General features: G+C 46.3%; 47 protein-coding genes and 1 pseudogene. 13 read left to right on the top strand and 35 right to left on the bottom strand.

All coding sequences use genetic code 11. The features are described 5' to 3' along the window. The coding region (locus ACEYCN_RS06870; protein ID WP_373713549.1) for an IS3 family transposase at positions 1-836 on the top strand (836 nt) is incomplete at its 5' end. A 56-nt stretch (positions 837-892) separates the two neighbouring features. On the opposite strand, the gene ACEYCN_RS06865 is transcribed toward ACEYCN_RS06870, so the two are convergent. Together ACEYCN_RS06865 and ACEYCN_RS06860 are read right to left on the bottom strand one after the other, a co-directional pair. Next, positions 893-1,846, bottom strand: a complete 954-nt coding sequence (locus ACEYCN_RS06865; protein ID WP_373713548.1) for a glutathione S-transferase family protein — start codon at positions 1,844-1,846, stop codon at positions 893-895. Between the two features lie 79 nt (positions 1,847-1,925). After that, positions 1,926-2,420 (bottom strand): DUF536 domain-containing protein, encoded by a 495-nt coding sequence (locus ACEYCN_RS06860; protein WP_373713547.1) that lies wholly within the window; start codon positions 2,418-2,420, stop codon positions 1,926-1,928. A 94-nt stretch (positions 2,421-2,514) separates the two neighbouring features. On the opposite strand from ACEYCN_RS06860, the gene ACEYCN_RS06855 reads away from it, so the two are divergent. Next, entirely contained in the window at positions 2,515-3,687 is a 1,173-nt protein-coding gene (locus tag ACEYCN_RS06855; protein WP_373713546.1) for an NAD(P)/FAD-dependent oxidoreductase, read from the top strand. Between the two features lie 10 nt (positions 3,688-3,697). Then, on the top strand, positions 3,698-4,393 hold the full coding sequence (locus ACEYCN_RS06850) for a GNAT family N-acetyltransferase (RefSeq protein WP_373713545.1): 696 nt from the start codon (positions 3,698-3,700) through the stop codon (positions 4,391-4,393). Between the two features lie 284 nt (positions 4,394-4,677). Here ACEYCN_RS06850 and ACEYCN_RS06845 read toward each other — a convergent pair whose 3' ends face one another. The 16 genes from ACEYCN_RS06845 to tsaB form a co-directional block, all read right to left on the bottom strand. After that, positions 4,678-5,094: a DUF1307 domain-containing protein gene (locus ACEYCN_RS06845; RefSeq protein ID WP_373713544.1), complete on the bottom strand. Its 417-nt coding sequence runs from the start codon at positions 5,092-5,094 to the stop codon at positions 4,678-4,680. A 71-nt stretch (positions 5,095-5,165) separates the two neighbouring features. Then, positions 5,166-6,779, bottom strand: a complete 1,614-nt coding sequence (locus ACEYCN_RS06840) for a hypothetical protein (protein WP_373713543.1) — start codon at positions 6,777-6,779, stop codon at positions 5,166-5,168. A 1-nt stretch (position 6,780) separates the two neighbouring features. Then, entirely contained in the window at positions 6,781-7,488 is a 708-nt protein-coding gene (locus tag ACEYCN_RS06835; RefSeq protein WP_373713542.1) for an ATP-binding cassette domain-containing protein, read from the bottom strand. 154 nt (positions 7,489-7,642) lie between these two features. Then, positions 7,643-9,301 carry an ATP-binding protein gene (locus ACEYCN_RS06830; RefSeq protein WP_373713541.1) on the bottom strand — a complete coding sequence of 553 codons (1,659 nt, stop codon included), beginning with the start codon at positions 9,299-9,301 and terminating at the stop codon, positions 7,643-7,645. Beyond that, positions 9,294-9,971: a winged helix-turn-helix domain-containing protein gene (locus tag ACEYCN_RS06825; protein ID WP_373713540.1), complete on the bottom strand. Its 678-nt coding sequence runs from the start codon at positions 9,969-9,971 to the stop codon at positions 9,294-9,296. The genes ACEYCN_RS06830 and ACEYCN_RS06825 overlap by 8 nt, the downstream gene beginning before the upstream one ends. Beyond that, positions 9,968-10,639, bottom strand: coding sequence for a phosphate signaling complex protein PhoU (phoU, locus tag ACEYCN_RS06820; RefSeq protein WP_373713539.1), 672 nt, complete (start codon positions 10,637-10,639; stop codon positions 9,968-9,970). Before phoU ends, ACEYCN_RS06825 begins: the two co-directional genes overlap by 4 nt. Beyond that, positions 10,636-11,385 (bottom strand): phosphate ABC transporter ATP-binding protein PstB, encoded by a 750-nt coding sequence (gene pstB, locus ACEYCN_RS06815; protein WP_373713550.1) that lies wholly within the window; start codon positions 11,383-11,385, stop codon positions 10,636-10,638. The genes phoU and pstB overlap by 4 nt, the downstream gene beginning before the upstream one ends. Beyond that, entirely contained in the window at positions 11,378-12,256 is an 879-nt protein-coding gene (gene pstA, locus ACEYCN_RS06810) for a phosphate ABC transporter permease PstA (RefSeq protein WP_373713538.1), read from the bottom strand. The genes pstB and pstA overlap by 8 nt, the downstream gene beginning before the upstream one ends. Positions 12,257-12,258: 2 nt before the next feature. After that, positions 12,259-13,104 carry a phosphate ABC transporter permease subunit PstC gene (gene pstC, locus ACEYCN_RS06805; RefSeq protein ID WP_373713537.1) on the bottom strand — a complete coding sequence of 282 codons (846 nt, stop codon included), beginning with the start codon at positions 13,102-13,104 and terminating at the stop codon, positions 12,259-12,261. 10 nt (positions 13,105-13,114) lie between these two features. After that, a complete protein-coding gene (locus ACEYCN_RS06800) occupies positions 13,115-13,996 on the bottom strand; it encodes a substrate-binding domain-containing protein (RefSeq protein ID WP_373713536.1) in 882 nt (293 codons plus the stop codon). 288 nt (positions 13,997-14,284) lie between these two features. After that, the gene (locus tag ACEYCN_RS06795; RefSeq protein WP_373713535.1) at positions 14,285-14,608 is read right to left on the bottom strand and encodes an AzlD domain-containing protein; all 324 of its coding nucleotides are present in this window, start codon (positions 14,606-14,608) and stop codon (positions 14,285-14,287) included. Next, complete coding sequence (locus ACEYCN_RS06790) at positions 14,601-15,296, bottom strand: AzlC family ABC transporter permease (RefSeq protein ID WP_373713534.1); 696 nt, start codon at positions 15,294-15,296, stop codon at positions 14,601-14,603. The genes ACEYCN_RS06795 and ACEYCN_RS06790 overlap by 8 nt, the downstream gene beginning before the upstream one ends. A gap of 87 nt (positions 15,297-15,383) precedes the next feature. Further along, positions 15,384-15,947: a cysteine hydrolase family protein gene (locus ACEYCN_RS06785; RefSeq protein ID WP_373713533.1), complete on the bottom strand. Its 564-nt coding sequence runs from the start codon at positions 15,945-15,947 to the stop codon at positions 15,384-15,386. 3 nt (positions 15,948-15,950) lie between these two features. Continuing rightward, entirely contained in the window at positions 15,951-16,961 is a 1,011-nt protein-coding gene (gene tsaD, locus ACEYCN_RS06780; RefSeq protein WP_373713532.1) for a tRNA (adenosine(37)-N6)-threonylcarbamoyltransferase complex transferase subunit TsaD, read from the bottom strand. A gap of 4 nt (positions 16,962-16,965) precedes the next feature. Continuing rightward, the gene (gene rimI / locus ACEYCN_RS06775) at positions 16,966-17,379 is read right to left on the bottom strand and encodes a ribosomal protein S18-alanine N-acetyltransferase (RefSeq protein ID WP_373713531.1); all 414 of its coding nucleotides are present in this window, start codon (positions 17,377-17,379) and stop codon (positions 16,966-16,968) included. 1 nt (position 17,380) lies between these two features. Next, on the bottom strand, positions 17,381-18,070 hold the full coding sequence (gene tsaB / locus ACEYCN_RS06770; protein WP_373713530.1) for a tRNA (adenosine(37)-N6)-threonylcarbamoyltransferase complex dimerization subunit type 1 TsaB: 690 nt from the start codon (positions 18,068-18,070) through the stop codon (positions 17,381-17,383). Between the two features lie 339 nt (positions 18,071-18,409). Between tsaB and ACEYCN_RS06765 the strand changes: the two genes are divergently transcribed. The 3 genes from ACEYCN_RS06765 (at position 18,410) to ACEYCN_RS06755 (ending at position 21,127) form a co-directional block, all read left to right on the top strand. Continuing rightward, the gene (locus ACEYCN_RS06765; protein ID WP_373713529.1) at positions 18,410-18,640 is read left to right on the top strand and encodes a DNA-dependent RNA polymerase subunit epsilon; all 231 of its coding nucleotides are present in this window, start codon (positions 18,410-18,412) and stop codon (positions 18,638-18,640) included. A gap of 3 nt (positions 18,641-18,643) precedes the next feature. Beyond that, positions 18,644-20,323, top strand: coding sequence for a ribonuclease J1 (gene rnjA, locus ACEYCN_RS06760; RefSeq protein WP_373713528.1), 1,680 nt, complete (start codon positions 18,644-18,646; stop codon positions 20,321-20,323). Between the two features lie 468 nt (positions 20,324-20,791). Beyond that, a complete protein-coding gene (locus ACEYCN_RS06755) occupies positions 20,792-21,127 on the top strand; it encodes a GH36 C-terminal domain-containing protein (protein ID WP_373713527.1) in 336 nt (111 codons plus the stop codon). Between the two features lie 43 nt (positions 21,128-21,170). On the opposite strand, the pseudogene ACEYCN_RS06750 reads toward ACEYCN_RS06755, so the two are convergent. The 6 genes and pseudogenes from ACEYCN_RS06750 to ACEYCN_RS06725 all read right to left on the bottom strand — a co-directional run. Then, positions 21,171-21,323, bottom strand: a pseudogene (locus tag ACEYCN_RS06750) (DUF1349 domain-containing protein); the annotation flags it as partial. Positions 21,324-21,362: 39 nt separating this feature from the next. After that, positions 21,363-23,210, bottom strand: a complete 1,848-nt coding sequence (locus ACEYCN_RS06745) for a glycerophosphodiester phosphodiesterase family protein (protein WP_373713526.1) — start codon at positions 23,208-23,210, stop codon at positions 21,363-21,365. A 117-nt stretch (positions 23,211-23,327) separates the two neighbouring features. After that, a complete protein-coding gene (locus tag ACEYCN_RS06740) occupies positions 23,328-23,933 on the bottom strand; it encodes a DUF1349 domain-containing protein (protein ID WP_373713525.1) in 606 nt (201 codons plus the stop codon). Between the two features lie 135 nt (positions 23,934-24,068). Next, positions 24,069-24,905: an alpha/beta fold hydrolase gene (locus tag ACEYCN_RS06735; RefSeq protein WP_373713524.1), complete on the bottom strand. Its 837-nt coding sequence runs from the start codon at positions 24,903-24,905 to the stop codon at positions 24,069-24,071. Between the two features lie 8 nt (positions 24,906-24,913). Further along, a complete protein-coding gene (locus ACEYCN_RS06730; protein WP_373713523.1) occupies positions 24,914-25,918 on the bottom strand; it encodes an NADP-dependent oxidoreductase in 1,005 nt (334 codons plus the stop codon). 74 nt (positions 25,919-25,992) lie between these two features. Next, entirely contained in the window at positions 25,993-26,424 is a 432-nt protein-coding gene (locus ACEYCN_RS06725) for an Rrf2 family transcriptional regulator (RefSeq protein WP_373713522.1), read from the bottom strand. Positions 26,425-26,789: 365 nt separating this feature from the next. Between ACEYCN_RS06725 and ACEYCN_RS06720 the strand changes: the two genes are divergently transcribed. Continuing rightward, a complete protein-coding gene (locus ACEYCN_RS06720; protein WP_373713521.1) occupies positions 26,790-27,164 on the top strand; it encodes a hypothetical protein in 375 nt (124 codons plus the stop codon). 131 nt (positions 27,165-27,295) lie between these two features. Then, positions 27,296-27,475, top strand: a complete 180-nt coding sequence (locus tag ACEYCN_RS06715; protein WP_373713520.1) for a hypothetical protein — start codon at positions 27,296-27,298, stop codon at positions 27,473-27,475. A gap of 210 nt (positions 27,476-27,685) precedes the next feature. Here ACEYCN_RS06715 and ACEYCN_RS06710 read toward each other — a convergent pair whose 3' ends face one another. Beyond that, positions 27,686-27,931, bottom strand: a complete 246-nt coding sequence (locus ACEYCN_RS06710; RefSeq protein WP_373713519.1) for a hypothetical protein — start codon at positions 27,929-27,931, stop codon at positions 27,686-27,688. 57 nt (positions 27,932-27,988) lie between these two features. Further along, entirely contained in the window at positions 27,989-30,448 is a 2,460-nt protein-coding gene (locus ACEYCN_RS06705; RefSeq protein WP_373713518.1) for a YhgE/Pip family protein, read from the bottom strand. A gap of 125 nt (positions 30,449-30,573) precedes the next feature. Between ACEYCN_RS06705 and ACEYCN_RS06700 the strand changes: the two genes are divergently transcribed. The 4 genes from ACEYCN_RS06700 (at position 30,574) to ACEYCN_RS06685 (ending at position 33,731) form a co-directional block, all read left to right on the top strand. Beyond that, positions 30,574-31,107 carry a TetR/AcrR family transcriptional regulator gene (locus ACEYCN_RS06700; protein WP_373713517.1) on the top strand — a complete coding sequence of 178 codons (534 nt, stop codon included), beginning with the start codon at positions 30,574-30,576 and terminating at the stop codon, positions 31,105-31,107. Between the two features lie 84 nt (positions 31,108-31,191). Then, positions 31,192-32,175 carry an ATP-binding cassette domain-containing protein gene (locus ACEYCN_RS06695; protein WP_373713516.1) on the top strand — a complete coding sequence of 328 codons (984 nt, stop codon included), beginning with the start codon at positions 31,192-31,194 and terminating at the stop codon, positions 32,173-32,175. After that, a complete protein-coding gene (locus ACEYCN_RS06690) occupies positions 32,168-32,947 on the top strand; it encodes an ABC transporter permease (protein WP_373713515.1) in 780 nt (259 codons plus the stop codon). The genes ACEYCN_RS06695 and ACEYCN_RS06690 overlap by 8 nt, the downstream gene beginning before the upstream one ends. A gap of 1 nt (position 32,948) precedes the next feature. Beyond that, the gene (locus ACEYCN_RS06685) at positions 32,949-33,731 is read left to right on the top strand and encodes an ABC transporter permease (protein WP_373713514.1); all 783 of its coding nucleotides are present in this window, start codon (positions 32,949-32,951) and stop codon (positions 33,729-33,731) included. A gap of 187 nt (positions 33,732-33,918) precedes the next feature. On the opposite strand, the gene ACEYCN_RS06680 is transcribed toward ACEYCN_RS06685, so the two are convergent. The 7 genes from ACEYCN_RS06680 to gap form a co-directional block, all read right to left on the bottom strand. Beyond that, positions 33,919-34,317 (bottom strand): GNAT family N-acetyltransferase, encoded by a 399-nt coding sequence (locus ACEYCN_RS06680; RefSeq protein ID WP_373713513.1) that lies wholly within the window; start codon positions 34,315-34,317, stop codon positions 33,919-33,921. 269 nt (positions 34,318-34,586) lie between these two features. Then, entirely contained in the window at positions 34,587-35,933 is a 1,347-nt protein-coding gene (glnA, locus tag ACEYCN_RS06675; RefSeq protein WP_373713512.1) for a type I glutamate--ammonia ligase, read from the bottom strand. 33 nt (positions 35,934-35,966) lie between these two features. Continuing rightward, positions 35,967-36,329 carry a MerR family transcriptional regulator gene (locus tag ACEYCN_RS06670; RefSeq protein ID WP_373713511.1) on the bottom strand — a complete coding sequence of 121 codons (363 nt, stop codon included), beginning with the start codon at positions 36,327-36,329 and terminating at the stop codon, positions 35,967-35,969. Positions 36,330-36,415: 86 nt separating this feature from the next. Then, on the bottom strand, positions 36,416-36,931 hold the full coding sequence (locus ACEYCN_RS06665; RefSeq protein WP_373713510.1) for an aromatic acid exporter family protein: 516 nt from the start codon (positions 36,929-36,931) through the stop codon (positions 36,416-36,418). A 459-nt stretch (positions 36,932-37,390) separates the two neighbouring features. Continuing rightward, positions 37,391-38,587: a phosphoglycerate kinase gene (gene pgk / locus ACEYCN_RS06660; RefSeq protein WP_373713509.1), complete on the bottom strand. Its 1,197-nt coding sequence runs from the start codon at positions 38,585-38,587 to the stop codon at positions 37,391-37,393. 134 nt (positions 38,588-38,721) lie between these two features. Continuing rightward, positions 38,722-39,564 (bottom strand): aldo/keto reductase, encoded by an 843-nt coding sequence (locus ACEYCN_RS06655; RefSeq protein ID WP_373713508.1) that lies wholly within the window; start codon positions 39,562-39,564, stop codon positions 38,722-38,724. Between the two features lie 57 nt (positions 39,565-39,621). Then, complete coding sequence (gene gap, locus ACEYCN_RS06650; RefSeq protein ID WP_373713507.1) at positions 39,622-40,632, bottom strand: type I glyceraldehyde-3-phosphate dehydrogenase; 1,011 nt, start codon at positions 40,630-40,632, stop codon at positions 39,622-39,624. 498 nt (positions 40,633-41,130) lie between these two features. On the opposite strand from gap, the gene ACEYCN_RS06645 reads away from it, so the two are divergent. Next, positions 41,131-42,054 carry a glycerophosphodiester phosphodiesterase family protein gene (locus ACEYCN_RS06645; protein WP_373713506.1) on the top strand — a complete coding sequence of 308 codons (924 nt, stop codon included), beginning with the start codon at positions 41,131-41,133 and terminating at the stop codon, positions 42,052-42,054. An 85-nt stretch (positions 42,055-42,139) separates the two neighbouring features. Here the strand turns inward: ACEYCN_RS06645 and ACEYCN_RS06640 are convergent, their stop codons facing one another. Both ACEYCN_RS06640 and fusA read right to left on the bottom strand, forming a co-directional pair. Further along, on the bottom strand, positions 42,140-44,134 hold the full coding sequence (locus tag ACEYCN_RS06640) for a M13 family metallopeptidase (protein WP_373713505.1): 1,995 nt from the start codon (positions 44,132-44,134) through the stop codon (positions 42,140-42,142). A 181-nt stretch (positions 44,135-44,315) separates the two neighbouring features. Then, on the bottom strand, positions 44,316-46,167 hold a 1,852-nt coding region (gene fusA, locus ACEYCN_RS06635; RefSeq protein ID WP_373713504.1), incomplete at its 5' end, for an elongation factor G.

Here is a 46,167-nt window from a genome sequence, read left to right as displayed (position 1 = left end):
TCAATGGAGGCTTCCGACTAGACCTTCTTCTTACAACAGCTCAGTTAGCTCGTGCCACCTACTATTACCAGCTCAAACAGCTGGCGAAAGAGGACAAAGACAAAGCACTAAAAGCGGATATCCAAGCTATCTTTGGGGAACACAAGGGCAATTATGGCTATCGCAGGGTTTACCTGGAGCTGCGCAACCGTGGCTATGTTATCAATCATAAAAAGGTGCAACGCCTGATGCAGGTGCTGGGCTTGTCAGCTCGCATCCGTAAGCGGAAGAAATACAAGTCTTATAAGGGTGATGTGGGCAAGAAAGCTCCTAATCTGATTAACAGGGTCTTCGAGGGGGCGAAGCCTTTTGAGAAGTGTTATACCGATGTGACCGAGTTCGCTCTGCCAGATGCCTCTGAGAAACTCTATCTATCGCCTGTTCTGGATGGCTATAACAGCGAAATTATTGATTTTACCTTATCTCGCTCTCCCAACCTCATGCAGGTCAAGTCTATGCTTGAGAAGGTCTTTCCTGAAGCAGCTTACCCAAATACCATCCTCCATAGTGACCAAGGCTGGCAGTACCAGCATGAAGCTTACCATCGTTTTCTTGATAGTAAAGGCATACGTCCGTCTATGTCTCGCAAAGGAACCAGCACGGATAATGGCATGATGGAGTCTTTCTTTGGTATCTTGAAAACAGAGATGTTTTACGGATTTGAGAAGACTTTCAAGTCACTGGAGCAACTGGAACAAGCCATCACTGATTATATTTTTTACTACAACAACAATCGCATTAAAGCCAAACTAAAAGGACTTAGTCCTGTTCAGTACAGAACTAAATCCTTTCACTAATTATTTTTTGTCTAACTTTTTGGGGTCAGTACACGCCCAGGTCATTTCCGATTTTATCAATCCCAATCCAGGGTTGGTCCCATGGGGATGACTCCTGTTGGATTGATGGTTTTGTGGCTGCCATAGTAGTGGCGCTTGATATGGTCAAAGTTGACGGTTTGGGCCATGCCAGGCAGCTGGTAAATCCGCTTGGTGTAGGCCCAGAGGTTGGGGTAGGCGGTCAGGGGCTTGAGGTTGCACTTGAAATGCCCAAAATAGACAGCGTCAAAGCGGACCAGGGTGGTAAAGAGGCGGATATCTGCCTCGGTCAAGTGATTCCCTACCAGGTAGTCCTGACCTGCAAGTCGCTCTTCCACCTGGTCCAGAGCTGCAAAGAGGGCAGTCACTTCTTCCTCATAGACCTCCTGCTTGGTGGCAAATCCTGCCTTGTAGACCCCGTTATTGATGCGGTGGTAGACAAAGTCGTTGACGGCATCAATTTCTTCCAGCCACTGGTCTGGAACATAGTTCCCAGGCTTGGCTCCAAGGTCATCAAAAGCGGTGTTGAGTATCCGAATAATCTCCGAAGACTCATTGTTGACAATGGTCTTCGTTTTTTTGTCAAATAAAACCGGAACGGTCACGCGCCCTGTATAGTCAGGTTTCACAGCCGTATAGATTTCATGGAGGTAGCGGGCCTGGAAAATCGGGTCACCAATCACCCCTTCCCCTTCCTCAAAGGTCCAGCCATGTTCCAGCATGAGGGGATGGACGACAGAGATAGAAATCATGTCCTCCAAGCCCTTGAGGGTCCGGATCATGAGGGTCCGGCTGGCCCAGGGACAGGCCAGAGAGACATAGAGATGGTAGCGATTGGCTTCTGCCTTATATCCTGCCTGTCCTGTCGGACCTGCGGAGCCGTCTGCTGTAATCCAGCTGCGAAACTGGGTCTGGGTCCGCACAAAACGGCCGCCTGTCTTCTTGGTATCATACCACTGGTCTACCCACTGGCCATCTACTAATAGTCCCATCTATTTGCTCCTTTGTTTTTTTGTATTTTATCACTAATTATTGATTTTAGCAAGAAGTTAAACTTGGGTTGCCCCAAGTCTATCTGCCAAATAATCGAGCAAAGAAGCCCTTGTTCTGAGTAGATTCTACTTCGGCCTTGGCCTGGTCCAATTCCAACTTCAAGGTTTCCTTGTCTGCCATGGCTTTCAGCGTTAGCTGCTGCTGCTGATCCAGTTGTTTGTCCTTCTCAGAAATCTGCACATCCTTGACCCGCAGCTGCTCATCCTTTTCAGCAATCTGCTTGTCCTTGGCCTTGAGCTGGTCATAGAGGCGGAGGATTTCCGCATTCTTTTCATCGACCAGGATCTCCATGAGTTCCCGCTGCTTGACTTCCTCGCTGACAGGTTCATCTTCAAAGATGGTGGTCTTGTAAATCTCCTCTAACTTGACCAAGCCAGCACGATTGACCACTGTCACACCCTTGTCATTTTTTTCGACAAATTCTTCAGGGAGCGACTTGACACGGTTGTTCATGGCCTGTCGGCTGACACCCAAAATCTCAGCAAGTTCGCTGACTGTTTTTTCAATTCCCATATTATCCTCAATCGCTTGATTTTCTTGACGTTTTCTATCATTAAAATCTTACCACAACCACCTAACCCTGTCAAATTTGTGGTAAAATGGGAGCATGACATCATATGATACCATTATTATTGGAGCGGGGCCTGCTGGCATGATGGCCGCTATTTCCTCGGCTTTTTATGGAAATAAGACCCTGCTTCTGGAAAAAAACCGCCGTTTAGGCAAAAAACTGGCTGGTACTGGGGGTGGCCGCTGCAATGTAACCAACAATGGCAGTCTGGAAGACCTGCTGGAGGGGATTCCTGGCAATGGCCGTTTCCTGTACAGCGTCTTCTCTCAGTTTGACAACCATGATATTATCCGCTTTTTTGAGGAAAATGGGGTCAAACTCAAGGTGGAAGACCATGGACGGGTCTTTCCAACTACTGACCGCTCCCAGACCATCATCAAGGCCCTGGAAATGAAAATGCTGGAGCTGGGAGTGGACATTCGTACGGATACAGAAGTTGTTTCGGTCAAGAAGGTAGAGGACCTCTTTCGGGTTCGGACGGCAGACCAGGAATTTGCCACTGGCAAACTGATTGTCACCACGGGCGGAAAGTCCTATCCTTCCACTGGCTCCACCGGCTTTGGCCATGAGATTGCCCGCCATTTCAAGATGGAAGTGACGGACTTGGAGGCGGCAGAAAGCCCGATTTTGACGGACTTCCCCCACAAGGCCCTTCAGGGAATCTCCTTAGATGAAGTGACCCTGCGCTATGGCAAGCATGTCATCACCCATGACCTGCTCTTTACCCACTTTGGTCTGTCTGGACCGGCTGCTCTGCGCTTGTCTAGCTTTGTATCAGGCGGTGAGGTGGCGGAGTTGGATTTCTTACCGCAGATGTCCCCAGAGGAGCTGGCCGCCTACTTGGCCCAGCAGCGGGAAAAATCCATCAAAAATACCCTCAAGGCTCTGGTCCCTGAGCGGGTGGCTGATTTCCTGGCCAGCGATTTTCCAGAAAAGGTCAAACACTTAAACCCCAGTCAGACTCAAGCCTTGATAGACAAGCTCAAAAAACTGCCCATCCCAATCACCGGCAAGATGTCCTTGGCAAGGTCCTTTGTGACCAAGGGTGGCGTCGACCTCAGGGAAATCAATCCCAAGACCCTGGAGAGCAAGAAGGTCCCTGGCCTACACTTTGCAGGCGAAGTTTTGGACATCAATGCCCACACAGGTGGCTTCAACATCACCTACTGCCTCTGCACAGGCTGGGTGGCAGGTATGCCCCATTACTAAAGGAGAAGCAATGCCCTACAACGAATTTGGCCAAGCCCTTGGCCAGGCCCTCCCTTCTTTCACAGCTGGGCCACTGCCAGAGATTAAAGTCCTTTCAGGCCAGAAGGTCCGCATTGAGAAACTAGCCCTGTCACACGAGGCAGACCTCTACCCCATCTACGGACCAGATGCCCCTCAACAGAACTGGACCTACATGCCCATTGAGCCCTTCCAAAACCGAGAGGATTTTCATGGATTTTTTGAAAAAATAGTCCAATCAAGCGATCCCTACTACCTGGCCATTGTGGATCAGGCCAGCAATCGGGCTGTCGGAACCTTTGCCCTCATGCGGATAGATGCGGCCAATCGGGTACTTGAAATGGGCTGGGTGGTTTATTCCAGCGATTTGCAACGCAGCCGTCAGGCGACTGAAGCCCAATATTTGGTCATGCACTATGTTTTTGAGGATTTAGGCTACCGCCGCTATGAATGGAAATGCGACCAGCTCAACCAGGCCTCCTGCCGAGCTGCCCTCCGACTGGGATTTCAATACGAGGGAACCTTCCGCCAGGCCCTGGTTTATAAGGGACGCAACCGCGACACGGCCTGGTTTTCCATGCTCGACAGCGAGTGGCCTAGCCGCAAAGATGCCCTGGAAACCTGGTTGGCAGACAGTAACTTTGATGAAGCAGGCCGGCAAAAGACCTCTCTTTCCAGGCCCGAATAAAAGGGAGTGGGACAGAACTCGACAGGTCAAAAAAAGAGTTCCCCTCACTTCCAAAATGACAGGTTCGGGCTAAAATAGTCCACTGGACTATTTTACTCCCACCCCCGCACAGCTCAAAAGGTTCAGTGAACCTTTTGAGGTTGGAAATGAAGCGAACTCTGTTCGCGTCAGTCGTAGAGGTCAGATTTGGAGTGTAAAACACGAACAAATCTGCCAATCAACCACTGCGTCAAGATGTTATCACGAGCTCTAAGTAGAGAGGATGGACTTTTTGCCCAACCTCTTTATTTCTTTTCTTCATACCCACCTTGTTTGAGGGTTTCTTCTACTTCTTTCAAACTTGTAAAATCGTCCACCCCAGGAAGAAGGTACATCTTTTTAAACTCTGACGAATTCATTTCATCAGCATCTATTGTTAAAATATAGGCAGTATCCTTATCGGTAACTTCCGTTTTCAGCTGAAATTCTAAATCGTATTCCTTGAAAAGGGCTACAATGTTATCCATCACGCGTTGAGCTTCTTTCTTACTAGTCACTCCCAGTTCCTCATAAGTTCGGATAGACTTCAAAGTAACGGTCTCAACTGTATCTCCTTTATAAGCAATGATCACTTCGTCTCTGCCATTGGTATACGTTTTTTGACTAGTCTGCGAACAAGCTATTAGAACCAAAGGCAAGATGAAGAGCAAGAGCCCAAGCAATAGTTGTTTTCCTTTTTCATGACAAGAACCTCCTTTTTTATTATACCACAAAAACCAGCCTGAGCTGGTTTTTACTGTTTTAAGACAAAGGTTTTGGGTGCTAATTTGAGGAGAACCAGGTAGCCGATGCCGACATAGAGCAGGAGCAAAGCTGAAACAATGTAGACATAGAGCCTGCTGTTAAGGTCGTCAAACTGCATGTTGAAGTAGGCAACCCAGTACAATCCTCCGCTAAGGATCTTGTAGACAGGATTGACGACTTCCATGTCCTTGGTAAAGGGTTGGAGGACATAGTAGATGAAAAGATCGTGGAAGGATAGAAGGGCTGTCAGACTGAAAAGGAGCAGGGCCAAGAGGCCAATCAAGTCCGGTGAATAGCCAAATTTCCCCCAGCCTAGCAAGAGGAAAAAGATTCCCAGGCCGAACCAAATATTGTACTTAAAGGATTGAAACCAGCGGTAATTAAAACCCATCAGGATGTTCTTCCCCTGTCGATAAAAGGGGTAATGCAGCATGGAAATATCACAGTTGACAAAGACCATCTGAGCAATGGCTCGGCCCAATGACAGAGCATACATAGCCATAAAAAGATAGGGCATGACAGCCAGTAACTCCTTGTTCCCAAGCTGAACCCCAGAATAGCCCATAGCCAGCTGACCGCCAGCCCAAACGAGCAAAATGCCTGCCATTCGCCACATAAATTTGCGGCTCAAAATACTGCCATAGCGCTGAAATAGGAGGGCGTTGATATAGGTCATACCTGACAAGTGGCTCAGGTCCCTATCATTTTTCAGGGTCAATTTTTTCTGCATGGCCAGGCCTTGCCGAGTGTACTCATTGCCCCTCGTCATGTCAAAAATTTTCTTATCCAGAGCTGCAGACTCTTCCATAAAATGGACGATTAACCCATCCATGTCCCTGGAGCGCAGCACGGCACCATAGGCTGAAAGGAGAATCAGGATTTGCAAGAAAAACAGAGCAATTAACACATGGCTAGTCAAGTGATGGTAAAAATAGACCAGGGCCAAGATGAGGCTGACAAGGGCAACAAACCAGACAAGTCTCATGGCGATCAGGAGCTTCTTTCCCATCCGAAAAGAGGCTAGCTGCAGGGCTGAACCAGCCAGGTCCCAGCTTAGGATGGCGGTCAGTCCGACTAGGAAATACCAGAAGTTTCCCGCCAAGAAACTGAAGGTGACGAGGGCAGGAATGTAAAAGAGGGTAATAAGAATGGGCTTGACCAGGGCCTGCTTTTGCAGGTAGGTCGCCCAAGATAGGCCAAAATTCTGAACAAAGTCCCGTTCCGGTTTGGCGATGACCCTTTCCATGGCCTTGCCACAGTGAAAGGTCATGCCTACGACAACAACCCAGAGGAGAAAGCCAAGCAGAAAGGCCTGGGGGTTCCAGGTCCATAAGGAACTCCTAACTTGAACCAGGTTGATACCAAGATTTCCAAGAAAAACATAGACGGCCAGCCAGAGAAACTTTCCGAATACACGCAAGGGAATCTTGGCTATGCCCAAAATCCAAAAAAGAACCTTTTTAAAGCCATAAGATTGATAAATGGTGTCAGGGATGTGCTTTCCCAAAAAGGGGATTTTTCGTAGGTAATAAAAGAAACCATTGACTGATTTGTAAAGACCATGGAGTTCTTGAAACCAGGCATAGCGGAAAATCTCCCTCATATTAGACCTCCTCTCTGTCGCTTAGGATGGCCACGATTTCCTGCTCGAAATCGGCATCATGGAGCTTTTCAGAAGGGATGGCCTGGAAGCGCTGATGGTGGAGAAGGACAATCTCGTCACAGAGATCCTGGGCCAGCTGGAGGATATGGGTGGAAAAGATGATGACGGAGTCCTTTTTGGCCTCACGTATCAGCTGCTTAAACTCCAGGGCTGCCACTGGATCAAAGGAGGTCAGGGGTTCATCCAAAAGGAGGACAGGGGGCTGGACCACCAAGGACAGGAGCATCTGGACCTTGTTTTGCATACCATGAGAAAAATCCTTGAGCAGGCGATGCTGGTCCTCTTCCTTTATGCCCACCAGAGTGAGCCAGTCCTCTGGCTTTCGAGTATCCTTAATCTGTCCCCTGTGGATATCCATGTAAAAACGGATAAATTCATAGGCCGTCATAAAGGCCGGCAGTTGCGGATAGGTCTGAGTAAAGCCAATTTCCGTATTGTCGTAGTTTCTGGCCTCATCCTCTTCTAACAGCTGAATCTGCCCCTCATCCAGTTTGAGGTTTTTAGCGATACAGTTGAAAAAAGTGGTCTTACCAGAACCATTTCGCCCCAGAAGGCCATAGATTTTCCCCTTTTTAAAAGTAAAACTTGCTTGATCAAAAATGATTTTTTGGTCAAATTTTTTAGAGATAGATGCAACCTGCAGTTTCATGAAAGTCTCCTGAATTGTTTTGTACTAAAACCATCATACAAAACATTCCCTAGAAAATCAAGGTTTTTTTGGAAAATGTTCGGATTTCAATAGGACTGCTAGCAGGAAGACTACAATACAAAAAACCAGCCTGAGCTGGTTTTTTGTGCATATCTTATTTTTCCACTGGAAAGGTGACAATCATGCGGGTACCCTGACCAATTTGGCTGTCCACTTGGATGCTGGCTCCGTGGCACTTGAGGGCATGTTTGACGATGGAGAGTCCTAGGCCGGTTCCACCCACTTTTTTGGAGCGGCTTTTGTCCACCCGGTAAAAGCGTTCAAAGATCCGTTCGCCTTCATCCTTGGGAATGCCGATTCCTGTATCCCGAACCTCGAGGATGGTGTTTTTATCCATCTGGCGGATGGTGACAAAAACATCCCCCTTTGGTTGATTGTAGGTAATGGCATTGTCACAAAGGTTGTAAATCACCGATGACAGTAGGGCTCGATTGCCTCGAATCTGAGCCTCTTCTCCCTTCAAATGCAGGGCAATCTGCTTCTGACTGGCCTTACCTGATAGACTCTCCAGGCTTTCTTGGGCCAACTGGTGGAGATCCAGATCCTCCATGGCAATTTGTGGAGACTCATCCAGCAAGGATAGGTGGATAATGTCTTCCACCAGCTGGACCATGCGCTGGGATTCGGTGTAGATTTTTTGGGCAAAGACCTGGACATCCTCTTCGGACACCAGTTGATTGCGCAGCATCTCAGAATAGCCCGAAATGATATGGAGGGGCGTCTTGAGCTCATGAGAGACATTGGCCGTAAACTCTCTGCGCATCTGCTCCGCCTGCCACTGGTCGGTCACATCAAAGAAGAGGAGGACCATACCAGTCAACTGATCTTCTGAAATAACAGGACGGGCCAGGACCTTATAGGTGGTCTGATCCACATTAAAGATGGTGTCACCTTTTCGTCCCGCTACTCCTTCCTCAATGAGCTGATGCAGCTGGAGGTTGCGGACCAACTCCAAAATCTCCTTACCGATGGAGCTTTCATCTGTCTGGAGCAGGCTTTGGGCAGCAGGATTCATGCTGATAATTTGCCCATTTTTGTCCAGCAAGATCATCCCTTCACGAATCTTGGAAATGATGGTGTCAAACTCGCCTTTACGTTGGAGCAATAATTGTTCCTGGAGGCCCAGTTCCTTTTGCTGGTGGTCAATCCGTCTCAGAAGAGGGGAAATCTCTTCATAGGCTGGATTTTCCAAGGGAGCATCCAAGTCCAACTGATTGAGGGGTTGGACTAGGCGTTTGGCCGTGTATTTGGCAGTGAGAACAGAGAGCCCTATTACCACTAAGACGATGAGGAGCAGGGTTGGCAGCAGTCCCAGCAGGAGGAGGAAAATGCTATGCTGGGTCACAGATAGCCGGACCACCGTCCCGTTGTCCAGCCGCTGCGCGATGTAGAGGGAGGTCTGGGTCAGGGTGGAAGAATAGCGACTGCTTTCTCCGTAGCCGGTTTCTATGGCATCCTTGATTTCCTGCCGGTCCCCATGGTTTTCCATAGTCTGGGCATCGTAGGCGGTATCGTAGAGGACTTGTCCTGTATTGTCCACCCAGGTGATGCGGGTGCTGGCGGTTTTCAAACCGTCAAAATAGTCCATCCCTTCTGCCGAAATCCCCTTGGCTGCAAGATCCGTCTGGGTCTGAAGCTGCTCCATCTGCACTTGGGTAAAATAGCGATAGAGGGCCCCCATAATCAGAGCCAAGCTGGCCAACAGAACTAGGAAATTGGCTAGTAGGGTCGAACGAAATATCTTTTTAATCATGCGGTTCCTCCATACGGTAGCCGACTCCTCGGATGGTCTTGATATAGTCACCACAGGCCCCTAGCTTGGTCCGCAGGGTGCCAATATGGACATCCACGGTTCTGGTTTCCCCAAAAAACTGCGTTCCCCAGACCTTGTCCAGCAATTCCTGCCGGGTAAAAACTCGGTCAGGATGGAGCATGAGCAAGGAAAGGAGATCGAACTCCTTGAGGGTCAAAAGGACCCTTTCCCCTTGATGATAAAGGGAGTAGCGTTGGGGCTCCAGGGTCAGGTCTCCAAAGGTCACCAGGTTAGGTCTGGCCTTGTCTCTGGTCCTTCGCAGGACTGCCTTGATGCGGGAAATCATCTCCATCATCCCGAAGGGCTTGACCAGATAATCATCCGCTCCCATGTCCAGGCCCTTGACCTTGTCAAACTCTGTCCCCTTGGCGGTCGCCATAATGACGGGAATCTCCATGGTGCGGCTATCTGACCGCAGGCGCGCCAAAAGATGGATGCCATCCTCTCCTGGCAACATAATATCCAGTAGAATCAAGTCGGCAGGTTTTTGACTGACAACCTCCCAAAAACTCTCTCCGTCCGCAAACCCCTGGGCCTCGTAGCCTGTTGTTCGCAGCGTATAGAGCATGAGCTCACGAATGTCATCATCATCTTCCACGCAATAAATCATGTTGTTTCTCCATCCAATTGTCCTGTGATTGAGAAAATCACCCATTTGGCAATATTCACCGTATGATCGCCGATCCGCTCCAGGTACTTAGCCACCATGAGGATGTCCAAGACATGCTCCCCATCGCTGGTGGCATCAGCTGATGCAGCGGCTTCTGAAAAATAGCGGATCAATTCTACCTTTATTGTATCAAATTGTTGGTCCACATAGTCATCTTTTGCAATCACTTTTTGGGCCAAATCCTCATCTTCATGGACAAAGGCATCGATACTGTCCGTCACCATCTGGATAACGTGGCTAGCCATATCCCGTAAAACCAGCAGTTCTTGCCCCGACTGGATATGGTTGAGGGCGATGATTTCAGCAATCTCAGCTGATTGAGCACCGATTCGCTTCATGTCGTAGACCATCTTGAGGGCCGCTGAAATCCGACGCAAATCCTTGGCAACAGGCTGCTGACGCAAGAGCAATTTCAAACACTGCTCTTCAATGTCTCGCTCCAGCTGTTCAATCTTTTGAAAGGTTTTGCTGACATTGTTGACCAGGTAGAAATCATCCTCTTCCAGCGGGACCAGAGACTTGGAAATGATGTCCTCGCAGAGGGTTCCCATGACAATCAAATTGGTATTCAAATCGTGCAGTTGGTGTTCAAATCTTGAGCGAATCATCCGAATCTCCCTGTGATGTATTTTTCGGTCCGTTCATCTTGTGGCAATGAAAAGAGCTGGCTGGTCTTGTTGTACTCCACAATTTCTCCCAGGAGGAAGAAGGCCGTCTTGTCGGAAATCCGAACAGCCTGCTGCATATTGTGGGTCACGATAACGATGGTGTATTTGGACTTGAGTTCGATAACCAATTCCTCAATTTTAGCGGTTGAAATCGGGTCCAAGGCACTGGTCGGCTCGTCCATGAGAAGGATATCTGGCTCGATGGCCAAGGCTCTGGCGATACAGAGCCGCTGCTGCTGACCACCTGACATGCCCAGGGCTGATTTGTTCAGGCGGTCCTTGACCTCATCCCAAATGGCTGCCTGCTTGAGGGAGCGCTCCACAATCTCATCCAACTGGGCCTTGTTATGAATCCCGTGGGTCCGTGGTCCAAAGGCCACATTGTCATAGATGCTCATTGGGAAGGGATTGGGTTTCTGAAAAACCATACCCACTTTCTTGCGGAGCAGGTTGATATCCATATCCCGATAAACATCCTCTTGGTCCAATTCCACCTTGCCGGTAATTTGGCAGTTTCTCACCAGGTCATTCATGCGGTTCAAACTCTTCAAAAGAGTAGACTTGCCACATCCAGAAGGGCCGATAAAGGCCGTGATTTCATTGGCCGCGATATCCAGATTGATATCTTTCAGGGCATGAAAATCACCATAATAGAGGTTTAAATCACTGATGGTTAATTTACTCATCGCTACTTTCACTTCCTAACCGTCTTGCAATCAACTCCGAAATCAGGTTGATGACGATAACTAATACTAAGAGGACCACGGCTGTCGCGTAGGTCTGATTGACATAGAGCCCTTCGCCTGAAATGGCATACATATGCACCGCCAGAGTTCTGGTCGAGCTAAAGAGATTCTTGGCCACTTCTGCCACCGTTCCGGCGGTAAAGATCAAAGCTGCTGATTCCCCCACAATCCGACCGATGGCCAAAATGACCCCCGAAAAGATACCAGGTAGGGCGCTGGGCAGAACGATCCAACCGATGGTTCTGATTTTCCCTGCCCCCAGGGCAAAGGCTCCCTCACGGTAGCCATCTGGCACAGAGAGCAGAGCTTCTTCTGTTGTCCGCATAATCAGGGGCAAAATCATGATACTCAAGGTTACTGCCCCTGATAGCAAGGACAGGCCCATACCCGCAAATTTCACAAAGAAGAGGGCGCCAAAGAGACCGTAGATGATGGAGGGAATCCCTGCCAGAGTCTCTGTCGCAATCCGAATAACCCGTACAAAGAAGTGATCCCGCCTTGCGTACTCTGTCAAGTAAATGGAGGACCCAATCCCAATCGGAACCGCCATCGCCAGAGCTAAAATAGTCATATAGATGGTGTTGATCAGGGCTGGCAAGAGGGAGACATTCTGACTGTCATAGGTCCACTCGAAAAGACTAGGACTGAGATGGGGAATCCCCTTGACCAGGATATAGCCTACGATAAAGAGAATCCCCAAAAAGGTTGCCAAGGCTGCACCGCAAACCAGCAGGTACAGAACAAAAGACAAGGGATTCTTACGCCTGGACTGCCATTCCTGCTTCCAGGTCCGTTGATTGATATTTTCCATACCTACTCCTCTTTATGCAAGAGTGAAAAGCTGCTATTGATGAGCAGGACAAAGATAAAGAGAACCACTGCTGTCCCGATCAAAGCCTCTCGATGCAGTCCACTCGAATAGCCCATTTCCATAACGATATTAGTGGTCAAGGTGCGGACACCAGATGTGAGGGAGGTCGGCAAAATAGCCTGATTCCCAGCCACCATGATAACCGCCATGGTCTCACCGATGGCCCGACCAATACCCAGAATGACCGCTGCTAAAATGCCCCGCTTGGCTGCTGGCAGGACCGCAAAAAAGATACTGCGCTCATGGGAGGCACCTAGGGCCAAACCGCCCTCATAGTAGGAACTGGGAACCGCCCGAATGGCCGCTTCCGACACACTGATAATGGTCGGCAAAATCATGAGGCCCAGCAAGACAGAGGCCGTCAAGACCCCCATCCCAAAGCCACCGATATTGTCCCGAACAAAGGGAACCAAGACCACCAGACCAAAGAAACCATAGACAACGGAAGGAATCCCGGCCATCAAGTTAATGGCCGCCTTAAGCGGGCGGTACCATTTTTCTGGGCAAAAGTGGGCCATGAAGACAGCTGTCAAAATCCCAATCGGCACCCCAGTGACCAAGGCTCCTGCCGTCACATAGAGGGAGCCAATAATCATGGGAAAGATACCAAAGAGATTATTGGCAGGCCGCCAAACTGTCCCAAAGAGAAAATTCCCCCAACCGATTTCCTGAATGGCCGGTAAACCATTCATAAAGAGGAAAATACAGATGAGTAAGACCGATTGAATAGAAATGCAGGCGGTAAGAAAGAATACCGCTTGCATCAACATTTCTTTTTTATGATTCATTCATAACCTCTTACTTGGAAAGATCATCCCAGCTTGTAATCTCACCAGTATAAATAGCTTTTACTTGCTCGCTGGTCAAACCAGTCAGCGCATTTTCCTTATTGACAATCACGCCAATACCATCCAGGGCAATCACTGTCTCTGTTACCCCTTGGGACAATTCAGCATCTTCCAGAGCACGGGAAGCCATGCCAATGTCAGCAGTTCCCTCGATGGCATTGAGGATTCCTGTTGTGGAATCACTCTGCTGGATTTCCACTTCTACATTTGCATTGACCTTGTTATAGGCTTCCTTGAGTTTTTCCATCACTGGAGTAACGGAACTAGAACCTGAGACTACAATCTTGCCCTTATCTGCCTGAGCTGTGTAGGCTGGAGCATTGTCCAATGGAATATAGCCACTATTTTCAACCACGGCCTGACCATCGCTGCTGAGGATGAAGTTGACAAAGTCTTGGGCCGCATCGCTCAAACCATCCTGAGTGACAATATTGAAAGGACGGGAAATCTTATAGCTGCCATCCTTGATGTTTTCTACTGTCGCATCCACACCGTCGATTTGCAAGATTTTATTGGTATCATCCAGAGAACCTAGCGAAGCATAACCGATGGCATTGGCATCACCACCCACTGTTGTCAGCATGACAGCCGTAGAGTTGGTGACAATGGCTGTATTAGTTGTCAAATCAACCTTTTCGCCATCCGCATTCTTTTCCTGAACCCCAAAGAGCTCGATGAAGGCACCGCGGGTTCCAGACCCTTCTTCACGGGACACCACATTGATGGTGCTGCCCTGGCTGCTACTGTCAGACGAACCTCCACAGGCTGTCAAAAAGGAAAGACTAGCAAGGCCAACCAAGGCAAACTTAGATAGGGTTGAAATTTTTTTCATGATGAACTCCTCAATTTTTGTGAATTACAGACCCCATTATAGACAGCAATTATCAAATCTATTACCATCTTTTTGTAAAGTTTTTGTAAAATGACGCAAAAAAAGAGAGCGGGACAGAAATCGGTAATTTCGAAGAAATTCGATTTCGTTGTCCCACCTCCGCACAGTTGAGTAGGGCTGTAAAAGCTGATTTATCAGCGCATTAGAGCCCACTCAACCACTGCGTTATAAGTACCTAAAACAAGTATAAAAGAGTTTGGAACTACTTTTGTCCCAAACTCTGGTTTCTTAAAATAAATAGCGCAGAAAAGCTACACAGAGAACGCCGGCCAAGACCGCCAGCATGACATTCCTGGTTTTGCCAAGAACCAAAAAGGTCGGCACCACCGCAGTTAGTTCAATCCATTGGACCTGAGGCCAGCCACCGATTTGACCCGGAAAGACACTGGACAAAATCAGGGCAAAGATAATGGTCAGAGGCAGAAAACCCAGAAACTTGACCACCTTGTCAGGCAGCTCTGCTAGACGGACCAGGCCGTAGGGTAAGACCCGCGGCACCCAGGTGACCACTGTGGACACCAAAATAGCTCCTAAAATATACTGATCAATCATCCAATACCACCCCCGTCAAACATCCTAATAGAGTCGCAACCAAGACCGCTAAAGAGGTCGAAATAAACCTAGAAAAACCGACATAGGCCAGCAAGACCACTAGCAAAATCCAGGTAATTTTCTTCAAGGCAATCTTTTGCAGCATCCCCTGCAGCTGACTGGCAAAAATGGCCACAAACATGGCAATCAGGGCAAAATCAATGCCAAAGGCATGGGGGTTTGGTATCAAGCCACCCACCAAGGCACCCGTCACTGAGGCCAAAAACCAGGTCACATAACCAGCAAAGTTATTGCCATACATCCAGACTGGCAAGATTTCCTTGTGGTGGATATGTTCCCCCAAAAGTACCCCATAGCTCTCGTCGGTCATAAAGGTCCCGATAAGGACCTGTTCGGCCAAACTGGCCCTCGAAAAGATGGTCGAGGTATGAAGGTTCATCAGAAAGTGCCTGAGATTGATCAAAAAGACCGTCAGAGCGATCGATGTCAGAGGAGCCTGGGCCAAAATCAAGGCGCAGAGGGCAAACTGGCCCGAACCTGAGTAGACCAAGAGACTCATGAGCCCTGTTTCCAACGGACTGACCCCAGACTTGGCGGCCACGATGCCAAAGGCCAGACCGATGGACAAATAACCAAAGACAGTTGGAGTCGCAGCCCGAACCCCATCCCAAAATCCTTTTTCTGTCATAAACTCCCTTTCGCAAGATTCAAAATATTCTTACATTATATCATAAAAAAGAGACTCCTGACATGTTGCCAGGAGACTTTCTTGCGCTTAAAGATTAGACGATGAGTCCATTGCACTCTTTAAGTAATCATCTGTTGACATGATTTCAGCAAATTCATCTTGAAGTGTCGCAAGGTGGATTTGGTGAAGCAGCTCAGGCTCAATGAGCTTACCAGATAAGTCTGGCAGGGCAAAGGTCGCAGTTCCGTCCGAAAGTAAAATAACCTCAAAACCCAAATTAGCGGCCATCCGAACAGTGGTGGAAACACAATGAGGCAAGGTTAGACCTGCAATAACCAGGTTAGAAATCTTTTGATTCCGTAAATAGTCCTCCAATTGCGTTCCGATAAAGGCGCTATTGACCGTCTTTTCAAAGACAGTTTCTCCCGATAAGGGTTCAAAACCCTCCATAAATTGACGGCCAGATTCCTTATAAAAGGAACCTTGCGGCAACTGTGACCGATGGCGAACATGGATCACTTCCTGTTGGGTCTGCCGAAAATGATCTAAAACAAGGATCATCTTCTCCTCCGCTTGAGGATGGTTTCGCTGCCCCCAACCTTCTTTCTGAAAGCCCTTTTGGACATCAATTAATAGTAAAGCTGTTTTCATTTCTTACTCCATCGCCTCAAAAACTAAACTTGGTTTGGCATTGAGATCTAGGCTAGCAAAGTTCCCTTTTTCATACTCGATGGCGGCAGCTAGGGCAATCATACCGGCATTGTCTCCACAGAGGCGTAAGGGTGGGATGATAACCTCTACATCCCTTATTTCCTCAGCCAACCGCTCCCGCAGGCCTTGATTGGCTGCGACCCCGCCGGCCACAACCAGGGTCTCAACAGAGTACTTTTCCAAAGCTTTCTTTGTCTTGACTAGGAGAATATCCATGACCGCCGCCTGGAAGGAGGCACAGAGGTCTTCTAGGACCAGCTCCTCCCCCTTTTGCTGGGCATTGTGGTGCAGGTTGATAAAGGCCGACTTGAGGCCCGAAAAGGAAAATTCCAGATTGTCATCCTTAATCATGGCGCGAGGGAAATCGTAGACATCCTGCCCTTGATGGGCCAGCTGATCAATCTCCCGGCCAGCAGGATAGGTCAAGCCCATGACACGACCTACCTTATCATAGGCTTCGCCAACCGCATCATCCCGCGTTTCACCGATAATTTGGTAGACCCCCGCTGCTGGTACATAGACCAATTCGGTATGGCCACCTGATACCAAGAGGGCCATGAGGGGATAGGTCAGCTCCTTGACTTCACGCGCCGCCATCAGGTGTCCTGCCATATGGTTGACAGGAATCAGAGGCAGGCCTTGGGCCCAGGCAAAGGCCTTGGCAGCAGACATGCCCACCAGAAGAGCCCCGACCAGACCTGGCCCGTAGGTCACCGCCACGGCATCCAAGTCCTGGGCCACAATCCCAGCTTCCTTGAGGGCATCCTCAATGCAGAGGGTCACCACCTCCACATGGTGGCGGCTGGCCACTTCGGGTACCACCCCGCCAAAGCGCTTGTGGCTCTCCACCTGACTGGCAATAATATTGCTGAGCAATTCCTTGTCATTCTTCAAAACAGCCACACTGGTCTCATCACAGGAGGACTCAATGGCCAATATATATCGATCTTTCATTTCTTCACACATTCTCTTTCCCCTCTCTGGCCATCAAAATGGCATCTTCGACAGGATTTTGGTAATAGTTCTTGCGCTGGCCGACTGGCTGAAAGCCGTACTTTTCATAGAGGGCCTTGGCTACCTGGTTGCTGACCCGCACCTCCAAAAAAAGCCTTTCTGGTCTGTCTGCCAAAAACCCCATGAGCCGATTGGCCAAACCCTGACCCTGATAGGCCTTTTTCACTGCCAGCTGAGTGATTTCCAACTCCCCAGCCAGGTCTTGCAGGGCTAAAAAACCAATCAAGGTCTGATCGTCATAGAGATAGAAATACTCTGTGTTGGCCTGCTTCAAATCCGCCTCAATCTGTTCCAGATTCCAGGGAGAGACCCCATAGACATCCGACAGAAGGGTCAATATTTCTTCTGCTTTCTTCATCTTATACCCGCTTAATATAATCCGCTTCTGAACCAGCCTCGTTTTGCTTGAGCCAGTTCTCCTCAGCCTCTACCCGTTTGAGATAATGGGGCACAAAGGCATGGACAGGCACCGCTGGCAAATGCTGGCCCAACTTTCCGATTTCAAAGGCAGATGGCAGACTTTCACAGATTTCCGCCTGGGGCAAGACCTCCTCAATCTGACTGCGGAAGGCAGCCACTTCCCCAACAAAGGTCACTTTCTGAGCGGAGGCCACTTTTTCTAAGACCTCTGGAAAGGCCATGTGGGCATCAGGAGCTTGTGCCTGACCCTTTTCGTAAAAGCCAGCATAGACATGGTTGCGACGGGCATCCATCAGAGGCACCACTAAGCCTGTTGCCGGACAGGCTGCTGCTAGGGCATAGAGGCTGGACACTCCCACCAGATCAATCTTGAGGGCATAGGCCAAAGTTTTGGCTGTCGCAACCGCCACCCGCAAACCTGTGTAGGAACCGGGCCCCTGGGCCACCACAATCCGCTCCAAATCAGCCGGCGTCCAGCCAACAGAGGCCACCAAAAAATCAACAGTCGGCATGAGGCTGATACTGTGGTTTTTCTTGATATTGAGCGTCAGCTCTGCCACTAGCCTGCCCTTATCCAGCAGAGCTACTGCCAGGGCCTGGCTAGAGCTGTCCATTGCTAAAATCTTCATTTGCTTTTTCCTTTGACAATACTTCTCCTTATTGTAAGCTATCTGGGCCTTTTTTTCAAATCAAGGCTTCCGATCTCTCAAGGAATATGAAAACAACTTGAAAACATTCGGATTTTACATTTCCATCAGCGTTTTCCCTTCACCAAATGAGGCTTTTATGGTATAATTATCTTAATTGCAACGTTTCATAGAAAATCGAGTGAACAGGGTGGGTCAGCAGGCAACTGTCGCCTTTCCCGTTTCACTACCATAACTCCAGAAAACTGCATAAGAAAAAACAAGTAGAAACCCTATTTGCTGTTTTTTCATAGTTAAATAGGGCCCGAAGAAAGGAAATCAATGATTTACAAAGTATTTTACCAAGAGACTAAGGACCAATCTCCACGCCGCGAGCAAACAAAATCTCTCTATTTAGAAGTGGATGCAGCCACAGAATTGGAAGGCCGTATCATTGCCCGCCAATTGGTCGAACAAAATACCAAATACAATATCGAATTTATCGAATTACTATCAGACAATCACCTCGAGTATGAGAAATCTCATGCTGACTTTACAATTACGGAGTTTTAATTCATGTCATCTATTCATCTAAAACCAAAGGAAGTTGGCGTTTTTGCCATCGGTGGTTTGGGAGAAATCGGAAAGAACACCTATGGCATCGAGTATCAGGACGAAATCATCATCGTCGATGCGGGTATCAAGTTCCCCGAAGATGACCTGCTGGGTATTGATTATGTCATTCCCGACTACTCCTACATCGTGGACAATCTCGACCGTGTCAAGGGTCTGGTCATCACTCATGGCCACGAAGACCATATCGGAGGCATTCCCTTCCTCCTCAAACAGGCCAATATTCCCATTTATGCTGGGCCCTTGGCTTTGGCCCTCATCCGCGGGAAATTAGAAGAGCACGGCCTGCTTCGGGATGCCACCCTTCACGAAATCAACCACAATACCGAATTGACCTTCAAACAGCTCAAGGTCAGCTTTTTCCGCACCACCCACTCCATCCCAGAACCTCTGGGTGTGGTGGTCCATACCCCACAAGGAAAAATCGTCTGTACCGGGGACTTCAAGTTTGACTTTACCCCAGTTGGTGAACCGGCAGACCTCCACCGCATGGCTGCCTTGGGAGAAGAAGGCGTCCTCTGCCTGCTCTCAGACTCTACCAATGCGGAGGTCCCAACTTTTACCAACTCAGAAAAAGTCGTTGGCCAATCCATTACCAAAATCATCGAAGGCATCCATGGCCGCATCATCTTTGCCTCCTTTGCCTCCAATATCTTCCGTCTCCAACAGGCTGCGGATGCTGCGGTGAAAACCGGACGCAAGATTGCTGTCTTTGGCCGCTCTATGGAAAAGGCTATCGTAAACGGTATCGAACTAGGCTATATCAAGGTTCCTAAGGATACCTTCATCGAACCAAATGCCATCAAGGAGTACCCTGCCAGTGAAATTTTGATTCTCTGTACGGGTAGCCAGGGCGAGCCCATGGCCGCCCTCTCCCGCATTGCCCACGGAACCCACCGCCAAGTCCAATTACAGCCTGGCGATACGGTTATCTTCTCCTCCAGCCCCATCCCAGGAAATACGACTGGGGTCAACAAGATTATCAATATCCTGATTGAAGCTGGTGTGGAAGTCATCCACGGCAAAATCAACAACATCCACACCTCTGGACACGGAGGCCAGCAAGAGCAAAAACTCATGCTTCGCCTCATCAAGTCAAAATACTTTATGCCTGTCCACGGTGAGTACCGCATGCAGAAAATCCATGCCGGCCTAGCTGTGGATACAGGGGTTCCAAAAGAAAATATTTTCATCATGGAGAACGGCGATGTTCTGGCTTTGACCAAGAATACCGCCCGCATTGCCGGACATTTCAACGCCCAAGACATTTATGTCGATGGCAACCGTATCGGTGAAATCGGAGCTGCCGTCCTCAAGGACCGCAGAGACCTCTCCGAAGACGGGGTTGTCCTGGCCGTAGCCACCGTTGACTTCAAGTCCCAAATGATTCTAGCAGGTCCGGACATTATGAGTCGTGGCTTCGTCTACATGCGCGAATCCGGTCAGCTCATCCGAGAAAGCCAGCAGATTCTTTTCAATGCCATCCGCATCGCCCTCAAAAACAAGGATGCCAGCATCCAAAGCGTTAACGGAGCCATTGTCAATGCCCTGCGCCCCTTCCTCTATGAAAAAACCGAACGCGAACCCATCATTATCCCGATGATCCTAACACCAGATGATTAAAAAGCTCCGGGGGAGCTTTTTAACTTGCCCTCGAAAACAAGAAAGGGCAATAGCTCTAGGGGATACAAACAGTTTGGGGAGTGAAACAGTCAGGGAAGTGACTGTTTCAGCTGGTCACCTTGAAATTGGAAAGTGACCATGTACCCGAGCCTTGAAACAAGAGAGCGAGGCAGTTTGGGAAACTGTTTGTACCCGAGCCTTGTCTTGGCAAAGGGCCACCTGCTCAAGCTTAGCATAAGGAAAATCTGGTCAAAGAATCTAAGAAAAGAAAAAGCCTCTATCCAGTTGTGTTTGACAATTTGGATGGAGGCTTTTTTAGGGACTTCAGTATCTTTTTGATTGTTTTACTCAATCAACATCAACACCAGGCCCTTTTGACTTGATTTGATACACTCCAGTGCCATCTACATCCTCTTTTAAAAGGAAAACCCTATCTCAGGGGGCTGCATCGGGATAGGGTTGTAAAAAGTGGATAATTGTATCGACTGCTACTGGTTTAGAGATCTTCTTCTTATAAAAAATGGCCGTTTCTACCGCCTGAAATCTCCCTTCACCAGCAATCAGACAGCCTGGCTGTTTGAAAGTCCAGATAAATCCCACTATCAACTATTTGCCTTTAGAAATCTCTTCAAGGTCTCTCAATTCCATGCCATTCTCAAGATTCCCTATCTTGACCCAAATGTGCATTATAAGGACCAATTCGGAAGGGTATTTTCTGGAGCGGAGTTGGTCTATTCCGGTATCCATATTCCGTTTGCAACTAGTGATTTTCAGTCTTATAGTCTGGAATTTCATAAAATATAAGAAAGTACACTAGGCATGTTTTTCCTAGTGTACTTTTTCAATTCTAATCTGGCTGCTGGCCATCGTGGACCAGCCATTTGCAGTCTGTCAAACTCATTTCCGAAAAGACGGCTTCAAAAGAAGAGTCTTCTGGTGAGCAGACATAGATGCCGAAGTGGATCTTACCGCTACCTTGGTGCAGGTGGCAGCTCCGCATCCAATATCTTCTTGCAATCCTGCAGCCAGCTTAAGAGGGCTATTCTCCCAGAACCGCATCCACAATGACTTCAAAATCGGTTCGTTCATCACGGGCCTTGATACCAGCCTTGACATCCAGAACGTAGTCGGTGATGATGCCGTCAACCTCTGAATTGACAAAGCGTTGGATGGATTCTTCTGTATTGACTGTCCAGACGATGACTTTCTTGCCCTGGGCCTTTAGGTCTGAAACTTTCTCATAGCTGGCTTCTGCCTCTTCCATAATCAGATAGTCGCCCTGGAAATCTCCTGTCTGGCCGATAGAGAAATAATAGAGGTAGCCAGACACCATCTCAGGATAGGTTTCCTCAATGTAGGTAATCAGGCTGTAATCCAAGGACAGGAGAGCCACTTCCTTTTCAACACCATAGGCCTTGACCATGGCCACCATATCATCCACCATCTGCTTGTCAGCTGTTTTTCCTTTCAGCTCCATAAAGAGGCCAATCTTGCCCTTGCTGGCTTCGATCACCTCCTCAATGGTCGGAATAGGCTGGGCTGGCCGGCTGCTGTCAAAGGCATCCGCAACCTGCAACTCCTTGATTTCAGCCAGGGTCATCTCGCTGGAACTGCGGCTATCGCCTGCAACACGTTGAAAATCACCATCGTGATTGAGGACATAGTGGCCGTCCTTGGTCCGTTGAATATCAATTTCCGACCAGGCCACACCTTCCTCGGCAGCGGCTAAAATGCCTGCGATCGTATTTTCAGCCCCCAAGTCACCTCCGCCACGGTGGGCAACCAGTTCAATCTCACTATTGGCCCGAAAAACTGTGTCAAAATCCTGAACCAGCAGATAAGACAGACCAAAATTCCCTGCTAAGATGAGCAAGAGAAGGCTGGTCACCAAGAACTTGGTGCGGAGGCGAATGCTTGGCAAACTATCTGCCCGCCACTGGCTCGCCTTGGTCGAAAGAGTGACCGTAGGAGTCCGACCTTCAGCCTCTTCATAATCATAAAAGGCATCCGTTACCCGATAAATGATCATCGGCGGGAAGAGGAAGGTCAGAAAACTAACAATTTCCAAGACTGCAAGGAGGATAAACAAGAGGTAGAGACGGCTTTGATTGGTATGCTCTGCCTGACTGACCAAAACAAAGACAAGCAGGGCTATCAAAGCAATAAAGAGGGGCACAAAGTAGAGAAGGCCATTTTTCACAAAAATCCCAATCAGGCGCTTAATCAGAGCCCGTCCCTGTTTCTTGGTCAAGGCCAAAGAGGATGTGAGCGCCTGTCTAATGCCCTGCCCTTCAACGAGGACATAGTGGAAGGTGAAGAGAAAACGGTAGCTCAGGTAGGTCAAAACCAAGAGAACTCCTGCATAGAGGGACAGGTAGAGGGGGTTGGCATAGATGACCGAGGTGATAAAGTTGGGAATCTGAAACTGCCTCATGGGACCGATGGTCACACCCAGGCCCAAGATCGGGAAAATCAGGGACACATAGACCATGAGCAAGAGGCCTGCTGGACTAAAGAGTGACTTGAGCGAGGTCAAACCCAGCCAGAGCATATGCCTTGCCGTCATCTCAATCTTGCCTTCTTTTATCAGGGCACTGGTCAAAATAAAGGTGTTAATATCCAGGCCAATCAAGACCACCATCAGGACCAAAGTCGCCAAAAGAAAGCCAAGCCCCTGAAAACTCAAGAGAAAGGATAGGTAGTCACCACTGGAAATCCCTGTCCGTCCCGACAGCCCTAAAAAGGTATCAATGGCAAGAGAATACAAGGGATAGATGACTAGGGCCAAAAGCCCCTTGCTGAGCAGTTGGTACTTGGTAAAGAGCCAGATGACCCGGCCTCGAAAGGCCCAACTGTTCTCCACCTTTTTTTCCGTTCCTGTTTTCATGTTTCCTCCGAAAAACGTTTTTTATTATTGTAGCATATGCCTTTACTGATTGACAAACTTACTTTTCAGCTCTTTTTTTCCGAAAGAAAAGACCGAACGCCTGTTCAGTCTTTGGGGCTATTTTTCATCTGGTTGCTGGCCATCATGGGCCAGCCATTTGCAATCTGTCAAGCTCATTTCCGAAAAGACGGCTTCAAAGGAAGAGTCTTCTGGCGAGCAGGCATAGATGCCGAAATGGATCTTACCGCTGCCTTCATGCAGGTGGCAGATCCGCATTTGCTCAAAATGGACACCATCCTTGGAGTTTTCGATGCAAAAATCACTGCCCCGGCGGCTCAAGCGGTAATAAATGGACTTGACGGAGGCAGGAATTTCCTGAGTGGCCCAGTCGGAGTAGCCATGATTGGTCACGACGCTGCCCAAGTGCTGAAAGTCTTCATTTTCATATTCAATCGAGCCCTTGATCCAGTTTTCCGAGTCCTGATAGACCACGACACCACACTGGTCAAAACGGGTATGACTATTGGAAAAGTCTGTCTTGACTGTAAAGGAAAAATACTCTTCCTCCGTATCCATCAAGAGCAGGGGCGCATTGTCATTGACAAAGTGGTAGTAGGTCTTCTGCCACAAGTCCGTATGGGCCTGGGTGGTGATTCTGATTTCCTGGTCTGAAATCTGGTAGTTTTTGGGTTCTCGAATCCAATAAAAATCTTTTGTGTTCATTTGATTTCCTTTTGTTTTTAAACTATTATACAGGCAAAAGAAAAAGAAGACAAGTATCTCAACCAACTCTTTCAAGAACAGGCTGGGGTGATTTTAGGAAGCTTGCAGGCCTTGTATCGTCAAAAGTAACAGGGACTATTCCTCCACAAATGCGACTAACTCTTTTGAAAATTCTTCTGCGTATTGGAAGATGGAGCCGTGACCTGCATTTTGATAAATGATAAGCTGACTGTTTTTGATTTTCTCATGCATGATATAGGAATTTTCAGTTGGAACTTGCATATCCTTGTCTCCGTTGACGATTAGCGTTGGTTGCGTGATAAAGGCCATATCGTCTTGAGGCTCTCTACCCCAGCGTTTGATAGCCTTCAGCTGGGTCAAAAATCCTGGGACATTCATGTCCTTGTCTGCATCCGCAGGCCTTCTTTGACCCATACGACCCAAAACTTTTTCAGCTTCCAGGCGCCCCACTTCATCGTGATTGTAGAAGATGTAGCGTTTGGGATCCACACGCTCGAGACCAGCCTTCAGCATGTAGCGGAAGGTTTTTCCTGTCACCTTATCGACTTCAAGACCGCCACGAGGACCAGTTCCTGCTAGAATCAAGCGGTTAACCATTTGGCTATCAAGACGAACGATTTCTTGGGCGATAAAACCACCCATAGAAAGACCGAGCAAGTTGATTTTCTCATGGCCCAAGGCCTTGATAATGGCAATAGCCTGCTCTGCCATTCCTGGAATAGTAGGAGCTACCTTGCCCTGACTGGCTCCGACGCCAGGCAGGTCTAGGACGATAATGTGCTCTTTTTCAGCCAGTAAGTCTAGCAATTTTGGATCCCAGTTGTCCAGGGTTGCGGCCAAGTGGACCAGCATGACCAGGGGCAGTTTGGACTTACCCTTGCCCAGTTCACGGTAGGCAATCTGCTGGCCCGCGACTGTTATGTATTGATTTTTGCTTGTGATATAAGACATGACTTCTCCTATTTTTCAAAACTGAGGACAGTTTTTCCGCGTGAGCGACCGTTGGCCACCTTATCCAGGGCTGCGTTGACTTCTTCAAATGGGTAAACGGTGTCGATGGACGGCTTGATTTCGAGTTGGCTGAAAATATCTGCCACTTCCTGCAGCTGCTGGCCATTGCTTTCAACAAAGATGAAATGGTAATGTACACCGTAGTTTTTTGCCATCTTGTCAAACTTGCAACCAACCTGACTGAAGAGGAATTGTTTCCATTTTGGTAGGTTCATGCGTTTGGCAAATTCACCGTTTGGCATGGCACGGAGGGAAACAAGGTGACCACCTTTTTTCATGATCGACATTTGTTTTTCGGTTTCTGCACCGCCAAGCGTGTCCAAGACATAGTCGATTTGGGAGAGGATTTGGGTGTAGTCCTCTGTCTTGTAGTCGATAAACTGGTCTGCACCCAGTGCCAAAACCCGCTCCGCATTTGCCCCATCACCGTTGGTAATAACGGTCAGGCCCTTGGCCTTGGCAATCGGAATGGCCATACCGCCGACACCGCCTGTCCCGCCTGAGATGAAAATGGTCTTGCCAGCCTCAGCACTCATGAGGTCAAGTGCCTGCATAATAGTCAGGGCCGTCAGGGGAACAGCCGCCGCCTCCACATCGGTCAGGTAGTCTGGGACTTTGGCAAGGGCAGCTGCCTCCACCGCCACATACTCGGCAAAGGCACCAATGTTGTCAAGGGGAAGACGGCCAAAGACACGATCACCGACCGCAAAGCTGGTCACGCCTGAGCCGACCTCTTCGACCAAGCCAACGACCTCATTGCCAGCCGTTTGTGGCAGTTTGTAGGGAACAATCATCTTGACATCTCCGCGAGAAATCATATTGTCCAGGGGATTGACACCTGCTGCGGTCACTTTGACCAGGACTTGGTCTGGTTTGATGTGCGGTTTGGCAATCTCAGTCAGGCTGAGGGCGATATTGTTTTTGTTATAAGATGTGTGTTGTGCTGCTTTCATGGTTTCTCCTTTTATTTAACAACTTGTATCTGATACAGGTCTAACTGTATTCTAAGAAAATCTGACTGAGTCAGTCAGATGCGGTTTTGTTTGGCTTCTGCGTAAAGGTTCTCAATCACCTTGTCCAAGCTTTGCTGGGCCAAGTCTTCTTCCAGTTGCTTTTCAACGCTGGAAAAAATCGGGCTCACAGCCCCTGCGATATGCTTGCCGACTGGGCAGGTCGGATTGGCATGCTGGTGCTGCTGAAAGAGTTGGATATGGCTGACTTCCTGAGTCGCAAAGTAGATGTCCAATAGAGAGATGTCCTTAGGTTCCTTGCTCAGCTCATAACCTGCCTTGCCCTGCTGGGACTGGATAAGGCCTGCGTTTTTCAGAAGTGCAATCACCTTTCGGATATAGCTAGCATTGGTGCCAACACTCTCCGCCAGGGCCTGCGATGTCATGACATCACTGCTCTCGCTAATCATGGTGAGAATATGCAGGGCTACTGAAAATTTGGTATCCATAGCTGCTCCTTTCTGAACTTGTATCAATTACAAGAACAAGTATAACATGAAGAAATCCACTTGGCAAGGATTTGGCTTCAACAATAATTAAGCCAGGTCATCAACTGCTCAAAAGGGAGCACACATCAGCAGTTGAGCACACAACCACCCTCTTATTTAACATCATAGAAGGCTGTTCTCCGGGTAGGTTTTCCAATTGGCTCTCTGCCACTCCTAGCTGATGGTCTGCAATGCTCAACTGAATTCCAGCTACAATAGCAATAACAAAATGTGGGAAAAATGATATAATAAAAAGGATGAGAAATTAACAAATTAGAATCTGTAACTGGAATTTTTTATATTTTGCGAAGGGAGAATATTGATTTATGTTTTCAATATTAGGTGCAGTAATATTTGGAGTTATAGCAACTATGACAGTTCTTGTTGCTTGCGGTTTGCCTTTGGGTGAATTTACAATGGGTGGACAACATAAAGTCTTACCAAAGAACCTTAGAGTTGCAGCTGTCATTTCGGTGGCTATCCAAATTTTTGCAATGATCATTATTTTACAAGCCGGAGGTTTTATTCCCTTATGGTTCTCTTTTAAGGTTACTAAATATATTTGTTTCTTCTTTGCTGCTTACCTATCTTTGAATACTATTATGAACATGATTTCAAAAAGCAGGAAAGAAAGATTTGTTATGACCCCACTTTCACTTATAGCCGGAATATGTTTTTGGATAGCGGCATTTCAGATGTAGTATGTATAATGAAGCTAGTTTACAGTGCCTTGAATTATCGGTTTATCGCACAAAAACCATTAAATAAGATTACTAAGAGGAAGCAAAAGCCAATAGCTGATCCTTCCTTATCTATATGACCGAGGCTTTTTTTGACTTTTGGCAAAAAGGCTCTCCTTGCTATTCTCAATGAAAACCAGATTTTTCATTGGCTGCAGCAATCCTGGACTGCTCATATCGACCAGTCCTCCTTGATCGAATTCCGCCACTTCCATCATATCTATCAGCAGCAATTCGCCATCGAAGTCATATTTCATCTCCTACAAGCTTAGGCCTATCAAGGATTCCAAGAAAGTCCCTATCAGATGCGGAACGTGGCTGCTAGTATTGCATGGGAACTGACAAAGGAGGTTAGGGTGTAAGTTTAACTTTCTAAACATATCAAATTGCCCTGTGTGGAGCTGATAAATGCTCTCTCCACCGGGCATTTTTGGTAAGCCGAGAGAATCTGCTCGACTGAAAGCTTCTTTCAACCCTAGCGTCTAGTCCAGCTCACGGATAGGATCGTCTAAGAAAAAAATCAATGGCTCTCGTTGCGACCACATCTTCCCCATCACCACACAAACTCCGACCGCTTCTTCGTCAATTTCTACATGCAGTTCGTTAACGAAGTAATCCTTGGGATGTTTTAACCAGTTTAAGATTTGCAAACGATGTTCATTAGCTAAGGCTTTGAAGATTTCAATAGTTTCTATGAGTTTATTATATCGTTTTTCTCGATATGTCAATCGGTTTGCTTAAAAAATAGCAAAACAGGAAACCTGCTCTGCTATTGTCCAAAGAAACTACTCTTTGGTTGGTTGATAAATGATAAGCCCAAGTCCCATAAATCCAAGTAAGAAGAGACTAAGCATCCATACTTGGTAACTGCTATTTCCAACCATAGAAATGGTTTGACGGAGTCCTGAAACGGAATAGGTCATTGGCAAATAGGGTTGAATGACTTGGAAGAAACGAGGGCTGAGTTCAATCGGATAAGTACCAGCACTTGAACCGAGTTGGAGAAGTAAGATAATTAAACTTGCAAAGGAACCGAAGCGATTGTTCCAACCGATCAAGGCTGTAACAAGGGCCATAAAGGTCCACGAAGCTAGAAAAATCAATCCTAAGGTAGCTAGAGGATAAGCTGGGTCTACTCCAATCAAGAGAAGAACACCATAAAGAATAAGGGCTGCTAGACTGGCTATCGTACCATTGAGCAACAGTTTTCCTTTAGCCCAATCCCAACGAGTTTTATAGGAACGATTATCAAGGTGTTTGACAAAAATAACGTTTGCTGATAAAGCCGCAACCATCAGCGCAACTGATACCATGTAAGGAGCCATACCCACACCGTTGGTCTTCACGCTGTCTTCATCTCTGTGCTCTAAGGCTACTGGCTGTGAAACTGCTTGAGCGTTTTTCTCATCTACAGAGACAATTGATAATTGTTGACTAGCATCACTAAGCGAATTTGTTAGGGTTTCACTGCCAGTACGAAGGCTTGAAATACCACTTGTTAATGTTTGACTTCCGTTATAAAGCTGATCTGCTCCTGAAATCAATTGCTGGCTACCTGAAGCCAGCTGTCCTGAGCCACTGACAAGTTGACTAGAGTTGGCTGCCAAGGCTGACAAACCGGCTGTTAATTGGCTTCCCCCAGATTGAATACTACTATTATTTGCAACCAACTTGGCCCCACCTGCTGCTAATTGGGTAACACCTGTTGTATAGGCGGTGACCCCTGTCATGAGTTGACTTGCTCCACTTGACAGTTGTGTTTGAAGTTGACTCACACCACTCGTCAAGGCTTGAGTCCCTGGTAGAACTTGTTGGGTCAAGGCTGTATTGACTTGACTCAAGCCAGTAGATAAATTCTCTATGGCAGTTGTTGCTCCTGGTAGAGCTTGATTGGCAGCCGCATTGATTTGCCCCACGGCTGACTGTAACTGGCCTAATTGTGCTCCAAGACCAGAAAGACTTTGTAAACTAGCCAATGCTTGACTAAGTTGTGACAATTGATCTAAAATCGCTTGGGCTGCTATTGCTGTTGTGGATGGTGAATTTTGGAGGGCACTTACTAATTCAGCTTGCTGATCCGCCGTCAAGTTTTGATAGGTAGCAGTTGCTTGCAAGGCTTCAATACTGGCTGTCTTATCTGCCTGTGCTGCCGTAAGTATCCCGTGAGCCTGAACCCCCATCTCTGTCAATAAATTCGATAAACTGCTTGTATCTACGGCAACACCTCCGAGACTTGAGACGCTATCATTTAATTGATTGATAGCTGCCTGTAATTGAGGGAGCCCGGCCAAGAGTTCCTGTATCTGACTAGACTGCTCCGCAGACAGACTAGTTGAGCTTGCAAGCTGCTCCAAACCGGCCTGTAATTGATTAGCACCTGTAACAAGCTGTTCGACTTGGCTTGCTCCTGATTGAAGTTGCCCCACCCCAGCAATGAGTTGAGAAGAATTGGCATTTAATTGCTCCGCACCTGAAGCAAGACTAGCGACTCCGTTTGTATAAGTCGTCAAGCCACTTGAAAGGGTTTGACTTCCTGATGCGGCTTGATTCACTCCGTCAGTGTAGCCAACAAGACCTGTAACCAATTGATTTGCCCCTGTAACGAGAGTTTGACCGGAAGAAGTTAAGGTAGATAGCCCGCTTGAAAGCGTCTGACTTCCTGCTTCCAATTGACTAGCTCCATCTGTCAATTGTTGGCTGCCGTCTGCCGCTTCAACCATCCCTGTCTGCAACTCTCCCATGCTATCAAAAACTGCACTCGTATAGGTTTCCGTAATCGTTTCAGATACAGATGTCTTTAGCTTTTCCATGGCTGATTCACTCATTTTGGAAGCAACAAAACTATGTCCTTTAGAGGTTTGATAAGAAATCGCTAGCGATTCAGGTTGGTCGGTTAAGAGACTGGAAGCTTTCTCTGATAAATCTTCTGGCAGGGTAATCACCATGTAGTAGTCTCCTTTGGCCAAGCCTTTTTCCGCATCGGCCTCTGAAACAAAGTGGAAATCCAAACTTTTATTCTCTTTCATACTGTCCACCATGTCATCACCAATGGTCAGGGTCTTATCCTGAAAGGTAGCTGGCTTGTCTTGGTTGACAACTGCCACAGGCAACTGATCTAAGCGCCCGTAAGGATCCCACATAGAAGTTAGAAAACTAATATTGTAGAGAGCTGGTACACAGGCGACACCTAGAATGGTGAGCAGGGTCATTGGTTTTTTGAAAATTTCTTTCACTTTTTCTATCATAGGTTTCTCCTTTAGACATACTGTCCAAAAACTGATAAAATACATTATACAAGTATCCATTTCAAAATCAAGTAAGAAGATCAGTTTTTAGACAATGTGTCTAAAAATGTTCAAAAGGAGAAACAATGGGAACAGATAATCGAAAAGAACGGACTCGGCAGGCTATTTTGGATGCAATGGTAACCTGCTTAGAATCTCAAGGTTTTAACGAAATTACAACCACGCATCTAGCTCAGACAGCTGGCATTAGTCGTTCCAGTTTTTATACTCACTATAAGGATAAATATGAATTGATCGATTCTTATCAACAAGGTCTCTTTCACAAATTAGAGGTGATATTTAATCGCTATGACGGCAATCGCCAGTCATCTTTCTTAGAAATCTTTGAATTACTCTATCGTGAAAAGCTGCTCTCAGCTCTACTTACCCATAATGGTACACAGGAAATCCAAAGTTTTCTTATCAACAAAGTCCGATTGCTTGTTGAAAACGATTTGGCAGAACGTTTAGGAAAGGAAGACCTACCCCCACTTGAGAAAGAATATCGGAGTATCTATTTTTCACATGCCTTTTTTGGAATTATACAAGCATGGATTAACAGAGGGAAAGAAGAATCTCCTCAATATATGACCGATTTTCTGATAAAAATGTTACCATAAATATTCTTTTCCATCGCCAGCTTTTGGGGAATATGTTATAATAGCCTTGCGTAACGCAAACGTTTTCTTAAGGGAGATTATGACATGATTCAAGCAGAGCATCTTTCCAAAACTTACTCCATCATCGAAAAGGAAGTCGGGCTCAAAGGTTCTATTACAGCCTTTTTCAAGCCCAAGAAAAAATCGATTCCAGCTGTCCAGGACATTTCCCTGCAAGTCGAAAAGGGAGAAATGATCGGCTATATCGGATCCAACGGGTCTGGCAAGTCCACCACCATCAAAATGCTGACAGGGGTCCTCTATCCTGACCAGGGTCAGGTCCGCATCAACGGGCTCAACCCTCAAGAGCACCGCAAGGCGGTGAACAAGCAAATCGGGGTGCTTTTTGGGCAAAAATCTCATCTGGATTGGAATCTGCCTGTGCAGGAATCCTTTATTCTTCATGCCAAAATTTACGATGTTCCAGATGCCATTTTTAAAGAGAGATTGGCTGTCTTGATCGATTTGCTGGATTTGGCAGACATCATGAAACAGCCCATCCGCAATCTGTCCCTGGGCCAGCGGGTTCGCTGTGAATTTGCCGCCATTTTTATCCACCAGCCTGCCGTTGTCTTTTTGGATGAGCCGACCATCGGCCTAGATGCCAGTGTCAAGGAAACCATCCGCTCCTTTATCCGCTACATGAACGAGACATACCAAACCACCTTTTTGATTACCTCTCATGACATGAAGGACATCGAGAGTCTCTGTGAACGGATTTTTATCATTGATAAGGGGAAAAAGGTCTATGATGGCTCTTTGACCAGGCTCAAGGAACGATTTTCCACCATTAAAACCATCCTCTTTTCTACCGAAAAAGCCATCGAGAAAGACTTGCAGCTGGAGGGTTGGGAATTTGAGCGCAAGGATGACTTTCATTTTGAAATCCACTACCAAAGTCAGCTTTGGACCAGCGCCCAGGTTATTGAGCAAGTCTTCAATCATTTTTCAGTGGAAGATGTCACCATGAAGGAATTGGAAATCGAAAGCATGGTCCGCCAGATTTATGAGGAGGGCATCCATGCGTAAGTATCTCTATCTGACCCGCCTAACCATGATGACAGCCTTGCAGTATAAGGCTTTCTTCGTGGCAAGCTTCCTCTCACTGGCTGTCAAAATCTTGGTGGCCCTCTTCGTTTGGAAAACCATCTTCTTCACGCAGCCAGAAGTAAATGGCTTTAGCCTGCAGACCTTTACCACCTATATTATCTTCGCCAATCTCCTGGCCAGTCTAAATTCCTTCTCACTGGGAGAAGATTTGTCTTACAGTATCATTCAAGGTAGTATCGCTGGCGAATTTCTCAGGCCCTATTCCTTTATCGTCGCCCTCTTTTTCAAGGATTTAGGCCATAAGCTCCTGGAATTGTTCAAATTTTTCCTGGTTTTTATAGGCATCTTGCTAGTCCATCAAGATTTCTATTTACCAGACGGGGGAACCATTCTCATTTTCCTGCTCAGTTCCATCCTAGGGATGTTTATCGTCCAGCTCTTGGATATGGCCTTTGGCTTTTTGGCCTTTTTCACGGTCAATGCCTGGGGCGTCATGCTCTTGAGAACAGGCCTCTTCAATCTAGCTTCCGGCGCTCTCTTGCCCCTCAGTTTCTATCCAGACGCTGTGGAAAAGATTTTGAGATTTTTGCCCTATAACTATGCCGTCAACGTCCCCGTTTCGATTCTCCTCGGTCGGGAAAGTGACCTAACAGCTTTGGCCTTACAAGTCCTCTGGATACCCATTCTCGGCTGCTTTATTGCCATTCTTTGGTCCCAAGCCAAGCGCCGCATTACCATTTTTGGAGGTTAAAATGAAAAAATACATCAGCCTCTATCTCTATAATATCAAGGTCTTCATGATGGCCCAAATGTCTTTCCGGGTCGACTTCTTTATCGGCCTCTTCTCCTCCTTGATGGAGCAAATTGTTTATCTGATTTTCCTCAACATTCTCTTTGGAAATATCAAGGAAATTGCCGGCTTTAACTACGGGCAGATGCTCTTTATCTATGGCATTGCAACGGTCGGACGGTCCATTCACCTGATTTTCTTTGACAATCTCTGGATGTTCGGCAGCCGCTACATCCGAAGGGGGGAGTTTGAACGGCTCCTCCTCATGCCAGTCAATCCCCTCTTTCAGCTCATTTGTGAACGAATCCAGCCCCAGGGAATCGGGACCACCCTCATCGGTTCCATCGCCCTCATTCAGGCTTCTAATGAACTGGGTTTGGAATGGAATCTTTGGAAACTTCTCCTGCTGGTCTTTATCACGATTTGTATCGGCCTGCTCTATGCGGCCATTCAGTTGGGACCTACCGCTCTGGCTTTTTGGATTGTCGAATCCTTCCCGCTCACGGTAGGCATTTTCTCCCTCAACCAGATGGCCCAATACCCAATCAACATTTATCCGCGAATCATCCAATTCCTGCTGGTTTTCATCTTCCCCTATGCCTTTACAGCCTACTTTCCGGCCCTCTATTTCTTGGATTTGTCCATGTGGGGACTGGCCTTACCGCTGGTTGTCGCAATAGTCTTTGCCATCCATTACAAACTTTTCCGCTATGGCATGACCAAATTCACCAGTGTAGGAAATTAATTTTTCGAGACGCTACAATACGTAATAACACACAAAACACTCCTGTTGAAATCAAACTTCTGATTCAGGAGTGTTTTTGTCCAATAAGCCATGATCCATTTCCAAGTGATATCATTGCGATCCCACTACTGATCAACTTGAGTATGAATGTCTGCCACTTTCCCCTTTCAAATCAAAAAAGCAGCTGTCATTCTGATAGCCACTTTATAAAATGGTACTTGGTAATGCCTGCTTGGGGGACATCTTCCAGGGTCGCATAGATTTGATAGCCCGCCTTGAGATAAAAATCCTTGGCCTGATAGGATTTGGTCGACAGGGTGACGCTCTTGATGTCCCGAGACCTAGCTTCCACCTCCAATTGTTTCAAAAGGGCCATACCCAAACCCCTGCCACGGTATTCTTTTTGGACAACCAGGGCCTTGATATGGGCAGTTTCCAAAGTCTGTTGAGCCTGCAAGACAGCCACCCGTTGACCATCCACCTCTTCAACCAAGTAAAAGGTTTCTGGCTCAAGAGGACCAGCTCCCTGATCCCCGAAAACCTCCCTGTACTGTTCCACAAAAATCTCCTGAATCCAATCTTGCATGCAATGTCTCCTTCCTGAAGGCAAACTGTCTTCGCTTTCAAATTTCAAGGCTCGAGTACATGATGGTCGCTTTCTAGTTTCACGGCGACCAACTGAAAGAGTCACTTCCCTGACTCTTAATAATGTGAGCTGACTAGCGTCCGCTTTTATCTCCCGCCTCAAAAGGTCCCCCGGACCTTTTGAACTCCCCAAACTGTTTGTATCCCCAGACCATAACTCGCCTTTTCTGTTTTATTGCTCGTGAAAAAATGGTCCCCCGGACCATTTTTTTAATATAAATCCAAATAATTGTCGATTTCCCATTGGGAAACGAAGGTTGCATAGCTGGCCCACTCGATTCGCTTAGCTTCCAAGAAGTTGGTATAGATGTGGTCTCCGAGGGCCTTGCGAACAACCTCATCCTTTTGCAATGCCTTTAGGGCATTGTGAAGGGTGGATGGAAGATCGATGATGCCCGCTTCCGCCCGTTCTGCTGCTGACATGGCATAGATGTTGGTTTCTACTGGTGCTGGTGCGTCAATCTTGTTTTCAATTCCATCCAGACCTGCTTCCAACAGAACAGCTAGAGCTAAATAAGGATTGGCCATCGGGTCAACCGAGCGCAATTCCAAACGAGTACTCATGCCACGGGAAGCAGGAACCCGAATCAATGGCGAGCGATTACGGCCAGCCCAGGCAATATAGACTGGAGCTTCAAAACCAGGCACCAAACGCTTATAGGAGTTGACGGTTGGATTCATGATGGCTGTATAGCTATAGGCATGTTTCATGAGACCACCTAAGAACTGGTAAGCTGTTTCTGACAATTCCATCCCTCGAGGATCTTTCGGGTCATAAAAGGCATTTTGACCATTTTGATCGAAGAGAGACATATTGCAGTGCATACCTGAACCAGCAATACCGTACTTAGGCTTGGCCATAAAGGTTGCATACATTCCATGCTTACGGGCAATGGTTTTAACCACCAATTTGAAGAGCTGAATCTTATCGCAGGCGCTCAAAACATCATCATACTTAAAGTCAATCTCGTGCTGACCGACTGCACACTCATGGTGGCTGGCTTCTACTTCAAATCCCATTTGAGTCAAGACATTTACAATCTCACGGCGAGTATTGTCTGCCAAGTCTGTCGGTGCCAGGTCAAAATAACCACCCTTATCATTGACTTCCAAAGTTGGATTGCCATGCTCATCCATCTTGAAGAGGAAAAATTCTGGTTCAGGGCCCAAGTTGAAGGAAGAAAAACCAAAGTTATTCATATGCTTCAAGGCTTTTTTCAGATTGGAACGAGGATCCCCAGCAAAAGGTTTCCCTTCTGTCGTATAGACATCACAAATCAAACCCGCTACAGCCCCATTCTCATCTCCCCAAGGAAAAATCGTCCAAGTATTCAAATCTGGATAGAGATACATATCTGATTCGTTGATACGCACAAATCCCTCGATAGAAGATCCGTCAAACATAGCCTTGTTAGACAAAACCTTTTCTACTTGCTCCTCGGTAGCTGGGATTTCTACATTTTTCATGATTCCCATAATATCAGTAAACATGAGACGTAAAAACGTGACATTCTTTTCCTTAATCTCTCGACGAATATCCGCTGCTGTGATAGACATAACTTACTCCTTTTTCTACAAATACATGCTTCTTTACATGCGGAATGAACTAAAACCACTGGTAGTTGGATTGAAACCACCCACCTTAGAAAGCTCATCGTGAAGAATTTGCCTTACTTGGCTGTCTGACAAAGTTTGACGTCTCGCCAATTCCTTAGCCTCATATTCTTTCTTGATGGCTGCAATATTGTAGCCATCAGCGATATAGTCCTTGATTTCCAATAACCGGTCCATATCATTTAAAGAATACATGCGGCGGTTGCCTTCGTTTCGGTCAGGGTAAATCAACCCCTGTTCCTCATAGTAACGAATTTGGCGCGCTGTCAAATCGGTCAATTTCATCACACTGCCAATCGGAAAGACTGCTAGTGATCTCCGTAATTCCTTTTCTCTCACGAAAAGCTCCTTTCTGTTCTCCATTATAGGATAATTCATTTTGTTCGTCAAGTGGAGATGTTAGATTTTCTAACATCGTTCGTTATTTATTTCTTTTTCAGAAAATTTTTCACTATTTCTAGGTCATAATTGACTAAAATGGCAATAAAGACCCCAACAAAGGTTTCAAAAACCCGACCCAAAGCATAGAGAATCGAATCACCAGCGGGTACAGACAAGGCAATAATCAACATAGTAGCCACACCGCTGATGACTCCGGCCGTATTGTTAAAGGCCACATTGGTCATGATGGTCAGCATGGTACACAGGGGTATAAATAGCAGAGTGACCCAGAAACTGTGCGAAAAAAAATCACTCACAATGAAGAACAAGAGAGCATAGAATCCCCCGATGGAGTTACTGAGAACACGAGAGGAACCAAAGTGTACACTTTTTCCAAAATCCTCACGCAGACTAAAGACTGCTGAGAGAGCCGCAATCTGAGTTCCATCCCATTTTAATAAATGAAAAATCAAAATCACCAAGAAAACAGCCAAACCGGACTTCACCGTTCTCATTCCAAATTTAAATTTTGTCGAATCAAATTGATATTTCTTAAACATAGTTTTATTGTAACATGTTTTAGAATTTCTCGCGCTGAAACCCCATCTTTTTTTAAAAATCTTTCCCATTCCTCAACCAAACCATCTTATTCTCAGAAAGGTGATGGAAACCGCAGTCCCTCAAAGTAGCAAAAAAGGACGGCAAACCGTCCTTTTCTTTACCTAGACTGATTTACTAAACTCACTACATTTCCTAAAAAGTCTAGCCTATGCACTAGAAAAGAGGCTGGACATTAAGTTCAGCCTCGTTTATTAGAGTTAGTGATAACACTTTGACGCAGTGGTTGATTGGCTTTAACAGTCTGGGGGACTGTTAAAGGTTGGAGATAAAATTTGCGAAGCAAATCTCAGCTGTTCGTGTTCTACACTCCAAATCTGACCTCTACGACTGATGCGAACAGAGTTCGCTTCATTTCCAACCTCAAAATATCTCCCAGATATTTTGAGCTGACTTACCGCCTATTTTTCAGTCAGCGCTGCAAGACCAGGGAGAACTTTACCTTCGAGCAATTCCATAGATGCTCCGCCGCCCGTTGAGATCCATGAGAATTTGTCTGCACGGCCGAGGTTGATGGCTGCTGCTGCTGAGTCACCACCACCGATGATAGATTTCACGCCTGGTTGTTTCACGATAGCGTCCATCACACCGATAGTACCCGCTTGGAAGTCTGGGTTTTCAAAGACACCCATTGGGCCATTCCAAACAACTGTTTTCGCACCAGTTAATTCTTCGTCAAATTTAGCGATAGATTTTGGACCGATGTCCAGACCAAGGAAGCCTTCAGAAACGGCTTCGCCTTCTGTATCACGAACCACATCGTAGCCTGCAAAGGCATTGGCTTCTTTTGAGTCAACTGGCAAGATCAATTTGCCATTTGATTTTTCAAGCAATTCTTTAGCGATGTCCAGTTTGTCTTCTTCCACCAAGGAGTTTCCGATTTCGATACCTTGTGCCTTGTAGAAGGTATAAGTCATACCACCACCGATCAGAACCTTGTCGGCTTTTTCAAGAAGTTTTTCGATAACACCGATCTTATCTGATACTTTTGAACCACCAAGGATGGCGATAAATGGACGAACTGGGTTGTCAACAGCTTCTTGGATGTAGGCAATTTCATTTTCCAAAAGGAAACCAGCTACTGCTTTTTCCACGTTTGCAGAAATACCTACGTTTGACGCGTGGGCACGGTGAGCTGTACCAAAGGCATCGTTTACGAAGATACCATCACCAAGTGAAGCCCAGTATTTACCAAGTTCTGGATCGTTTTTAGATTCTTTCTTGCCATCCACATCTTCGAAACGAGTGTTTTCAACAAGAAGAACTTGACCGTCTTCAAGCGCATCAATGGCAGCTTCCAATTCAGCACCACGAGTAACGCCAGGGAAAGCAACTTCTTGACCCAATTTAGCCGCCAAGTCAGCCGCTACCGGTGCAAGAGATTTGCCAGCCTTGTCTGCTTCTTCTTTGACACGGCCTAGGTGAGAGAAGAGAATAGCACGGCCACCTTGCTCAAGAATATACTTAATAGTTGGAAGAGCTGCGGTGATACGGTTGTCGTTTGTGATAACGCCATCTTTCAAAGGCACGTTAAAGTCCACACGAACCAAAACTTTCTTGCCTTTCAAATCAACATCTTTAACAGTCAATTTTGCCATGAGATATAGACTCCTTAAATTTTTTTATCCTACTCATTATAGCATATTATTTGACAAATTCCTATCAAAATATTATTACTTGTGAAAAAGGTAACAATCTTGCCTCGAGACAAGGTCTCTCCTTCTTATCTCCCTTAATAATCAACCTCATCGGGATTTTTTTGGCTCTTGATACCTTCCAACTTGTCCAACTTATCGACATCATCCGCTGATAATTCAAAGTCAAAGATTTGCAGATTGGCTTCGATATTTTCAGGCGTCACCGATTTTGGTAGGGGTAAGAAACCTTTTTGTAAAGACCAGCGAAGGGCTACTTGAGCAACCGATTTGCCATATTTTGCGGCCAGTTCTTGGGCCACAGGATTGCTAAAAATACTGCCTGTTCCCAAGGGACTATATGCTTCCAAAAGGATATCATATTGGCGACAGAAGGCAACTAAATTTTCTTGGGTACAGCCTGGAGCCAAGAGAACCTGATTGACATGGGGCTTGATGTCAGCAGTTTCCAATAAGGCTTCCAGGTGATGAATCATGAAGTTTGAGACCCCAATGGCCCGTACCTTACCTGCTCGGTAAGCTTCTTCCATAGCTTTCCAAGTGGCGGCATTGCCTGCCTTCCAGGCATCCTGTTCTCGCTGAGCCTTGGGATTTGGCCAGTGAATGAGCAGAAGGTCCACATAATCAACACCCAATTTTTCCAAAGACTCCTCAATCGAAGCCTTGGCCAAGTCGTAGTCGTATTTGTCATTCCAGATTTTTGTAGTCAGAAAGATATCCTCACGCGCCAAATCGCTATCTGCTATCGCCTGACCGACACCAACTTCATTTCGATAAATCTGAGCCGTATCCACATGACGGTAACCAACCTTGAGGGCATGGGTCACACTTTTGTAAACCTCTTCCCCCTCAGGGATTTGCCAGGTTCCAAAGCCGATTTTGGGAATGTTCACACCGTTACTTAACTGATATTGTTCCATCCTATTTTCCTTTCTTTTGAAGAAAAAAAGAAGAACCGAGGTTCTCCTTTTTCAGTCTTATTTAGCGATTTTCGCGAAGTACTCAAGAGTACGAACAAGTTGTGAAGTGTAAGACATTTCGTTGTCATACCATGAAACAACTTTCACCAATTGTTTGCCATCAACGTCAAGAACTTTCGTTTGAGTTGCGTCGAACAATGAACCGTAAGAGATACCTACGATATCTGAAGAAACGATTTGGTCTTCAGTGTAACCGTAAGACTCGTTAGCAGCAGCTTTCATTGCAGCGTTGATTTCATCAACAGTTACATTTTTCTCAAGAACAGCTACCAATTCAGTTACAGAACCTGTTGGGGTAGGTACGCGTTGTGCAGCACCGTCCAATTTACCGTTCAACTCAGGAATTACAAGGCCGATAGCTTTCGCAGCACCAGTTGAGTTAGGAACGATGTTTGCAGCACCTGCACGAGCACGACGAAGGTCACCACCACGGTGTGGACCGTCAAGGATCATTTGGTCACCAGTGTAAGCGTGGATTGTGGTCATCAAACCTTCAACAACACCGAAGTTGTCTTGAAGAGCTTTCGCCATTGGAGCCAAACAGTTTGTAGTACATGAAGCACCAGAGATAACTGTTTCAGTACCATCAAGAACATCGTGGTTAGTGTTGAAAACAACAGTCTTAACATCGTTACCACCAGGAGCAGTGATCACAACTTTTTTAGCACCATTTGCATGGATGTGTTGTTCAGCACCAGCTTTTGATGCGAAGAAACCAGTTGCTTCAAGAACGATATCTACACCGTCAGTAGCCCAGTCAATTTTGCCTGGCTCACGCTCAGCAGAAACTTTAACGAATTTGCCATTTACTTCAAAACCGCCGTCTTTTACTTCAACAGTACCGTCGAAACGACCTTGAGTTGTGTCGTATTTCAACAAGTGCGCAAGCATTGCTGGATCAGTAAGGTCGTTGATGCGAGCAACTTCAACACCTTCAACATTTTGGATACGACGGAAAGCAAGACGACCGATACGACCGAAACCGTTAATACCAACTTTAACTACCATGAATGATTTCCTCCTTATGAAAATCGAGTTATTTAGTTTAAAAGGACAAGCCTTTTCGTTAATTGTGAAAATCGTAACATGTAAATATACAGTTTACTTTTCAACGTTTCTATTATATACCGATTTTTAAAAAATTGCAACTGCTTACTAGTTTTTCCAGTGCAATAATTCGATTTGATCATGAGAAGAAAACGACTGAAAAATGAACCCCCATCCGCTCTATTTTGTTATAATAGAGGCAAGCATACTATGAGAAAGAGACAGAAGAATATGAAGTATAGCACTAGGGCACAGCGGAAAAGGGATAGAACAAAACGTCCCTTATGGAAAAAAATTCTACTGGGAATTCTTACCCCCTTTTTGACCGTGGGAATATGGTACGGCAGTAGTTTAGCCACCTACTTTTATTTCCCTGATTTAAATTATTATTTCATTCGTTATTCCCGGTCCTTCTACCTTATCCTATCTGGCCTCCTATACAGTGGATTAGTCCTCTCTATGTTGATTTCAATATGGGTCTGGTGGAAACTAACTTTCAATGAAAAATTTCGCTGGTGGCATTGGAGACCACTACTCATCACCACTCTGTTGGTTGTCCCTGTTTTTGTTTACTTTTACACGGAGACTGAAAAAGAGGTCAACGCAGGTCCAAAAATCATTTCTCATCGTGGAATAGACAACCAAAATGCTGCGGAAAATACCCTCGAAGCTCTTCGATTGACAAATCGAGAAAAACCAGATTATATCGAAATTGATATCTACGAGACAGCCGATTCGGAATTTATTGTCTTTCACGATGCCAACCTCAGTCACAAGGCGGGAATCCCTAAGGAACCACATGATCTGACTTTAGCAGAGTTAACAGCAATTACTGTGACCGAACCTAGCAGCAAATATTCAGGAAAAATTCCATCTTTCGACCAAATGCTGGATGAAGCAGATAAACTCCATCAAAAACTACTGATTGATATTAAAGTTTCTCCCAAAGATAGCCCTAAAATGATTGACAATTTTTTAAAGAAATACCAGTCACGTCTAGAAAAGAAACAACATCAAGTTCAGTCAGGCGATATTCATGTGATGCAAAAAATCACCAACCACTCCCCAAAATTTGACACCTTCTTGATTACAAACAGCATTACAAATGTTGAAATCTCTGGTTTGACGGGCTATAGTGTCCCGCTTTTAGATTTAACTGAAGATTTGTATAATCATATTGTAGAAAAAGATTACGCCCTTTATGCCTGGACAGTCAACGATACCGATGGGATTGTCACTTCCGAGTATTTAGAAGTTGATGCTATTATTACAGATTATATGAGTAAAACCAAGGAAGATTTAAAACAGATCAAAGATCAAAGAGACTATAGTTTCCCCTATTATCGGCAACTCCATAACCTTCATATCTTTCCAATGATTTAAACTTTTTCTAAAAGCAGAAAGACGTCCATGATTCATAACTGAACATGGACGTCTTTTTTATGGGGAAGGTGCTATCGTCAGGTATTTACCAAACTCTCAGACGATCTTCTGGCTTCACATACATAGGATCGCCCTCTTTGACATCAAAGTCCTTGTAGAACTGGTCGATTTGGTTGACGATATTGTTAACCCGGTATTTAGCAGGCGGATGCTCATCACTGATGTTGGCAATGGCAAATTCTTCGGTGGTCACTTCCCGCCAAACCTTTCCATAAGATTCAAAGACCTTTTTGGTATCATAGCCTTTTTTCTGAGCAATATCAACAGCCACTGTCAAACCTCCCAGGTCTGCCATCACTTCACCGGTGGAAATTTCCCCGTTGACATAGTAGCCAGGAGCCACTTCCAGCTTGGAGTAAATATCTGCTGCCTGTTGAACCTTCTTATTGAATTTTTCAAGGTCTTCTGGCTTCCACCAGTTGACCAAATTGCCTTTTTCATCAAATTGAGAACCTGATTTATCAAAGGCATGAGAGATTTCGTGGCCAATGACCGCTCCGATGCCACCCAAATTTTCTTCAGGAGAGGCCTTTGGATCGTAAAACGGAGCCTGCAAGATACCTGCTGGGAAAACAATCTCATTGCTTCCTGGGCTATAATAGGCATTGACCATGTGGGCAGGCATGCCGAATTGGCTCTTATCAAATGGTTGCTTCAGTTGAGCCATTTCTTCCTGCAGTTCTTGAGCCTTGATCATTTCAACCGCAGAAACAATGCTACCGCCTTCTTCTTTGGACTGAATGGTATAGTTTGAATAATCTCTCCACTTGTCTGGATAGCCGATTTTCACCACCATGGTATCGAGTTTTTTCAAGGCCTGCATCTTGGTTTCTTCAGACATCCATTGGACAGCCTTGATACGCTCTGCATAGGTCTGCTTGATTTCCTGCACCATGGCTTGGATATCAGCTTTGGACTTTTCTGAAAAATGGTTTTTAACATAGACTTTGCCAACCATATCAGAGAAATTTTCCTCAACTGCCGACTGAGCCAGCACATCTGTCGTAGGAACATCTACCGCCCCATTGGCTACTCCCTCATACTTGGCCTTGGCTTCAATCAGGTCTTCTGACAGGTAGTCACTATAGTGGGCAATCACCCGATATTGCAGGAGGGCCTTGAGGGCTTCCAGGTTGTTCTCCTGATAAACTTCGCTGACCTTTTTCAAACCTTCTGGATCAGTCACCACCACGAAGGGAGCATCTTGGACGCCCAAGTTGGCAGCCAACTCTGTGACAGGAAGATTTGGTGCCAGGTCCTTGACTTCATCCCAGCTCTTTGGATTGTAGGCTGCCTTAATATCTTTGGCCTTCTCCTGTGGCAGTTGGGCTGAAGCTAACTCTTTTTCCAGTTCAAAGACTTTTTCTGCCTTGGTCGCCGCTTCCTTAGATGAAGCTCCTGCCATGGTAAAGACTTTCTCCAGATAAGCCTTAAAGGCTTTTTGATTTTTTAGGGAAAAATCATCTGTTCCCTCATAATTTTCCTTCGGAAAACTTAGTTTGTGGGGATCTAAGTAGAGGGAATTTTTGTTGCTGTCCATGATATCTTGAGTGACAGACAAGTTGAGTAAGTTGCGGATGTTTTTACCATAGAGGGAAATCAAAACATTATTCAATTCTGCCATACTAGTGGCCTTTTGAATCTCATCTAGGTAAGGCTTGACGGGTTCTAATCCCAAGCGATTACGGCTTTCAAAATCTGATGCCAAGCGGTAAAAGTCAATCAGTTTTTTCTCATCACTGCCCTCTTTCAACTTAGAATAATCTATGTCCAACTGATCAATCATCTCTTGGATGGCTTCTTGTGTTTTCTCAGTTAACTGACCCAGATTATCGATTTGCGACTGGCCTTCCCCCAATTTTGTTTCCCTCAGCCAATCGGCATTGATATAGGAATGAAAATCTGTCTGCGGAGTGGCTGCTGCCCCTGTATTCGAGGTGCCCGCCTGACCTGTCCCACAGGCCGCTAGAAAAGTTGCACAGACAATGGAGGCGATGGAAATCTTTGTGATATTTTTCATGGTTGTCGTCCTTTCTATGTTTTTATCTACCTTCATTCTAACAAAGCCATCTATTTTTCCTCTGTTGCCTATCTATTGATTTTCTATTTTTTGAGTATGAAAAACGAGAACCACAACCTGGTCCTCTTGAATAATCATCAGCGAAAAAGAAAAAGGCAGCCGAAGCTGCCTGGGTTAGCTATTACGCATTACCACCGTTTTTCTTGATGATTTCATCTTGAACAGATTTTGGTACATCTTCGTAATGGTCAAATACCATCATGAAGGTACCGCGACCTTGTGTTGCTGAACGAAGGGTTGTTGCATAACCGAACATTTCAGCAAGCGGTACATAGGCACGAACGATTTGAGTGTTACCGTGTGCTTCCATACCATCTACGCGTCCGCGACGAGCTGTCACGTGACCCATAACGTCACCAAGGTTTTCTTCTGGTGCAGTGATGGTTACCAACATCATTGGCTCAAGGATAGCTGGCTGAGCTGTCTTCGCAGCTTCTTTAAGGGCAAGAGATGCTGCCACCTTGAAGGCTGTTTCAGATGAGTCGACATCGTGGTATGAACCATCATAAAGTTTTGCTTTCACGTCTACGATTGGGTAACCAGCAAGGACACCGTTTGCCATAGACTCAACAAGTCCTTTTTCTACCGCTGGGACAAATTCACGTGGAACCACACCACCGACAATCGCATTTTCAAACTCGAAGCCTTTTCCTTCTTCGTTTGGTGTAAATTCAATCCAAACATCACCGAACTGACCTTTACCACCAGACTGACGTTTGAAGAATCCACGAGCTTGTGTAGAAGCACGGAAGGTTTCACGGTAAGATACCTGTGGAGCACCTACGTTTGCTTCAACCTTGAATTCACGTTTCATACGGTCAACAAGGACATCCAAGTGAAGCTCACCCATACCCGCGATAACTGTTTCACCAGTTTCAGGGTTGGTTTCAACACGGAAGGTTGGATCTTCTTCAGCGAATTTAGAAAGGGCAATACCCATCTTATCTTGGTCAGCCTTAGACTTAGGCTCAACCATCAATTGGATAACTGGTTCTGGAACGTGGATAGACTCAAGGATGATTTTCGCTTTTTCATCTGTCAATGAGTCACCAGTTGTAGTATCTTTCAAACCAACCGCAGCAGCGATATCACCGGCATAAACTTGCTCGATTTCTTGACGGCTGTTGGCATGCATTTGTAGGATACGTCCGATACGCTCACGTTTGCCTTTTGAAGTGTTCAAAACGTATGAACCGCTGTGAAGGACACCAGAGTATACACGGAAGAAGGTCAAACGACCTACGAATGGGTCAGTCATGATCTTGAAAGCAAGAGCTGCAAATGGCTCTTCATCAGAAGCATGACGCTCTTCTTCAGCATCTGTATCTGGGTTGATACCCTTGATAGCAGGGATGTCAAGTGGGCTTGGAAGGTAATCAATAACCGCATCCAACATCAACTGAACACCCTTGTTCTTGAAGGCAGAACCACACAATACTGGGAAGAATTCAACATTGATTGTTGCACGACGGATACCCGCTTTCAATTCTTCATTTGTGATTTCTTCACCTTCAAGGTATTTCATCATCAATTCTTCATCAGTTTCAGCAACTGCTTCAACCAATTTTTCACGGTATTCTTCAGCTTGCTCAAGGTATTCAGCTGGGATGTCTTCTTCAAGAATGTCTGTACCAAGGTCGTTGGTGTAGATTTCAGCTTTCATCTTGATCAAGTCAATGATGCCGCGGAAGTCATCTTCTGAACCGATTGGCAATTGGATTGGGTGTGCATTGGCTTGCAGACGGTCATGAAGGGTGCTTACAGAATACAAGAAATCTGCACCGATTTTATCCATCTTGTTAGCGAATACGATACGTGGTACACCGTATTCAGTTGCTTGACGCCAAACGGTTTCTGTTTGAGGTTCAACACCTGACTGTGAGTCCAATACGGTTACCGCACCGTCCAATACACGAAGAGAACGTTGTACTTCGATAGTGAAGTCCACGTGTCCTGGTGTGTCGATGATGTTT

The organism is Streptococcus sp. (assembly GCF_041802885.1).
Taxonomy (GTDB): Bacteria; Bacillota; Bacilli; order Lactobacillales; family Streptococcaceae; genus Streptococcus.
This window is presented reverse-complemented; position numbering and strand designations above follow the sequence as displayed.

What these genes read in the sequence shown, in the direction of transcription:
- ACEYCN_RS06865 (WP_373713548.1), bottom strand. Translation starts at nt 1,846, where the DNA reads ATGGGACTATTAGTAGATGGCCAGTGGGTAGACCAGTGGTATGATACC.
- ACEYCN_RS06690 (WP_373713515.1), top strand. Translation starts at nt 32,168, where the DNA reads ATGCGTAAGTATCTCTATCTGACCCGCCTAACCATGATGACAGCCTTG.
- ACEYCN_RS06830 (WP_373713541.1), bottom strand. Translation starts at nt 9,301, where the DNA reads ATGATTAAAAAGATATTTCGTTCGACCCTACTAGCCAATTTCCTAGTT.
- ACEYCN_RS06790 (WP_373713534.1), bottom strand. Translation starts at nt 15,296, where the DNA reads ATGACAGAAAAAGGATTTTGGGATGGGGTTCGGGCTGCGACTCCAACT.
- rimI (WP_373713531.1), bottom strand. Translation starts at nt 17,379, where the DNA reads ATGAAGAAAGCAGAAGAAATATTGACCCTTCTGTCGGATGTCTATGGG.
- ACEYCN_RS06700 (WP_373713517.1), top strand. Translation starts at nt 30,574, where the DNA reads ATGGGAACAGATAATCGAAAAGAACGGACTCGGCAGGCTATTTTGGAT.
- ACEYCN_RS06685 (WP_373713514.1), top strand. Translation starts at nt 32,949, where the DNA reads ATGAAAAAATACATCAGCCTCTATCTCTATAATATCAAGGTCTTCATG.
- pstA (WP_373713538.1), bottom strand. Translation starts at nt 12,256, where the DNA reads ATGGAAAATATCAATCAACGGACCTGGAAGCAGGAATGGCAGTCCAGG.
- phoU (WP_373713539.1), bottom strand. Translation starts at nt 10,639, where the DNA reads ATGATTCGCTCAAGATTTGAACACCAACTGCACGATTTGAATACCAAT.
- ACEYCN_RS06655 (WP_373713508.1), bottom strand. Translation starts at nt 39,564, where the DNA reads ATGGAACAATATCAGTTAAGTAACGGTGTGAACATTCCCAAAATCGGC.
- tsaD (WP_373713532.1), bottom strand. Translation starts at nt 16,961, where the DNA reads ATGAAAGATCGATATATATTGGCCATTGAGTCCTCCTGTGATGAGACC.
- ACEYCN_RS06640 (WP_373713505.1), bottom strand. Translation starts at nt 44,134, where the DNA reads ATGAAAAATATCACAAAGATTTCCATCGCCTCCATTGTCTGTGCAACT.
- pstC (WP_373713537.1), bottom strand. Translation starts at nt 13,104, where the DNA reads ATGAATCATAAAAAAGAAATGTTGATGCAAGCGGTATTCTTTCTTACC.
- ACEYCN_RS06840 (WP_373713543.1), bottom strand. Translation starts at nt 6,779, where the DNA reads ATGAGGGAGATTTTCCGCTATGCCTGGTTTCAAGAACTCCATGGTCTT.
- ACEYCN_RS06645 (WP_373713506.1), top strand. Translation starts at nt 41,131, where the DNA reads ATGTTGATTTCAATATGGGTCTGGTGGAAACTAACTTTCAATGAAAAA.
- rnjA (WP_373713528.1), top strand. Translation starts at nt 18,644, where the DNA reads ATGTCATCTATTCATCTAAAACCAAAGGAAGTTGGCGTTTTTGCCATC.
- ACEYCN_RS06735 (WP_373713524.1), bottom strand. Translation starts at nt 24,905, where the DNA reads ATGTCTTATATCACAAGCAAAAATCAATACATAACAGTCGCGGGCCAG.
- pstB (WP_373713550.1), bottom strand. Translation starts at nt 11,385, where the DNA reads ATGAGTAAATTAACCATCAGTGATTTAAACCTCTATTATGGTGATTTT.
- ACEYCN_RS06765 (WP_373713529.1), top strand. Translation starts at nt 18,410, where the DNA reads ATGATTTACAAAGTATTTTACCAAGAGACTAAGGACCAATCTCCACGC.
- ACEYCN_RS06795 (WP_373713535.1), bottom strand. Translation starts at nt 14,608, where the DNA reads ATGATTGATCAGTATATTTTAGGAGCTATTTTGGTGTCCACAGTGGTC.
- glnA (WP_373713512.1), bottom strand. Translation starts at nt 35,933, where the DNA reads ATGTCTATCACAGCAGCGGATATTCGTCGAGAGATTAAGGAAAAGAAT.
- ACEYCN_RS06725 (WP_373713522.1), bottom strand. Translation starts at nt 26,424, where the DNA reads ATGGATACCAAATTTTCAGTAGCCCTGCATATTCTCACCATGATTAGC.
- ACEYCN_RS06705 (WP_373713518.1), bottom strand. Translation starts at nt 30,448, where the DNA reads ATGATAGAAAAAGTGAAAGAAATTTTCAAAAAACCAATGACCCTGCTC.
- ACEYCN_RS06730 (WP_373713523.1), bottom strand. Translation starts at nt 25,918, where the DNA reads ATGAAAGCAGCACAACACACATCTTATAACAAAAACAATATCGCCCTC.
- pgk (WP_373713509.1), bottom strand. Translation starts at nt 38,587, where the DNA reads ATGGCAAAATTGACTGTTAAAGATGTTGATTTGAAAGGCAAGAAAGTT.
- gap (WP_373713507.1), bottom strand. Translation starts at nt 40,632, where the DNA reads ATGGTAGTTAAAGTTGGTATTAACGGTTTCGGTCGTATCGGTCGTCTT.
- ACEYCN_RS06695 (WP_373713516.1), top strand. Translation starts at nt 31,192, where the DNA reads ATGATTCAAGCAGAGCATCTTTCCAAAACTTACTCCATCATCGAAAAG.
- ACEYCN_RS06850 (WP_373713545.1), top strand. Translation starts at nt 3,698, where the DNA reads ATGCCCTACAACGAATTTGGCCAAGCCCTTGGCCAGGCCCTCCCTTCT.
- ACEYCN_RS06855 (WP_373713546.1), top strand. Translation starts at nt 2,515, where the DNA reads ATGACATCATATGATACCATTATTATTGGAGCGGGGCCTGCTGGCATG.
- ACEYCN_RS06860 (WP_373713547.1), bottom strand. Translation starts at nt 2,420, where the DNA reads ATGGGAATTGAAAAAACAGTCAGCGAACTTGCTGAGATTTTGGGTGTC.
- ACEYCN_RS06720 (WP_373713521.1), top strand. Translation starts at nt 26,790, where the DNA reads ATGTTTTCAATATTAGGTGCAGTAATATTTGGAGTTATAGCAACTATG.
- ACEYCN_RS06785 (WP_373713533.1), bottom strand. Translation starts at nt 15,947, where the DNA reads ATGAAAACAGCTTTACTATTAATTGATGTCCAAAAGGGCTTTCAGAAA.
- ACEYCN_RS06740 (WP_373713525.1), bottom strand. Translation starts at nt 23,933, where the DNA reads ATGAACACAAAAGATTTTTATTGGATTCGAGAACCCAAAAACTACCAG.
- ACEYCN_RS06825 (WP_373713540.1), bottom strand. Translation starts at nt 9,971, where the DNA reads ATGATTTATTGCGTGGAAGATGATGATGACATTCGTGAGCTCATGCTC.
- ACEYCN_RS06665 (WP_373713510.1), bottom strand. Translation starts at nt 36,931, where the DNA reads ATGTTTAAGAAATATCAATTTGATTCGACAAAATTTAAATTTGGAATG.
- ACEYCN_RS06680 (WP_373713513.1), bottom strand. Translation starts at nt 34,317, where the DNA reads ATGCAAGATTGGATTCAGGAGATTTTTGTGGAACAGTACAGGGAGGTT.
- tsaB (WP_373713530.1), bottom strand. Translation starts at nt 18,070, where the DNA reads ATGAAGATTTTAGCAATGGACAGCTCTAGCCAGGCCCTGGCAGTAGCT.
- ACEYCN_RS06745 (WP_373713526.1), bottom strand. Translation starts at nt 23,210, where the DNA reads ATGAAAACAGGAACGGAAAAAAAGGTGGAGAACAGTTGGGCCTTTCGA.
- ACEYCN_RS06800 (WP_373713536.1), bottom strand. Translation starts at nt 13,996, where the DNA reads ATGAAAAAAATTTCAACCCTATCTAAGTTTGCCTTGGTTGGCCTTGCT.
- ACEYCN_RS06835 (WP_373713542.1), bottom strand. Translation starts at nt 7,488, where the DNA reads ATGAAACTGCAGGTTGCATCTATCTCTAAAAAATTTGACCAAAAAATC.